This window comes from Terribacillus sp. 7520-G (genome assembly GCF_002271665.1).
GTDB lineage: Bacteria > Bacillota > Bacilli > Bacillales > Amphibacillaceae > Terribacillus.
Window position 1 is genome coordinate 1 of sequence record NZ_NQFP01000015.1, and the last position, 57,671, is coordinate 57,671.

The 57,671-nt window shown below is 46.2% G+C and carries 56 protein-coding genes (1 of these 56 running past the window's edge); 22 read left to right on the forward strand and 34 right to left on the reverse strand.

Translation table 11 applies throughout. The features are described 5' to 3' along the window. The 8 genes from CHH53_RS05745 to CHH53_RS05785 all read left to right on the forward strand — a co-directional run. On the forward strand, positions 1-847 hold an 847-nt coding region (locus CHH53_RS05745; RefSeq protein ID WP_095215173.1), incomplete at its 5' end, for a quinone oxidoreductase family protein. Positions 848-874: 27 nt separating this feature from the next. Then, entirely contained in the window at positions 875-1,642 is a 768-nt protein-coding gene (locus CHH53_RS05750) for an exodeoxyribonuclease III (protein ID WP_095215174.1), read from the forward strand. Positions 1,643-1,759: 117 nt separating this feature from the next. Continuing rightward, entirely contained in the window at positions 1,760-3,235 is a 1,476-nt protein-coding gene (dacB, locus tag CHH53_RS05755) for a D-alanyl-D-alanine carboxypeptidase/D-alanyl-D-alanine endopeptidase (protein WP_158221496.1), read from the forward strand. 117 nt (positions 3,236-3,352) lie between these two features. Next, positions 3,353-3,694: a bh protein gene (locus CHH53_RS05760; RefSeq protein WP_095215176.1), complete on the forward strand. Its 342-nt coding sequence runs from the start codon at positions 3,353-3,355 to the stop codon at positions 3,692-3,694. A gap of 469 nt (positions 3,695-4,163) precedes the next feature. Next, the gene (locus CHH53_RS05770; RefSeq protein WP_095215178.1) at positions 4,164-4,685 is read left to right on the forward strand and encodes a DUF2812 domain-containing protein; all 522 of its coding nucleotides are present in this window, start codon (positions 4,164-4,166) and stop codon (positions 4,683-4,685) included. A gap of 291 nt (positions 4,686-4,976) precedes the next feature. Then, positions 4,977-5,954 carry a ring-cleaving dioxygenase gene (locus CHH53_RS05775; protein ID WP_095215179.1) on the forward strand — a complete coding sequence of 326 codons (978 nt, stop codon included), beginning with the start codon at positions 4,977-4,979 and terminating at the stop codon, positions 5,952-5,954. Between the two features lie 110 nt (positions 5,955-6,064). Further along, positions 6,065-6,526 (forward strand): CBS domain-containing protein, encoded by a 462-nt coding sequence (locus CHH53_RS05780; protein ID WP_095215180.1) that lies wholly within the window; start codon positions 6,065-6,067, stop codon positions 6,524-6,526. A gap of 98 nt (positions 6,527-6,624) precedes the next feature. Further along, positions 6,625-8,772, forward strand: coding sequence for a type IA DNA topoisomerase (locus CHH53_RS05785; protein ID WP_095215384.1), 2,148 nt, complete (start codon positions 6,625-6,627; stop codon positions 8,770-8,772). Positions 8,773-8,807: 35 nt separating this feature from the next. On the opposite strand, the gene CHH53_RS05790 is transcribed toward CHH53_RS05785, so the two are convergent. Next, positions 8,808-9,650: an aldo/keto reductase gene (locus CHH53_RS05790; protein WP_095215181.1), complete on the reverse strand. Its 843-nt coding sequence runs from the start codon at positions 9,648-9,650 to the stop codon at positions 8,808-8,810. A 163-nt stretch (positions 9,651-9,813) separates the two neighbouring features. After that, positions 9,814-11,163, reverse strand: a complete 1,350-nt coding sequence (gene brnQ / locus CHH53_RS05795; protein WP_095215182.1) for a branched-chain amino acid transport system II carrier protein — start codon at positions 11,161-11,163, stop codon at positions 9,814-9,816. A gap of 198 nt (positions 11,164-11,361) precedes the next feature. Here brnQ and CHH53_RS17485 point away from each other — a divergent pair, with 198 nt between their 5' ends. Further along, entirely contained in the window at positions 11,362-11,508 is a 147-nt protein-coding gene (locus CHH53_RS17485) for a hypothetical protein (protein ID WP_198946026.1), read from the forward strand. 43 nt (positions 11,509-11,551) lie between these two features. Here the strand turns inward: CHH53_RS17485 and CHH53_RS05800 are convergent, their stop codons facing one another. Together CHH53_RS05800 and spoVB are read right to left on the reverse strand one after the other, a co-directional pair. Beyond that, positions 11,552-12,772 (reverse strand): DHH family phosphoesterase, encoded by a 1,221-nt coding sequence (locus tag CHH53_RS05800; protein ID WP_095215183.1) that lies wholly within the window; start codon positions 12,770-12,772, stop codon positions 11,552-11,554. A 65-nt stretch (positions 12,773-12,837) separates the two neighbouring features. Continuing rightward, positions 12,838-14,364, reverse strand: a complete 1,527-nt coding sequence (gene spoVB / locus CHH53_RS05805; protein WP_158221497.1) for a stage V sporulation protein B — start codon at positions 14,362-14,364, stop codon at positions 12,838-12,840. Positions 14,365-14,742: 378 nt separating this feature from the next. Here spoVB and CHH53_RS05810 point away from each other — a divergent pair, with 378 nt between their 5' ends. The 6 genes from CHH53_RS05810 (at position 14,743) to CHH53_RS05840 (ending at position 23,513) form a co-directional block, all read left to right on the forward strand. After that, the gene (locus CHH53_RS05810) at positions 14,743-15,447 is read left to right on the forward strand and encodes a DUF5058 family protein (protein ID WP_233134876.1); all 705 of its coding nucleotides are present in this window, start codon (positions 14,743-14,745) and stop codon (positions 15,445-15,447) included. A gap of 18 nt (positions 15,448-15,465) precedes the next feature. Then, entirely contained in the window at positions 15,466-16,200 is a 735-nt protein-coding gene (locus CHH53_RS05815; RefSeq protein ID WP_095215185.1) for a small-conductance mechanosensitive channel, read from the forward strand. Continuing rightward, on the forward strand, positions 16,193-17,611 hold the full coding sequence (locus CHH53_RS05820) for an amidohydrolase (protein WP_095215186.1): 1,419 nt from the start codon (positions 16,193-16,195) through the stop codon (positions 17,609-17,611). Before CHH53_RS05815 ends, CHH53_RS05820 begins: the two co-directional genes overlap by 8 nt. A gap of 270 nt (positions 17,612-17,881) precedes the next feature. Continuing rightward, complete coding sequence (abc-f, locus tag CHH53_RS05825) at positions 17,882-19,513, forward strand: ribosomal protection-like ABC-F family protein (RefSeq protein WP_095215386.1); 1,632 nt, start codon at positions 17,882-17,884, stop codon at positions 19,511-19,513. An 814-nt stretch (positions 19,514-20,327) separates the two neighbouring features. Further along, positions 20,328-22,247, forward strand: a complete 1,920-nt coding sequence (locus CHH53_RS05835) for a glycoside hydrolase family 3 protein (RefSeq protein WP_095215188.1) — start codon at positions 20,328-20,330, stop codon at positions 22,245-22,247. Between the two features lie 42 nt (positions 22,248-22,289). Then, positions 22,290-23,513, forward strand: coding sequence for an exo-beta-N-acetylmuramidase NamZ family protein (locus CHH53_RS05840; protein ID WP_095215387.1), 1,224 nt, complete (start codon positions 22,290-22,292; stop codon positions 23,511-23,513). A 204-nt stretch (positions 23,514-23,717) separates the two neighbouring features. Here CHH53_RS05840 and CHH53_RS05845 read toward each other — a convergent pair whose 3' ends face one another. From CHH53_RS05845 to CHH53_RS05870, 6 genes are all read right to left on the reverse strand, one after another. Continuing rightward, positions 23,718-24,632, reverse strand: coding sequence for a DMT family transporter (locus tag CHH53_RS05845; protein WP_095215388.1), 915 nt, complete (start codon positions 24,630-24,632; stop codon positions 23,718-23,720). A gap of 19 nt (positions 24,633-24,651) precedes the next feature. Beyond that, positions 24,652-25,038, reverse strand: a complete 387-nt coding sequence (locus CHH53_RS05850) for a MerR family transcriptional regulator (protein WP_233134899.1) — start codon at positions 25,036-25,038, stop codon at positions 24,652-24,654. Positions 25,039-25,782: 744 nt separating this feature from the next. Further along, positions 25,783-26,754 carry an NAD(P)H-quinone oxidoreductase gene (locus CHH53_RS05855; RefSeq protein WP_095215190.1) on the reverse strand — a complete coding sequence of 324 codons (972 nt, stop codon included), beginning with the start codon at positions 26,752-26,754 and terminating at the stop codon, positions 25,783-25,785. A gap of 201 nt (positions 26,755-26,955) precedes the next feature. Next, complete coding sequence (locus CHH53_RS05860; protein ID WP_095215191.1) at positions 26,956-28,110, reverse strand: glycosyltransferase family 4 protein; 1,155 nt, start codon at positions 28,108-28,110, stop codon at positions 26,956-26,958. Between the two features lie 9 nt (positions 28,111-28,119). Then, the gene (locus tag CHH53_RS05865) at positions 28,120-29,268 is read right to left on the reverse strand and encodes an NAD-dependent epimerase/dehydratase family protein (RefSeq protein WP_095215192.1); all 1,149 of its coding nucleotides are present in this window, start codon (positions 29,266-29,268) and stop codon (positions 28,120-28,122) included. A gap of 120 nt (positions 29,269-29,388) precedes the next feature. Next, positions 29,389-30,906 (reverse strand): FAD-dependent oxidoreductase, encoded by a 1,518-nt coding sequence (locus CHH53_RS05870; RefSeq protein WP_095215193.1) that lies wholly within the window; start codon positions 30,904-30,906, stop codon positions 29,389-29,391. 114 nt (positions 30,907-31,020) lie between these two features. Between CHH53_RS05870 and CHH53_RS05875 the strand changes: the two genes are divergently transcribed. Further along, a complete protein-coding gene (locus tag CHH53_RS05875; RefSeq protein WP_095215194.1) occupies positions 31,021-31,293 on the forward strand; it encodes an acylphosphatase in 273 nt (90 codons plus the stop codon). Positions 31,294-31,473: 180 nt separating this feature from the next. Here CHH53_RS05875 and CHH53_RS05880 read toward each other — a convergent pair whose 3' ends face one another. Then, positions 31,474-31,713 carry a ferredoxin family protein gene (locus tag CHH53_RS05880; protein ID WP_095215195.1) on the reverse strand — a complete coding sequence of 80 codons (240 nt, stop codon included), beginning with the start codon at positions 31,711-31,713 and terminating at the stop codon, positions 31,474-31,476. 234 nt (positions 31,714-31,947) lie between these two features. On the opposite strand from CHH53_RS05880, the gene CHH53_RS05885 reads away from it, so the two are divergent. Further along, a complete protein-coding gene (locus CHH53_RS05885) occupies positions 31,948-33,135 on the forward strand; it encodes a M14 family metallopeptidase (protein ID WP_095215196.1) in 1,188 nt (395 codons plus the stop codon). Here the strand turns inward: CHH53_RS05885 and CHH53_RS05890 are convergent. The 11 genes from CHH53_RS05890 to CHH53_RS05940 form a co-directional block, all read right to left on the reverse strand. Next, entirely contained in the window at positions 33,132-33,683 is a 552-nt protein-coding gene (locus CHH53_RS05890) for a histidine phosphatase family protein (protein ID WP_095215197.1), read from the reverse strand. The genes CHH53_RS05885 and CHH53_RS05890 overlap by 4 nt on opposite strands. A 131-nt stretch (positions 33,684-33,814) precedes the next feature. Next, positions 33,815-34,018 (reverse strand): DUF6501 family protein, encoded by a 204-nt coding sequence (locus CHH53_RS05895; RefSeq protein ID WP_095215198.1) that lies wholly within the window; start codon positions 34,016-34,018, stop codon positions 33,815-33,817. Next, positions 34,018-35,088, reverse strand: coding sequence for an AbrB family transcriptional regulator (locus CHH53_RS05900; RefSeq protein ID WP_095215199.1), 1,071 nt, complete (start codon positions 35,086-35,088; stop codon positions 34,018-34,020). The genes CHH53_RS05895 and CHH53_RS05900 overlap by 1 nt, the downstream gene beginning before the upstream one ends. Positions 35,089-35,092: 4 nt before the next feature. Next, complete coding sequence (locus tag CHH53_RS05905; RefSeq protein WP_095215200.1) at positions 35,093-35,851, reverse strand: TerC family protein; 759 nt, start codon at positions 35,849-35,851, stop codon at positions 35,093-35,095. A gap of 76 nt (positions 35,852-35,927) precedes the next feature. Continuing rightward, a complete protein-coding gene (gene msrA, locus CHH53_RS05910) occupies positions 35,928-36,881 on the reverse strand; it encodes a peptide-methionine (S)-S-oxide reductase MsrA (RefSeq protein ID WP_095215201.1) in 954 nt (317 codons plus the stop codon). A 67-nt stretch (positions 36,882-36,948) separates the two neighbouring features. Beyond that, positions 36,949-37,470: a VrrA/YqfQ family protein gene (vrrA, locus tag CHH53_RS05915; protein ID WP_158221498.1), complete on the reverse strand. Its 522-nt coding sequence runs from the start codon at positions 37,468-37,470 to the stop codon at positions 36,949-36,951. Between the two features lie 168 nt (positions 37,471-37,638). Further along, on the reverse strand, positions 37,639-37,887 hold the full coding sequence (locus CHH53_RS05920; protein WP_095215203.1) for a DUF2584 family protein: 249 nt from the start codon (positions 37,885-37,887) through the stop codon (positions 37,639-37,641). A 12-nt stretch (positions 37,888-37,899) separates the two neighbouring features. Next, positions 37,900-41,007, reverse strand: a complete 3,108-nt coding sequence (locus CHH53_RS05925) for an AAA family ATPase (protein ID WP_095215204.1) — start codon at positions 41,005-41,007, stop codon at positions 37,900-37,902. Between the two features lies 1 nt (position 41,008). Continuing rightward, positions 41,009-42,160, reverse strand: coding sequence for an exonuclease SbcCD subunit D (locus CHH53_RS05930; protein WP_095215205.1), 1,152 nt, complete (start codon positions 42,158-42,160; stop codon positions 41,009-41,011). 70 nt (positions 42,161-42,230) lie between these two features. After that, positions 42,231-42,968 (reverse strand): YqcI/YcgG family protein, encoded by a 738-nt coding sequence (locus tag CHH53_RS05935; RefSeq protein WP_095215206.1) that lies wholly within the window; start codon positions 42,966-42,968, stop codon positions 42,231-42,233. 71 nt (positions 42,969-43,039) lie between these two features. After that, positions 43,040-43,264: a WYL domain-containing protein gene (locus CHH53_RS05940; RefSeq protein WP_095215207.1), complete on the reverse strand. Its 225-nt coding sequence runs from the start codon at positions 43,262-43,264 to the stop codon at positions 43,040-43,042. 114 nt (positions 43,265-43,378) lie between these two features. Between CHH53_RS05940 and CHH53_RS05945 the strand changes: the two genes are divergently transcribed. Beyond that, positions 43,379-43,726, forward strand: coding sequence for a YolD-like family protein (locus CHH53_RS05945; protein ID WP_095215208.1), 348 nt, complete (start codon positions 43,379-43,381; stop codon positions 43,724-43,726). Between the two features lie 19 nt (positions 43,727-43,745). Here the strand turns inward: CHH53_RS05945 and CHH53_RS05950 are convergent, their stop codons facing one another. From CHH53_RS05950 to CHH53_RS05990, 9 genes are all read right to left on the reverse strand, one after another. After that, entirely contained in the window at positions 43,746-45,146 is a 1,401-nt protein-coding gene (locus CHH53_RS05950; protein WP_095215209.1) for an L-cystine transporter, read from the reverse strand. Positions 45,147-45,326: 180 nt separating this feature from the next. After that, positions 45,327-47,162 (reverse strand): LTA synthase family protein, encoded by a 1,836-nt coding sequence (locus CHH53_RS05955; protein WP_095215210.1) that lies wholly within the window; start codon positions 47,160-47,162, stop codon positions 45,327-45,329. After that, on the reverse strand, positions 47,162-48,763 hold the full coding sequence (locus CHH53_RS05960) for an aminotransferase class V-fold PLP-dependent enzyme (RefSeq protein ID WP_095215211.1): 1,602 nt from the start codon (positions 48,761-48,763) through the stop codon (positions 47,162-47,164). The genes CHH53_RS05955 and CHH53_RS05960 overlap by 1 nt, the downstream gene beginning before the upstream one ends. Positions 48,764-48,769: 6 nt before the next feature. Continuing rightward, positions 48,770-49,366, reverse strand: coding sequence for a glycerol-3-phosphate 1-O-acyltransferase PlsY (gene plsY, locus CHH53_RS05965; protein ID WP_095215212.1), 597 nt, complete (start codon positions 49,364-49,366; stop codon positions 48,770-48,772). Between the two features lie 130 nt (positions 49,367-49,496). Further along, positions 49,497-49,712, reverse strand: coding sequence for a YozE family protein (locus CHH53_RS05970; RefSeq protein WP_095215213.1), 216 nt, complete (start codon positions 49,710-49,712; stop codon positions 49,497-49,499). Between the two features lie 110 nt (positions 49,713-49,822). Beyond that, complete coding sequence (locus CHH53_RS05975) at positions 49,823-50,317, reverse strand: dihydrofolate reductase (protein WP_095215214.1); 495 nt, start codon at positions 50,315-50,317, stop codon at positions 49,823-49,825. Between the two features lie 11 nt (positions 50,318-50,328). Continuing rightward, complete coding sequence (locus CHH53_RS05980) at positions 50,329-51,285, reverse strand: thymidylate synthase (protein ID WP_095215215.1); 957 nt, start codon at positions 51,283-51,285, stop codon at positions 50,329-50,331. A gap of 15 nt (positions 51,286-51,300) precedes the next feature. Continuing rightward, on the reverse strand, positions 51,301-51,915 hold the full coding sequence (locus CHH53_RS05985) for an HD domain-containing protein (RefSeq protein WP_095215216.1): 615 nt from the start codon (positions 51,913-51,915) through the stop codon (positions 51,301-51,303). A gap of 15 nt (positions 51,916-51,930) precedes the next feature. Beyond that, positions 51,931-52,782, reverse strand: coding sequence for a DUF72 domain-containing protein (locus tag CHH53_RS05990; protein ID WP_095215217.1), 852 nt, complete (start codon positions 52,780-52,782; stop codon positions 51,931-51,933). Between the two features lie 381 nt (positions 52,783-53,163). On the opposite strand from CHH53_RS05990, the gene CHH53_RS05995 reads away from it, so the two are divergent. The 3 genes from CHH53_RS05995 to CHH53_RS06005 all read left to right on the forward strand — a co-directional run bounded on the left by CHH53_RS05995 (position 53,164) and on the right by CHH53_RS06005 (position 54,589). Then, positions 53,164-53,364, forward strand: coding sequence for a cold-shock protein (locus tag CHH53_RS05995; protein WP_093728398.1), 201 nt, complete (start codon positions 53,164-53,166; stop codon positions 53,362-53,364). A 130-nt stretch (positions 53,365-53,494) separates the two neighbouring features. After that, positions 53,495-54,178 carry a queuosine precursor transporter gene (locus tag CHH53_RS06000; RefSeq protein WP_095215218.1) on the forward strand — a complete coding sequence of 228 codons (684 nt, stop codon included), beginning with the start codon at positions 53,495-53,497 and terminating at the stop codon, positions 54,176-54,178. A gap of 12 nt (positions 54,179-54,190) precedes the next feature. Beyond that, the gene (locus CHH53_RS06005) at positions 54,191-54,589 is read left to right on the forward strand and encodes a ribonuclease HI family protein (protein ID WP_095215219.1); all 399 of its coding nucleotides are present in this window, start codon (positions 54,191-54,193) and stop codon (positions 54,587-54,589) included. Here CHH53_RS06005 and CHH53_RS06010 read toward each other — a convergent pair. Then, entirely contained in the window at positions 54,576-54,857 is a 282-nt protein-coding gene (locus CHH53_RS06010; RefSeq protein WP_095215220.1) for a DUF6123 family protein, read from the reverse strand. The genes CHH53_RS06005 and CHH53_RS06010 overlap by 14 nt on opposite strands. 190 nt (positions 54,858-55,047) lie before the next feature. On the opposite strand from CHH53_RS06010, the gene CHH53_RS06015 reads away from it, so the two are divergent. Continuing rightward, a complete protein-coding gene (locus CHH53_RS06015) occupies positions 55,048-55,578 on the forward strand; it encodes a hypothetical protein (protein WP_095215221.1) in 531 nt (176 codons plus the stop codon). A gap of 40 nt (positions 55,579-55,618) precedes the next feature. Here CHH53_RS06015 and CHH53_RS06020 read toward each other — a convergent pair whose 3' ends face one another. Beyond that, positions 55,619-57,109, reverse strand: a complete 1,491-nt coding sequence (locus CHH53_RS06020; RefSeq protein ID WP_095215222.1) for a carboxypeptidase M32 — start codon at positions 57,107-57,109, stop codon at positions 55,619-55,621. A gap of 15 nt (positions 57,110-57,124) precedes the next feature. Beyond that, positions 57,125-57,671, reverse strand: the 3' end of a protein-coding gene (locus tag CHH53_RS06025; protein ID WP_095215389.1) for a THUMP domain-containing class I SAM-dependent RNA methyltransferase. The gene runs 587 nt beyond the window's last position; only the last 547 of its 1,134 coding nucleotides appear in the window; the start codon falls outside the window, past its right edge — the gene reads right to left on this strand; the stop codon is at positions 57,125-57,127.

Genomic DNA, 57,671 nt, shown 5'->3' on the forward strand with positions numbered 1-57,671 from the left:
TGATATAAAAAAGCGAAAGGGCACAAAGGGGTCTGGCACCCCTGGTATACTAGGACTGGATGCTGTCGGAATCATTGATAAGCTAGGGCAAGATGTCAAAGGACTTCATATCGGCGATCGAGTTATCGCATTTGCAAAGTCAGGCACATATGCGGAATATGCTATAGCGAATGCCGTGCTTGTCTATCCGATTGCAGATCATGTTGATTCGCCTGTCGCTGCGGCTTGTCCGGTTCCTTCCTTTTTGTCGTTCATGCTGCTCGAGCGCGTTGGAAGACTCAGCAAAGGAGAAGCTGTGCTTGTTCATGCTGCATCAGGCGGGACAGGCCTTACATTGGTTCAGCTTGCAAGAAAACTAGGTGCAGGCAAAATAATAGGAACCGTAAGCGCAGATCAGAAAGCAGCTTTGCCTTTGGAACTTGGTGCTGATGTTTGTATTACTTATGATAATTTCCCAGATTCGGTTCGGAACCTGACAGATGGAGCTGGTGTTGACCTAATTTTAGACTCGCTTGCCGGAAATATAATGGAAGATAGTTTTACTTGTCTTGCACCCTATGGTAGATTAGTAAACTACGGGAATGCGAGCGGCGCAGCCGGGGGGATTAAAACATCAGACGTCCACGCAAGCTGCCGGTCTCTGCTTGGCTATAGCTTGGGAACGACTCGCAAAAAACGCCCAGAAGATTTGAAGTTTATTGCTGATCGAGTTATCAGCTTCGTAGAAAAAGAAGATATTACTTTTCCAAGCATAAAAGAATTCAAGCTCGAGGATGCGTTCAAAGCGCATCAGCTAATGGAAAGCAGAACACATGCAGGGAAAATAATCCTGCACATCACAGATTAGAGACAGACAACGGGGGAAATAGAGAAAATGAAGTTCGTATCATGGAATGTCAATGGAATCAGAGCTTGTGTAAAGAAAGGCTTTCTTGAATATTTTGAGGAACAAGATGCAGATTTCTTCTGCTTGCAGGAAACGAAGCTCCAGGAGGGTCAAATTGAATTAGATCTGCCTGGTTATCATCAATATTGGAATTATGCAGAGCGTAAAGGATACTCCGGTACTGCTGTGTTCACGAAGCATGAACCGCTGCATGTCACATATGGGTTGGAAGAAGGCGTCACGGAGCCTGAAGGACGCATCATCACGCTGGAGTATGATAATTTCTATTTGGTGACGGTTTATACACCGAACTCCAAACGAGATTTGACGCGATTGGCGGAGCGGCTGGAGTGGGAAGACAGGATCCTTGCGTATGTGCAGGAGCTGGACAGCCGCAAACCAGTCATTTTATGCGGTGATTTGAATGTGGCCCATCAAGAAATCGATCTGAAGAATCACAAGACGAATCATGGTAATTCCGGTTTCACGAAAGAAGAACGGGAAAAGATGACAGCCTTCCTTGCTTCCGGATTCGTGGATAGTTTCCGTTTCCTATATCCGGATCGCGAGGATGCTTACAGCTGGTGGTCTTATATGAATAAGGTGAGGGAGAGGAATATCGGCTGGCGCATTGATTATTTCATCGTCTCCCAGAGATGGAAGGACAAAATAGAAGAAGCGGAGATACATGCAGAGACGCTGGGCAGCGACCATTGCCCCGTATGCTTATATATCAAGAATGAAGACACCCTTTGATGGTGTCTTTTTTTTACCTTTGAGTAATATTTTAAATTATCTGATAGTTTGTTACACTACATACATATAGATGAAAACGTACAGGTTAAGCAGGGTATGCAAAAGGAGGAATTGCAGATGCTTCGCAAAATTGCGCGATTATTAGCTGTAATGCTTTTGTTTTTTGCTTGTTTGATCCCTCACGGGCATATCCGCGTAGCCGGAAAAGAGGATGCGATGAAAGAAAGGATTAATGAATACTTGGCAAGCGAGGAACAATTGCAGGGAGCGGCTGTTGCAATCCATATCGCTGAAGGCCAAACAGGCAAGACACTCTATGAAAGAAGCGCCGATCAGCGTATGCGTCCTGCATCCAATATGAAGCTTTTGACTGCTGCAGCTGTTTTGGATGGACTGGGGGCAGATCACCGGTTTGAAACGATCATTGCCACCGACGGCCGCATCTCGGCAGGACAGCTTCATGGGAACTTATATTTGATTGGTAAAGGTGATCCGTCTTTGACATATATGGACATCGGGCAGCTGGCAAAACAGCTTTGCAAAGCAGGAATCAAGAAAATACATGGTGATATCATCGCTGATGATACATATTTTGATCAGGAACGATATAGTGAAGATACTACCTGGAAAGATGAGTCGGCCTATTATGGTGCCGCAATCAGCGCTTTGACGGCAGCGCCGGATACCGATCATGATACAGGAACCGTAAAGGTTGTGGTGGATGCATCGTCTTCATCAGGAAAACCAAATGTGAGCATCATCCCTGCAACGGATTATGTGACCATACATAATCATGCAGTCATTTCCCAAGAGGGTGAAGCAGAATTGGAAGTGGTTCGAACGCATGGAAACAATGATATCGTCATTTCAGGCACAATTGCTCCAGGTGAAAAAGAGCAGGAATGGGTAGCTGTTTGGGAACCTGCCGAATATGTACTGCATTTGTTCCAGGAGAATCTCGAAGCTGCAGGAATTCAGGTGGATGGCGGCAGTAAAACAGCAAAGGCTCCAGCAAAGACGACGGAGCTTTTGCGCAAGGAATCTGCACCGCTTCAGCAATTGCTGCTTCCATTCATGAAGCTAAGCAATAATGGCCATGCCGAGATGTATGTCAAGCATATGGGCAGCAAGGAAAGAGCTGGGAACTGGGAAGATGGTATCGAACAAATCGAACGCTATCTTGATGGACTATTACCGACAGGGCAAATGGTCATTCGGGATGGTTCTGGTCTTTCACATGTGAATGGCATAACTGCCAGGCAGCTGACAGCATTGCTTGTACATGTTCAGAACGAGCCTTGGTCCCATGCTTTTGAACATTCCCTGCCGGTCGCTGGCGAACCGGAACGGATGATTGGCGGAACACTTCGCAATCGCTTCGCCGATAGTGAGCTGGCCGGAAAAATCAAGGCAAAGACAGGGACACTGACTGGAGTCAGTTCCTTGTCGGGCTATATGGAAACAAAATCAGGTGAACGAATAGTCTTCTCGATTCTGCTGAATGGGCTGCTGGATGAAGAAGAAGGACCCCGAATAGAAGAACGACTATTGAAAATCGTATACGAAGAGTTGAAAAACATGCATATAAATTGATGGAAATAGACAGGATATTGGCATGCAGATAGCGAAATGTTCTGAGTAGGAAGGATAAAAAAGCTGCAGAAGCCTTTTGGGTTCTAAAAAGCCAGACACAGGAAAGAGGAGATAACAGTGAAACGAAGCTGCATGGAAGCAGAGTTATATTGTATCCATTGTCGCGAGGAGTCTCCATTCACCATTACCTACATCAACGACAAGCTCAAGACGATTTGCTGTACTCAATGTCATCATGCGATTGATGTCCGGCTCGATTTGCAGAAGGAATTCAAGCAAGAATGGCAGAATCGCATCCTTTCCAAGCCTTCCAGGATGACGACAGAGTACAAAGATGATCTCAGTCAGTTCCTTTTCACGCTGCCGATCCGGCTGGCGAGCAAACCATATCGATTATATCAGGATATCAAAGAGTCGCGCATCATCATGCGGGATTTCAAAGATGTCAAGCATTGGTAAGCGCCTGGACACCGTTCAGGCGCTTTTATCTTGGGAATGATAATAAATGATCCCTCTTCTTACCGACAATGCCGACATCAAAATGCCGATTATCAAAAGTACCGCAAAGGCGTCCTTTTCATACACAGCAAGCAATATGGCACCCGCTTGAAACGAAAGGGCAGCTATCGTCAAGAATAAGAAACGTTTATCAAAAATAGCACTACGCAGAATATCACACTCCTTTTCCATTATATTACCATTCGTCATAAAAAATATCGATAGCCTCAATTGTAAAGATTATGGTATTATATCGTTATACGATATATATCGCGGTTCGATATAATAATGGGATAAGATGCCTTTCTGGCAGAATTGCATGATTACAGTAAAAGAAATGAAAGCTCTTTATACCAAAACAAAATAAACCATGAGTGATGAGGTAAAAAAACTGGATTGGCATCAGTGAAAAGCAAGCAGGGGGAGAATTATGTCAGAGAGAAAGAAGATAAGGAAATTTTTTTGGGCTTGGAGCGACGAGAAAGAAGAGGTATGGCTGCAGCGGATGGCGCAGGAAGGGTGGATCCTGGAGAGATACAGCTGGTTCACCTACACCTTTGAAGCTGCCGGACCGTCCAAATTGATATATCGGCTGGATTATCAATTCGGTATTCGAAACCAAGACTATTTCATGCTGTTCGAGGAAGATGGCTGGAAGCTGGTCAGTGCATTTGGAGGCTGGTATTATTTTTGCAAAGAAGACGACGGGACGGATAAATTGGAAATATATACAGACGCCCAATCAAAAGCGGCTAAATATAAGCATTTATCTAATGCCATTTTATTTCTTGTCCTGATGCATATACTATCATTCTGGCTGCCGATCATTTCGAGCGGAAGCAAAGCGCCTCTTTGGATAGGGATGATGATAGCGCCGATAACGTTATTGGGTGCCTTTGGTGTTTATATGCTAAAAAGAAAAGCAAAGAGACTAAAAGAATATCAACTATAGAAATAGAGCTCATTCTGTCCGATAAGAATGAGCTCTATTGTTTTTGCTTGAAATTGAAATCTATCGTAAAGAAGATCCGAGGCTGAAACTGGAGGTCTTTATAAAAGCCAGTGAGTTAAAACCGTGCTGCTCGCATTCAATTACGATTAAAATTGAAAAAGATTGAAGAAATTGAAAGCGTGGGTGCTATTTCTTTAGCTTTCATTTGTTTGACATCATGCGGCAGATACGTCATAATATAATTATCTCGAATTCGAGGTAATTCCATCATCAGGCTGGAGTGTGATAAAGATGAATCATTTAAAAGGTATACACCATGTAACGGCAATTACGAGCAGTGCAGAAAAAAACTATGAGTTCTTCACATATGTACTTGGCATGCGTCTGGTCAAAAAAACAGTGAATCAGGATGATATCCAAACATATCACTTATTCTTTGCAGATGACAAAGGCAGTGCCGGAACAGATATGACATTCTTCGATTTCCCTGGTATTCCAAAAGGGACCCATGGCACGAATGAGATTTACAAGACATCCTTCAGAGTGCCGACTGACGCAGCATTGGATTATTGGGTGAATCGATTCGATCGTCTGCAAGTGAAACATCATGGCATCAAAGAGCAATTCGGCAAGAAGACATTATCCTTCGAGGATTTTGATGAGCAGCAATACCAGCTGATCAGTGACGAACTCGATGAGGGTGTTGCATCCGGGACACCATGGCAGAATGGTCCAGTACCATTGGAATTTGCCATCACAGGGCTGGGGCCGATTTTTGTACGGACAGCGCATATCGATTATTTCAAGGAAATGCTCGAAAAAGTACTGGTATTCCGCCCGGTTGCCCAAGAAGGATCCCTTTATTTATATGAAGTGGGCGAAGGCGGAAATGGAGCGAGCGTCATCCTCGAGCACAATACGATTTTGCCAGATGGCAGACAAGGATTCGGGACTGTGCACCATGCTGCTTTCCGTGTAGAGGATCGTGCGGTATTGGAAGAGTGGATCGAACGTATGAACAGCTTCCAGTTCCAGACATCCGGCTACGTGGACCGTCATTTCTTTGAATCGCTATATTCCCGGGTTGCACCAGGAATTCTATTCGAATTCGCGACGGATGGTCCTGGATTCATGGGAGACGAGCCGTATGAGACGCTTGGCGAGAAGCTTTCTTTGCCGCCGTTCCTGGAACCAAAACGCGAACAAATCGAAAAACTTGTACGGCCGATCGATACAGTCCGGAGTACGAAGCATTTCGAAAAAGAATGATGATTTTTGACATCTGCTTATTTGGCAGATGTCTTTTTTTTAGCAAATTCAGTCATGTAAGCGTATAATAAAGTTGTAGCATTCATCCCATATAGAAGGTGGGTTTTTATATGAAAGCAAAAGACTTCATGATAACAGATGTAATAGCAGCGAACGAACAGGATACGGTAAAGCATGTACTTAAAACGTTTGTTGATCGGCGGATCAGCGGCATGCCGATACTGGACAAAGAACAGCGCATCGTAGGCGTCGTCAGTGACGGCGATATTCTGCGGGGGATCCAGCCCAAGGATGCAATCGTCTTTAATTATTTGCTTACAGTAAGCTTCAAAGCCGAGAAAATCGATAAGATCGTTGATGAACTGAAGGATCGTCCTATATTGAATCTGGCGAAGAAACGCGGGATCGTCACTGTCCACGAGGATGACGAAATGGAGGATGTAGTGAACATCCTGGCCAAACATCGCTTCAAGAAGATACCGGTTGTGAACGATCAGAAACAGGTGGTCGGGGTGATCAGCCGGGGAGATGTCCTGCGTACGATTCATTCCACTTTACTTAAAGCGCTTTGATGAAAAGCACTGACTCCACTTAAAGAGTCAGTGCTTTTTTATGTTAAAATAGAGGTTATGAGCTTGATAGATCAAAGGAGTTTTATCTATATATGAGTATGACTGTCATTTTGGCGGAAAAGCCTTCGGTTGCGAAGAATATCGCTGATGCATTGAAAATAAAAACGAAACAGGACGGATTCTATGAAGGGTCTGAGTATATCATTACATGGGCTTTCGGCCACCTGCTGCAATTATATGATGCGAAAGATTATGACGCTGGGATGGCAAGATGGAAGCTGGATAACTTTCCATTTGTGCCGGATTCCTTCCGCTATAAAGTAAAATCGAGTCCGCGCAATCGCGATGCTGCTGACCCAGGGGCGAAAAAGCAGATTGCCATCGTAAAACGGCTCATGCAAAGAAGGGATGTCAGCCGGATTGTGTCTGCCTGTGACTATGACCGGGAAGGACAGCTGATCGGGGACAGCATCATCAACTATGTGAAACCGGATAAGCCTGTCTACCGGCTGCTGTTGAATGAGTGGACGGAGCAGGAAGTGCTGCGCGGTCTCCAGTCGCTGCGCCCAAACGCTGAGCTTCAGCCCCTATATGATGCCGGGATCGGCCGCCAATGGGCCGATTGGGTCATCGGGATCAACCTGACCTCGGTAGCGACACTCCGTTATCAGAGCGGCCGCGGTAAAGTACTAAATATCGGACGGGTGCTCCTGCCGACTTTGAAAATCATCTATGATCGCGATAAGGAAATCAGTGAGTTCAAACCCGAGCCTTATTTCAAGCTGATGGCGACTTTCCGTACAGCCGATATGCAGTTTTATGAAGGTGTCTATAAGGAAGGGAAAACGGATAAGTTCAAGGAAAGGGAGCCGCTGCAAAGCATCCTTCAGCAAATACAGGGGAAACAAGGGCAAATCAAGGATAAGCAGACGGAAGAAAAGAAGGAATTTTGCCCGCCTTTGTTCAATCTATCCGGTCTGCAAGGTCATATGACGGCAAGATACAGCGGATGGACATCCGATAAGGTGCTGAAGGTAGCACAAACGCTTTATGAAAAGAAATATATCACTTATCCTCGTACATCCAGTACAGCATTGGAGGAAAGCCTTGTAGGCAAGGCAGCTGGAGTATTGAAAAAAGTGGCAGCGGGATTGCCTTATGAAGCCGAAATCAAATTTACCCGCTCAAAGCGCGTATTCAATAACAGCAAGGTTTCCAGCCATAGCGCCATCATACCGACGTACGTGCTGCCAAAAAGGCTTACCCCGGATCAGGAGCTTGTTTATAATGCGATCAAAAATCGTTTCATCATGCAATTCATGCCGGTCGCGGTATATGAGGAAACCATCCTGGAAACCGTGATTCCGGATGTATCCCTATCCGGCAGTTTTATCTCCAAGGGACGGATTCAGCTCGCCGATGGCTGGAAAAAAGTCGAGAAGCAGCAAGCAAAGGAAACATTGTTGCCGGATGTCAAAGAAGGCATGCTGGTCGATACATGGGAATCAGCTGTCACTTCTCATATGACGCAGCCACCGAAGCCGCATACGGAAAAGACGTTATTACGCGTCATGGAAACTTGCGGCAAAGGAAAGCAGGACGAAGAGGAAATAGGTGAGGTTCTGCGGGGCTTCAGTATCGGGACGGCGGCAACAAGGGCGGAAACGATCAAGAAACTGAAAGATATTCACTATATCAGCAACAAAGGCAAAGAGCTGCATGTGACGGAAACAGGTAAAAAGCTTGTGGAAACTTTTCCGGTCAAGCCGTTATTTGACTTGAACTTTACCGGAAGACTGGAGAAGACACTGGCAGATATAGAGGATGCCAAAGTGGAACGGGAAGAATTTTTGGAGATGATTTTTTCTTTCACGAAGGAAGCTGTCCAAACGATGAAACAGGATCAAGCAGCTCCGATACGGACAATCGAAAAGCAAACCCTCACGCATGAAGTACTTGGCAAGTGTCCGGCTTGCGGCGGGGAAGTCGTGGAAGGGTATAAGGGATTCGGCTGTAAAAACTACAAAAAATCCTGCAGCTTCATCATTTGGAAGGCGGATAAATTCCTGGCAGCAATGCGGAAGAAGCCGACCAAGACGATGGTGAAAGCCTTGCTGAAAAGCGGCACCGCCCATGTAAAAGGACTGACGAGCAAGAGAGGCAAGAAATTTTCCGCCTACCTTTCTTATGAAAAGAATCCGGACAACGACTATTACAGCTGGAAAATGGAATTCGAGAAGAAATGATAAGAGCGCTGCGCGGAATCCGCACAGCGCTTTTATTAAAATTCTTCATATACCGCCGGGTCCTGATCGGCGATCCTTCCGTCCGCAGCTGTCAGCCCGCTGATTTTTTCCATGTCGGCTTGATCAAGCTCGAAATCGAAGATGGCAATATTCTCAAGCTGTCTGCTTGGTGTGGCTGATTTTGGGATGGCGATGCTACCCAGCTGATAATGCCAGCGCAGTACAATTTGGGAAACGGTCCTGCCATGCTTTTCGGCGATCTCAGCAAGTAAAGGATGCTGCAGCAGATTGGTCTTTCTGCCGAGCGGACTCCAGGATTCCGTCACGATGCCATTTTCCTCATGGTAGCGCCGCTGTTCCTCCTGATTGAAAAATGGATGCAGCTCGATCTGGTTGATGACTGGCAGCTCACCGGTTTCTTCCTTGAGTCTGTCCAAATGTTCGGGCAGGAAGTTGCATACACCAACCGAACGGATAAGACCCCATTTACGTGCATCAAGCAAAGCCTGCCAGGCTTCGACGTAATGATCTTGATTCGGATTCGGCCAATGAATCAAATATAAGTCATAATAATCCAGGCCAGCACGATAAAGGGATTCCTGAATTGCTGTAATCGCATCATCATATTTTTGGTAACGGCCAGGCAGCTTGGATGTCACCAGGATTTCCTCACGGGGGATGCCATGCTGCTTGATCGCTTGTCCGACAGTCGCCTCGTTTTCATAATTATACGCAGTGTCCAAAAGACGATAGCCGGCATCGATTGCACTGCGGATCGCCTGCACGCCTTGGCTGCCTTTCAATTGATATGTACCGAAGCCGACAGCAGGGAAAATCGAACCGTCGTGCAGTTTCAAGGTAGGGATATGATTTTGCATACAATTCTCTCCTTTCCGATTCTCTTTCAAGCGTAGCATAAATGGTAAGGATTGTCTTACATCAGCATCCTTTGCTTGTTTTTGGGACGTGTTTCATAAAAATCAAAAAAGAAAGCACGCTTGAAAAATCCAAGCGTGTTTTCTTATAGTCTTTTATGAATGCTTACCGTACACCTGCATTTTTTAATTCGTTACGATTGGACCCAGTTGCTAAATGAACGATGAATCCGATCACAGCTCCAATGATTGCCGGCAATAGCCAGCCTAGTCCCAGGCTGTATAGCGGCAGATTATCTGTCAGGAAATCCTGCACTCCCTGGATCGGTATTCCGGCTGCATTCAAGCCTTCCATCAGGCTGACTGCAAAAGTGAAAAGAAGGCTGATCAAGTAGACAGCTCTGCTTCCAGCGAAAGCATTATGCAAGAAAGTCAGTAAAATCAAGACGATGGCCAGCGGATAGATGATTGTCAATACCGGGACGCTGAATGTGATGATATTAGCCAAACCGGCATTTGCGACGACAGCACTGAAAGCAGATAGTGCGATGGCGATAACATTGTAAGAGACTTTAGGAAGCAGACGGCTGAAATAGCTGCTGCATGCTGTCACCAAACCGATGCTTGTCGTCAGGCAGGCACCCAGTACAATCAAACCAAGCAAGACGTTGCCGAAACTTCCGTAATAGGATTCGGAAACCCCGGCCAGGACGGCACCGCCATTATCCAGCAAGCCAATGCCGGCTACACTTGTTGCGCCAAGATAGGATAAGGAAGTGTAGATCAAAGCAAGCAGGGCCGCGGCGATCAAGGCTGCTTTCCATGTGAACCCTAGAATGCTTTTGCGGTCCGTGATGCCGATATTTTTCACAGAGTTGATGACAATGATACCGAATACGAACGCCGCAAGTGTATCCATTGTCAGATAGCCTTCCTGGAAACCTTTGAAGAAAGCGTTGCTGCTGTAAGCTTCCGTTGGATCCTGCGGACTGCCGATCGGATTGACAAGGACCGTGATGATCAGCACGGCAATGGACAGCAGCAAGGCTGGTGTCAGATATTTACCGACCACATCGACGATTTTAGCCGGTTTCAAAGAGAAGAAGCAGGTAATCCCGAAGAACAGGATGGAATAAATGAGCAGCGGCCATGGTCCGGCATCAGCAGGCAGAAATGGCTGGATGCCGATTTCAAATGATACTGTGCCTGTACGCGGCATCGCAAATAACGGTCCGATGGACAGATACAAGATGACGGTGAAAGCAAGCCCGAAGATCGGATGAGCCCGGCTGGCCAAGTCCTGCAAATCATTTTTGCCTGATATGGCGAAGGCTAAAATAGCAAGAAGCGGCAGCCCCACACCGGTGATGACAAAGCCGATGTTGGCAGTCAATACATTAGTCCCGGACTGCTGGCCAAGAAGGGCAGGGAAAATCAGATTGCCTGCCCCGAAGAAAAGGGCGAACAGCATGAAACCAGTGACGATCACATAAGAAAAGGGAATTGATTTTTTCATATAAGTGCCTCCAAGCGAAAAAACATTTCTAAATAGTCAGATAATTCAATAGATTAAATATTGAAAATATTTTGACTGTGTTAGAGAGATTCTACCACATAAATCATGCGGCAACAACTATAAATAATATTAAATAGGAGGTATATTTTTCAAGGGGGTTGGCATATATAAATAAAAAGCCACTTGGAGGCAGAAAATATGCATTTTACGGACATTGATATCTTTTATGCAGAGCTGAAACGGCTGGAGGATGAATACAGACGATGCCCGGAGCCGCAAATACGGAATTTGATTCATGAGGATATTCTGCTGATCGAGCAGGCAATCGCCGCAGCGGAAAAATAATAAGGAAAAGAGCGGGAAACAACTGAGTGTCTCCCGCTCTTTGTTAGTTCTCCTGATTCTTTTGGACAGGCTGATCTACGGTAAGGTCCTGTTTCTTCACACGTTCGCTCAAATATTTTACAAAGCGATGATCTGTGACGAGGAAAGCGTGCTCTTCCCGTTTTAGATGTCGTTCCGCTTCCTCGAAAGATGCAAAGCCGATTTCAGCCGGCTGCTGATTTTTCATGATATAATATTTCCGATTTTGCTGGACGATGAGGAATTTGTCATTTAGCTCATTTGCATATAACGTTCCCAGATCGTTTTCCGGCACATTGAAACGGTTATCGGCAGCATCCGGCCGCAATGTCTGCAAATCGAAAGCATTCTTTACGAACAGCTCAAAAGCATCTTCCGTCAATGTTGCTCCGGAAGCTTTTTGATGACCGCCGCCACCGTATTTCGCCGCAATGGCTGATACATCGATATCATCGTGAATCGTACGGAGACTCAAGCGTTTGGTACCCATCATCACCATGACGATCAAATCAAGATGCGGGAAAGTCTTACCCAAATCATTTCCCAATTCAGAGAGGTAGGACTCTGCATGAACGACTCCCGCTAGATATGTATCTATTTTGACAGGCACGACTTGCTTCCTTTTCTTGCGAATATAACGTGCTGTCTGGGCATCCTGGACTTGCAGCAGTTTTTCTTCCAAATCGCTGAAAACGAAAGATGCACTGTGCTGCAGGCGTTCTATCATTTCACCTGCAAATTCCTCGATGCTTTGCAGGAAGAGAAGGGCATTCAGCTGCTTGGCAGCTTCATTCTGCCGTTTTTCCCATTCCCATGTATCATATTGGCGGACAAGCTCGACAAATTCGCTTACCGCTTTTGTTTTCTCCAGATGTCCTTCATCCACCAGGACGTCATACAGCATACTTGTTGCTGAAGTCTGCGTTCCATCTTCTTGCTTAGTCGCGATCCACGCCCAATCATGAGCATTCAGATGTTCACTTGTCTTATGATGATCGATAAGGCGGGCCTTGCCGCCAGATAGGATGAATTCGCTGATCGCGGCTTCATTTTCTTCATTCACCGCCAAATCCGTCACCCATAGTTCTTTCTCATGCTGGGTTTCATCGGCAAGGAATTTCTTCACTTCTTCATTCAGACTGCTGATGGAATTATAACGGATGTCAACATCCTCCCCAAAAGCAAGTGTCGCCAAAATACCGCAGCCGACACCGTCCAGGTCATTATGTGTCAATAATTTATACATCTCTTCACCTCAATTACTAGTATTAGTATAACCTAGCGGAATTATCGGCTTCAAGCATGATTCTGCTACTGTTCTTGTTTGAACAGGCGAAAGCGGTGGAGAAGGAGCAAATAAAAGACGGCAGATATGACCAATACGCTGCTTAGCAGCACATAGCCATTTGAAATATAAGAATCAAGCGTCATATACAAGAAGATCGCGCAGGATGCCATGCAGGTGATGGCCAAAAGCAGTTTATAGAAGCGGGCAAAGCTGAAAGGGAAACGAACAGCCTGATAAAGGCTGGCGAAATGGAGCACTGTGCCCAGTACCTCTCCCAGGTTCATTCCGAGTATGACGCCATTCACACCCATGCTCGGCTGCGATGCGACAAAGTAAATCATCAGCAGACTGGCAAGTGCGGCAATCAGATTGTTATAAAGGACGACACTGCTTTTTCCGATTCCGATCAGCACCGCCTGGAGCGGAATCTGCAAGTAGCTGAGCATAAAGCAAAAGATCATCTTCTGGATGAGCAGGCCCGCTTCTTCTGAATGATAGAACAAGCCCGTCAAATCGGTTGCGAAGAAATAAAGAAACAGTGCCCAAGGGATGCAGATCATCATCGTGACGTTTATCACCTGGTTTATATTGCTGTACATTTCCTGGAATTGACGGCGCGCATACAAATCACTGATGGAAGGGAGCAAGTTTGTCGATAAAGAGTGTGTGATGAATGTCGGGACGAATACGAGCGGCATGACATAGCCCATTAAAAGACCATATGTTTCGGTGGCAGTCTCGGCAGTCAGCCCGGCTGTGAGAAAGCTGTGGGTGATGATGATCGGCAGCAGTACGCCTGCAAAGCTATTGACTAAATGGCTGCCGGTATTCGGCAATGCAACCCTGATGAGGTCGCGGGTATGCTGTCTGCCATCCCGGAGGAGATCCCCGATGATATACAGGAAACGCCATTTGAATTCCTTCTGCTTGTTGAAGGCGATCATCAATACTCCCAAAGATATCGCTTCCCCGATGATCATGCTGATCACTGCACCGGCCGCTGCCACGCCAAGCCCATATGGAAGCAGATATTGGACGAGCATGTACGTCACAACCAGCTGCACGCTCTGTTCCAGGATCGAAGCGAAGGCTCCAGGAGACATATACTGTTTCCCATGGAAGTAACCTTTCAAAATGGAGGATATCGCAACAATCGGGATGATCGGTATGATTGCCGTAAATGTGTAGATTGCCCGCTCATCGGCAAACAAAATTCCAGGAGCAAAGTGAACCACTCCAAGCAACAGCAAGGATGTAAAGATGCTCAATGTTCCTGTAATCAAAAAGGAAACAGAAAGGACGTGCCGCAGTCTTGTCCGATTATTCGTCGCATTATTCTCTGCCACCAGATTGGCGACAGCAACCTCCAGCCCAAAACCGGTTACTGCAATCAAGAGACCAGTTACCGGCATTGCCATCATGGCAAGCCCGATTCCTTCGGGTCCTAACAGCCGTGACAAAACGATCCCGTTTATGAATCCAATCAGTTTGCTGTAGCAGGCAGCCACAGCCAGAATGATCGTACCTTTCAATAATGATTGTTTTCCCACTTTTGTCACCTCAACTTGTCCATGTTTTAGATGTATGTGGAGAAAAGAGGGTTTATGTTTATGTACTTAAAACAGACAGACAAAGCACGGCATCATAATCTTCTTTATGTTTTTTGGAACTAGGCTAACTTAATTATCGAAAGGAAAGCTAAAAAAGAGCGATAGACATGGAATCCATTCCATTCTAAATTATAGGTAAGCCCGTTACTTGATCAACGCATGCATGATAAAGAATCTGACAAGCAATAGGTAAGATTCCGCATTGATTTCCCTATACCCTTACTCAATTTATCCTGTTTTTCATAAAGGTTTTGACATACTTCGGAATCGTAATTAACATAATAATCAGAATTATCTTAATTAAAAGGGGGTTATCCATTGCCGATTTCCGAAATCATGAACGGCGGAATCTTATGGCTGTTCTGTCTGCTTGTCGTCAGTATTGTCGTGTTTCAAGGTATTGTCTTCGTACGATCTGCCTTTCGAGCCAGGGCTGCAGTTGGCATGACGGAGCAGGAAGCACGGAGCGCAATGAAAACAGGTGCTATTGCAGCTATCGGCCCGTCATTGGGTAATATCATCATTGCTGTCTCGCTGATGACATTGATCGGCAATCCGCTTACGATGATGCGCAGTGCCATCATTGGCTCATCGGCAACAGAATCACTCGGTGCCCAAATGGCCTCCAGTGCTTATGGCACGGAGCTAGGATCAGCCAGCTTCGGGCCAGAGGCTTTCACGACAATTGCCTGGACATTGTGTATCGGCGGTACAGGCTGGCTGATCGTCACATTTTTCTTTACGAAGTCATTGGGCACCTTCCAAAAGAAAATCACCTCAAGGAAAAATGGCACGAAGAAGATGGTAATCATTTCAACAGCGGCCATGCTTGGTGCCTTCGGCTATTTTGCAGCTAATGAAGCAGTGAAGAGCAGCGGTCACTCTCTTGTCATCATGACCAGTGTCCTCCTAACGATCGTCACCTTGCTGGCAGCCAATAAACTGCAGAAAAATTGGCTGAAAGAGTGGGCTTTGGGATTTGCCATCGTCGGCGGCCTGACAGTCGGCTACTTTATCGGATAAGAAACGGAGGGAAAAACGATGGCCAAAACAGCCGAGCAGGTAGCAGTACAGGAACGCCTCATCGAAACACAGGAGCAGACCTTTGATGCTTTCCATACGAATGCCCACTTTTGGGGAAGGCTTACAATCGGCTGTGTAATTGTCTTATCGGCAGCATTGCCGCTTTATCTCTCGTTCGTCGAAGGCTATCACCCGGGCTGGCAGGCCATTTTCGCAGCCTTTCTCGCATATATCGCCTTGGTTGGTTTTGCTTGGGTGGTAGAGCCCGTCAGTTATTATGCAACCCTTGGTGTTTCCGGTACTTATTTGAGTTTCCTCACCGGGAATATAGCCAATATGTGTTTGCCCTCTGCAGCAGCTGCTCAGCAGGTTATCGGAGCAGATCCTGGTACGAGGAAAGGAGAAGTGGCAGCCACGTTGGCTATTGCCGCTGCCAGCTTTATGAATATAGCTGTACTCATTCCGGTCATCCTGGCTGGTTCCTATATCCTTTCTGTCATACCGGAGTCCTTACAAGCAGCATTCACCTACATCATTCCTGCCATTTTTGGGGGGATGATCGCACAATTATCCATGAAAAAGCCTCTGTTCGGCGCCATCGGCATCGTTTTCGGCATCCTGATGACACAGCTGCCGATTCCAGTATTCTTCAAAGGATTGGTCTGCATGTTCCTTACAGTGATTCTTTGTGTCCTTTTGGAAAACAAGCAAGTAAAGAAAAGTCCCGATGAAGGAGAGATGATCCATGAGTAAAAAAGATTTGCTTACGATCCTGAAAGAGCTGGAGAATGTCATAGGAAGCCTTGCCCTTGATATTTGGCAAAACCCTCAAATCGCTTATGAGGAGACATATGCGAGTGCGGCTCAGAAGAAGATCCTCTCCGATGCAGGTTTCCTTATCACAGATAGCATCGGCGGTATGCAGACAGCCTTTTATGCAGAATATGGCAAAGGCCATCCGATCATCGGCATCCTAGGTGAATTCGATGCATTGCCAGGTCTGTCCCAATCCAGTAAGCCTTATAAAGATCCAGTCGTGGAGAACGGCCCCGGCCATGCCTGCGGTCATCACTTACTCGGCACTGCAGGTGTCGAGACTGTATTGGCACTAAAGGAGCTGATCGATCAAGGAAAGGTGAGCGGCACGATTCGCTATTATGGCTGCCCGGCTGAAGAGGTACTCTCCGGCAAGACATTCATGGCGAGGGAAGGGGTATTCGACGACTTGGACTGCTGCCTTACCTGGCATCCAAGTACAAGTAATGTGGTCCAGAATTACAGCACCCAGGCAATGATTTCGATTAAATATCGTTTCCACGGTGTACCTGCTCATGCGGCAGGCGCCCCTCACGCAGGCCGAAGCGCACTGGATGCAGTGGAAATCATGAATATAGGCGCGAACTATCTCCGGGAGCATCTGGCTGACGGCACGAGAATCCATTATGCCATCACAAACGGCGGCCAAGCACCGAATATCGTACCTGATGAGGCGGAAGTATGGTATTATCTGCGCGGGTCCGACCGCGACCAAGTGGAGGATATGCTTTCCCGTTTGCATGATATAGCCAAAGGGGCGGCATTGATCACTGGAACGTCTACCTCACATGAACTATTGGCCAATTGCTATCATATGCTGACTAATGACACATTGGATATATTGAATTACCGCAATATGGAGGATTATCCAATGGAAAGCTTCACCTCGGATGAAACTGCATATGCTGCCATACTGCGAAAATCGATGGATCCCAAGCTGATCGAGGCATCCCGCCGTCAGCTGCAGCTTGATCCGAATGATATCCTTCCGACAAAGAATTTCTATGATGTGAAACTGAAAGACTCCACTATGCCTGGTTCGACGGATGTGGCTGATGTCAGCTGGATTGCACCTTTGGCCAGTATCGGCACGACATGCGGCCCGATCGGCACCCAGGTGCATGCTTGGCAAGCAACTGCAGTATTTGGAACGAGCATCGGACTAAAAGGGATGCATTATGCTGCGCGAATCATGGCTTTGACCGCATATGACCTGCTGACCGAACCAGCCCTTGTGGAGCAAGCGAAAGCGGAGTTTGCGGAAGCGACTTCCGGCAGACCTTATCAGGCCGGTCTTGAGGAGAGCATACTCGCACCAGGAACAGAACGGAAAGAGCAATTGATTTAAGTGCAATTGACTTCCGATTTGCTTTTGGTATACTGGAAGCAACGAAGACGAGAGGATGATGGGTGGACAATGATTGACTAATCTTATTTTCTCACGAATTGAAAAAGATATTTTCAACGCGTACAAAATAGGATTAGTCTGCCCATCTTTAAAATAAACGGTAACATACAGCTCTTGACGGATGTATGTGCTTTTGTGGTACGGCTGATCCTTCCAATTTATTTTGGGAGGATTTTTTTCTGTCCTCCTATGAAAAAGGAGCGGATCCATGTGAAAGAACTGATCAAATTACAGCAAGTCAGCTATATGTACGGAGAGCGTCCCATTATACAGGGGGCGAATGCAGCAATCCATCAAGGTGATATCGTCGGGATAACTGGAAGGAATGGCGCTGGAAAGAGCACATTATTGCAATTGCTGGCTGGAACCAAGCAAATGACAGAGGGGTCCTTATGGAAGGCGGATTCCCTCGGGATAGAATTGGTCGAACAGGAGAGTGACTGCTATTCTTCCGACTCACTTGGGTCTGAAGCAGCTATTTTACTCAGTAAGTGGCGAGTTCCATCCGTTCCTTACCATCGGATGAGTGGCGGAGAGAAACTGAAAGCAAGGCTTGCGCACGGATTTTCGAGTAAAGCGGAAGTTTTGATGCTGGATGAACCAACTAATCACCTGGATGAAGATAGTGTCCAGCTGCTGATAGAACAAATCCAAAAATCAAACAAAACGATACTGATTGTGTCACATGACAGGTATTTTCTCGATCAAGTGTCTGTAAAGATATGGGCTATCGAAGATCAAGATCTTCATACTTTCACGGGAAATTATACTGCCTATATAGATCATCGCCAAAAGGAAAAAGCGGCCCAGCAGTATGCCTATGACAAACAGCAAAAACGCATCCGGCAAGTAGAAGGACAAATCGCTTCCCTGAAAAACTGGAGCACAAGAGCACATGCTCAATCCACCAAACAGGAATTTGCCAAAGAGTACTACCGAAAAAAGGCCAAAAGAATGGATAAGGCAGTAAAATCCAAACAAAAACGATTGGAAAAAGAACTGAAAAAAGAAAAGGCCGAGGCCATCGTGCCGGAGCGAGCTGTATCGTTTGAGCTGCATACTGCCGGCAGAACCGGCAAACGATTTTTGGAATGCAAAAACGTAACCAAGCAATTTGATGGGAAAACATTATTCCGGAATGCCAATTTTACCATCATGCACGGTGAAAGAATCAGCTTGCAGGGACCGAATGGTTCCGGAAAAACAACTTTCTTCCGCATGATTGCGGATGATGAACCTTACACAGGAGAGATTTGGATTTCCCCATCAGCAAACATCGGCTACCTTTCACAAGATGTTCATGACCTCCCTTTGGAAAAGACACCGGCCGAGATATTTCATCAGCAGACGTTTGCCGACAGGGGAAGGGTCCAGACACTGCTTCTGCATCTTGGCTTTGAAATAGACAGCTGGACCCTCCCGATTGGAGAAATGAGTATGGGGGAAAGAGTGAAATTGAAGCTGATGCAGCATATATTGACTGACAAAGATGTCCTTTTGCTGGATGAACCTACAAATCACATGGACCTCCCGTCCCGTGAGCAGCTGGAACAGACACTTGCAGCTTACAGCGGAACATTGCTTGTCATCACCCATGATCGTTATTTCCGGGAGAAAGTGACAGATACACAGCTGATCATCCAGGATGGTAAACTAAACAAAAAATTAAGTACAGCAGCCACAACGACGACGGAGGACGGTATACAGCTGATGCAGCTGGAAAACGAGCGTCAGGAAGTATTGGGTAAGCTGAGTATGCTGACACCTGGAGATACGGCGTACGAGGATTTGGATGATCGTTTTAATCAACTGACAAAAATAATTAGACAACTGAAGAATTAGATAAAAACAAGAAGAGCTGCGTATTCAAATAACAGCTCTTCTTGTTTCTTTAATTGGAAGTGTTTATGTATGTAAACATTCAGTGCTATATAAAAGGTAATAGGCAAGTTTTCCTGAATTTGAAAGAAGCTATAATATTGAACCATCTTATAATGGAGTGTGTTAAACTTGGGACAAAAATAGAAATGGAGGTAATCATAGAACAGGCAATACTACCTCATAGCTTTAGTATCTTCCTTTTGCTGCCATTCTGCCTGCAGTTTTCAAAATATTGATTATATTTGAAGCGCTTCCCACTTTATGAAAGCACCAAGCTTTTGAATAGCTCAATATCCACCAGAAATACTCCGCTTTTGTAAGCGGTACACCAGCATTACTGTTAAGTGTCTAATTGCAAGCTTGATAGCCAATGGAAATCTGGTCGATGGCTCATTCGCTACCTCTTATTCCTACAAAACAAAGAAATCCTTTAAGTACTCAATCTTGTAAAAGAGAGTGTCGATATAAACATTCGGGCTTACTCATTGTATCGATCGGCTCCTCTTAACCTATTATCCTTGTGCAACGACTTTTTTCTTTTAGGCACAGCTTTAAATAATTGATATTTTATTTTTCTAATGTCAACAGCACACTACGGAAAGACCGTTCTACGTAATAAGACTTGGGAAGTGTCCTGACTGAGAATAAAAAACATTCGACGACTATGAATCTTGCTGAAAAATGCAATCCCTTTTACGCTATAGGAAACAACCGGGGTGCAGTGATAGCTAATTACAAAGCTCTACCATCAAATAATTCATAAGGGGATGGGAATATGTTCAAAAAGAAATGGGCGGAAGCCGCTTTGGTTGCGGCACTTTCAGTTACAGCTTTAGTTGGAATCAAACCAACGGATGTGAAGGCTGAAACAGATGTGAAGGCTATCGTTGATGGAATGTCTGTCGAGCAAAAAGTGGGTCAAATGCTTATGCCGGACTTTCGAAACTGGCAAGAGCAAGGGGAAAGCAAAGCAACTGGTTTTACAGAGATGAACGATGAAGTGGGAAGCATCATTCAGAAATATCATTTAGGGGGCGTTATCCTATTTGCTGAAAACGTCGTGGGTACGGAGCAAACGGTCCGTTTGATAGATGGCTTGCAGAAAGCAAGTCCGGAACTACCGCTTTTCATCACCATTGATCAGGAAGGCGGAATCGTGACACGCCTGCAAACGGGAACGAATCTGCCAGGCAACATGGCGTTAGGTGCAACACGAAGTGAGAAATATGCCTATCAAACTGGCAAAATCATTGGGGAAGAATTATCGTCTCTTGGTGTAAATGTAAACTTCGGCCCCTCATTGGATGTAAACAACAATCCTGATAATCCTGTAATCGGTGTCCGTTCATACAGCTCTAATCCAGAGCTTGTCTCAAAGTTAGGCATTGAGACTATACAAGGACTGCAACGACAAAATGTTGCTGCAACAGCAAAGCATTTTCCAGGACATGGCGATACCGCTACTGACAGTCATTACGGTTTGCCGCTTGTTACACATGACAAGGATAGATTACAAACTGTAGAGCTTCTGCCTTTTCAGAATGCAATTGATGAAGGTGTAGATATGATTATGACAGCTCACGTTCAATTTCCTGCTTTTGATGATACAACGTATATCAGCAAAAAAGACGGTCAGGAGATTTTGGTTCCAGCCACACTTTCCAAAAAAGTGTTGACAGGATTGCTACGCGAGGAAATGGGATTTGAAGGTGTCATTGTCACAGATGCCCTTAATATGAAAGCGATTTCAGATAACTTCGGCCAGGAAGAAGCCGTCGTATTAGCTTTAAAATCAGGTGTAGATATTGCGTTGATGCCTGCACAAGTGAACTCTTTGGAAATGGAAAAGAATTTGGCTTCCGTTTATGACGCAGTAATAGAAGCAATCGAATCCGGAGAACTCCCGATGGAGCAAGTCAATGCATCGGTTGAGAGAATTCTAAAATTGAAAGAAAAACGCGGTATTTTGGATCCTGACAAAACGCCAATTGAAGAAAAAGTAACTAACTCATTAAAAGTAGTAGGCAACAAGGAGCATTTGAAGCAAGAAAAGAAAATGACGGAGGATGCTGTTACGCTTTTGAAAAACGAAGACAAAACACTCCCTTTCAAACCAAAAAAAGGTGAGAAGGTTCTCGTGCTTGCTCCATTTGATGATCAGGTAGAAGCGATGACAAGAAGCATAAACGAATTAAAAGGCAAGAAGAAAGATGTTGAAGTTACTGGCTATGCTTTCTCGGAAAAGTCCTTCAATGAAGAGGTGGCAGCCATGGTTGATGAAGCAGACTATGTTATTACCGGTTCCTATGTTGTGAAAAATGATCCTGCTGTAAATGATGGCGTCATTGATGACAGTATTCAGGATTCAAGCAAATGGGCAACAGCTTTTCCAAGAGCTGTCATGAAAGATGCTGAAGCAAAGAATAAAAAGTTCGTGTTAATGAGTCTGCGCAATCCTTATGATGTCGGAAATTTTGAAGAAGCAAAAGCTGTGCTTGCGGTCTATGGTTTTAAAGGCTATTCAAATGGTGCATATAGACAGCCGAACATTCCTGCCGGCATTAAAACGATTTTTGGTGAATCAAAGCCAAAAGGTATATTACCAGTAGATATTCCATCTGTCACTCAACCTGAAGAGGTTCTTTATCCATATGGTTATGGACTCGATATTCGTTCAGGGAAGCTGCTTAAATAATCCGAATAAAGGGGAGGAGTTCCATTGAAAAGAGTATTGTTGATGGTAATGATTCTGCTGCTGGCTTTAAGTGCTTTTCCTGCGGAAAAAGAGGTTGCTGCCCATAAGAGGAAGAAAGATAGTAAAGTAACGCCTGGTGTTGAGGTCCTTTTAGATGATCAGAAAGAACTTTTAAAAGACAAAAAAGTTGGCTTAATTACCAATCCGACCGGTATCGACTCAAAAATGAACAGCATTGTTGATCTGCTGCACGAAGATCCTGATATCGAACTGACAGCTTTATTCGGTCCCGAGCATGGCGTACGCGGTGATGCTCAGGCAGGGGAATATGTTGAATCTTATATTGACGAAAAAACAGGACTACCTGTATACAGCCTCTACGGACAAACAAGAAAACCAACACCTGAAATGCTCAAAAACGTAGAAGTGCTAGTCTTTGATATTCAGGACGTCGGCACACGGTACTACACATACATCTACACGATGGCTTATGCCATGGAAGCAGCAAAAGAAAACAACATTCCCATTGTCGTGCTTGACCGTCCGAATCCTCTAGGCGGACTTTCAGTTGATGGTCCTGTACTCGAGCCTGATTTCTCTTCCTTTGTAGGGATGTATCCAATTCCAACAAAGCACGGTATGACAGTCGGAGAGCTTGCTTCCTTCTTCAACGAAGAATTCAATATTGGAGCAGATTTGAGAGTCGTCAAAATGAAAGGCTGGAAGCGGTCCATGGATTTCGAAGACACAGGACTTCCATTTGTCCTGCCGTCACCAAATATGCCAACAGTTTCAACAACATTTGTTTATCCTGCAACCGGTCTGATTGAAGGAACAAACCTGTCAGAAGGGCGGGGAACAACCAAGCCATTTGAACTGATCGGTGCACCTTTCATCAGCAGCACGGATCTTGCTTCAGAATTGAATGCACTTAGTCTGCCAGGCGTGACATTCAGGGCGGCATCCTTTACACCGACATCTTCTAAACATGCTGGAAAACTTAGCCATGGTGTTGAAATATATGTAACAGACCGCGCTGCATTCGATGCGGTAACTACAGGACTTCACATCATTAAAACAATTCACGACATGTATCCAGACGATTTCGAATTTCTTTCAAACAACTTCTTTGATAAATTGATTGGAAACGATTGGGTCAGAACAATGATTCTAGAAGGAGCCTCCGTTACCGAAATCACGAAAGAATATCAGAAAGAACTATATGAATTTATAAAGGTAAGAAAAGAGTACTTAATTTATAAGTAATTGTTTCGAAAGGGTGAAATCATGGAGATTCACCCTTTTTTAGTTTAGGAAAATACGTGTTTCCCCATCGATTCCTGAGTAATGCACAATAGGGCGATCTTAATTTTTGCATGGATTGAGGTATAAGGAAGATTCATGAACGGAAGAGCTAAATAAAAAAGAGATGTGTACTTAATAACACATCTCTTTCTATAAGTTAAGAAGTTAAGCTGCATTTTTCTCTTTCACTATAGTTTGTCTTTTTATCTTAATCGATGTAAGCAGAATACCGATACAAACTAGTACGGCACCTAGGATGATATTGGGTGTTATTTCTTCGCCCAGTTGCAGCCAGCCGAAAAATAAACCTAGCAGCGGCACGGACATGAGTGAAATGGACGCTATGGAAGCTTCGATTTTACTCAATACCCAGTTCCAGCCTACGAATGCAACAGCGGAACCTAGTATCCCGTTGTAAAGCAATGCGAGCAAGGAAGGAGTGGATACTGTTAAATTTGCAATCGCGGCATGTTCACTTGCAAAAGAAATAATGAATAGAAGAACTGCTCCAATCAGCATCTGCCACATTGTCATTTTAATTTTATGGTGTGCGCCACCGACTTTCTTTGTATAGATATTGGCTCCTGCCCAGAAAAAGGCTGAAACCACTATAATTGCTTCTCCTACTAACGTAAGATCAAAGGACAAATGAAATAGCTTTGTACCTATTATACATACTAAACCAGCAGCTCCGATTAGCAATCCGACTACTTTATTCATTACTAGTCGCTCATTCAGCATAAAATGCGCCATCACACTGACGATGATCGGCATCGTGTATACGAGAACAGACGATACACCAGAGTCGACAAATTGCATACCGAATGTCGACAGCGCGTAATAGCCGATACACATCAATACAGCAAGTATAAAAAAGGGTTTCCACTCATGCTTTTCTGGTAAAATGTCCACCTTCTTTACCAATAAAACCATTACCAGCACTGCCGCTCCAATCAGGAGACGGAAGGAGGAGAATAAGAAGGGAGGGAAATCCTCTAAACCAATCTTTACAGTTACCCATAAATATCCCCATATAATACTGATGATTGCTATCATACCAACTACTCTTACTTGATTCATGTTCATTCCTTCATTTCTTCTATTTTTCGTTAAACAGTTTGCTGTATTTGGCCAGTTTCTTCTGTGTTAAAGCTATAGCAGACTCCAAACGCTGCTTTTCGGCATCTAATTTCTGCAAATGATTCTCAAGGATACGCACTTTATTGCGATTGGAGATATCGTCTCCGTCCAAGAACCCCAATTGATGCCAGTCATTATCTTTCATAAAGGAAGCAATCTCACCCAATGAGAGACCAGCTTCTTTTAAGCAGGCAAGGGCTTGCAGCAGCTGTATATCTCCTTTTGTATATATACGAACGCCATTTGGCTTTCTCTGCGGCTTTTTCACAAGTCCGATTCGCTCATAATAACGGAGTGTACCGGTTGAAAATCCTGTTTTTACTGCAGCTTCCGTTATCGTACACATCTTTTTCACCTCACTTCATCCTGCTCTATATTACTCCTTATAGTTAGCTTCAAGTCAAGCTTTATAAACCAAGAAAAGTATGCAGCAGGAAGAATGCATACAAGGACACCAATATGTGTTTGCTGCGACATCATTTTCGCGGATGCACTGATAGAAAGGGGGTTTTTGGGTTAGTATAAAGAGACAGATTTACATCAATAACTCTACAAAAGTTTCCAGTGCATATTCAGGATACATATCAAATGATCAACTGATTCGAAGGTAAAAATCCTATAAAATCATCATTATATGCAGGATCAACTTGTCACAGCATTACCAGTAATTTGCATTCCGTAGAAGAAACTAATGCGGTTTGAGATTTAAGGAATCTGAATGATATTGGCTAAAGTATTATTTATATAGCCGAATAATTAGTAGCAATAAGATCATGAAGTGAATTCAGATGCCCAAATATAAAGCTGTAAATAGCTCAGAAGATCTGACGATAGTATCAACATTGCATAGCGGCATGACTGCAGCATGTACATATCGAATGATGATGGAGAAGAGGTACAAATATAGTTTCAAGTATTACACATTTAATTATTTTATTTTTCTTAGTTTACATAATATATATTATCGGAAGTAATTTAAAACCGTCATCTTATGTCTCATAATCTAAGTATTCTTGAGATAGTGAGACAAAACAAAAAAATCAGACTGCACAGCAAACGCTTTACGCAGTCTGATTCTATATATTACATATTAATCTGCTACATGCAATACGATTTTACCTATGTTCTGATTGCTTTCCATAAAGTCATGCGCTTCAGCTATTTCTGCCAACGGAAATACTTTGCCGACAATCGGCTTGATTGCTTGCGATTCAAATAACGGCAATACATTATCGATCAAATCTGCTGTCAATTTTGCTTTATATTCAACGCTCCTTGTACTTAGCAATGTTCCTTTCACATGTAAGCGTTTTGCAAGCAGCGGCGTTATCGATGCGTTTTCCAGTTCTGTACCGCCCAGGAATCCGATCAGGATCAGTCTGCCATCCGTTTTCAGTGTCTTGATATTCTGATCCCAATATGACGCTCCAATAAAGTCCAAAATGATATCAGCGCCGGTTTCGGCTAATTTATCAGCAAAGTCTTCTTTTTTATAGTTGATTGTGATGTCGGCACCAAGCTCCTTGCAGAAATCAAGTTTTTCCTGGGATCCAGCTGTAACTGCAACTGTTGCACCTGCTTGTTTAGCCAGCTGGATGGCTGCAGTTCCGACTCCGCTTGCGCCGGCATGGATCAAGACGGTTTCCCCCTGTTTCAATTCACCCAGCCAATGCAGTGTCTGATAAGCTGTCAGGAATACTTCCGGTACAGCTGCTGCTTGCTCGTAGCTCAAGTGCTCGGGAATCGGCATGGCCAGCTTGCTGTTGAGTACAGCATATTCTGCGTAGCCGCCGGAGGGAATCAAGCCGAATATACGGTCTCCTTTTTCCCAGCCGATTGCTTCCTCTCCTGCTTCTTCCACAACACCAGCAATTTCCAATCCCAAAATCGGATCATAATCACTGGAAGGGTAATTTCCTTTTCTTTTTTCGATATCCGCACGGTTGATTGCCGATGCCTTTACAGCAACTAGAATTTCGTCCGGTTTGATGGTTGGTTTTTCGGTTTCTTGAAGCTTAAGTTGATCTGTGCCGCCAAAACCTTGTAGTGTGATTGCTTTCATATCTAATACTCCCTTTCTTCTTTTATTGTCAACCTTTACGGAAAAAAAGTAAATAAATCAGCACTATCCAGAATGGAATAGACAGCAAGGTCCCAATTAGCAGCCCTTTGAAGAATTTCATGCTGTGAACCTCATTTCATGTGCTTTTTCTTATTGTTTACCATAAGATAAAACTCCTAAACATGCAAAAACCCGGCTCCGTTATCTGGAGCTCGGGTTCTGCACTGCTTGATATACGGGTGTTCTTGCTTGGATGGTTGCTAAATAGAAATCGAATAATTCGCTGGATGCATTTTTCCAGGAATGCTTCTCCGCTTCCATTCGCACATTCTTTTTCATTTTTGCCACTAATTCTTGATCATCCAGTTTACCGACTGCGTGACTCATGCTGGCGACATTTTCGTTTTCAAAAAGGAATCCTGTTTTGCTTTCCTCGATCTGTTCCAATGTTGGTCCGCTTTTGGCTGCAAGGACAGGGAGACCGGAAGCCATTGCTTCCAAGATGACCAAACCCAGCGTCTCGGTAATGGACGGGAAAATAAAGGCATCGGCAGAAGCGAATGCCTGCGACAGCTCTTCCCCATGGAGAAAGCCGGTAAACAATGTATTCGTCCCTTCGAATACCCTCTCCAGTTCTTTCCGGGCTGGTCCATCGCCGATGATGGCTAATGCCAGATCATCCCGCTCATCCAGCAATGGACGAATCTTATGGATTTCCTTCTCGATTGCCAGCCTGCCTACAAATATGAGCAATTTTTTCCCGCGATGCCCTTGCAAAAGCCGCTCACGCATGCCTTGTGAATAATAAGCCGGATGGCGCTTCTCCACATCCACGCCTCTGCGCAGGACATGCATACGCTCGAAGCCATGCTCGTCAAGCTCCTGTTTAATGGCAGCCGACGTACACAGATTCAAGTCAGCTGTATTATGAAGCTTGCGGAAATGCCACCAAAATAATGGTTTCAAGGGTTTGTAGAACTTATAGTAATCCAGGTATTTCGGTATATGCGTATGATAGGATGCCAATAGCGGCAAACCCTTCTTGTGCGCATAATAGATTCCTGCTATCCCGACCAGGGCTGGATTCGCCACATGCACGAGATCCGGCTGATGCTTTTCAAGTAAAGTCTTGATGCGTCTTGTCGGCAAGGAAAACTTCTTGGAACGGTAAAATGGCATCGTCACCGTCCCTACTCCTTCGACAAGGGCGCCTTCGTATTCGGTAACACCTAAATCGGGAGCGATGACGACGACTTCATGCTTCTGGCTGCGGAGGAACTTGATCGCTTCGGTGAGCCGGGTGACGACACCGTCCGTGGATGGCAGGAATGTCTCGGTGATGATGACGATTTTCACCGTATGCCCCTATCTCCACGTAACCGTCGGAAGCACGTTTTCTTTGATTACCCGGTCCTTATGCTCGATAGCCGTCTCCAGAATGCCGCGGAGCACGTCATCCGTAAGGAGATTCGGTTCAAGGCCAAGATCGCGAAGGCGCGTATTCACTGCATTATAATAATGCTCCTCTGCTTCCACCCGCGGATTTTCGATAGATGTGATTTTAGGGTCCAGTCCTTGCTCCCGGCTCACCTTCTGTACTTTCTCAGCAAGCTCCTTCACGGAGAAGCTTTCCGTGAATTGATTGAATACCCGGAACTCTCCGGCATCAGCAGGATTTTCCGCGGCGATTTCCACACAGCGGATCGTATCGGTGATATTCAAGAAGCCCCGTGTCTGTCCGCCGCTGCCATAGACAGTGATATCATGCCCTGTGGCCGCCTGGATAAGGAATCTGTTCAGCGCAGTGCCGAAGACACCATCGTAATCAAAGCGGTTCGCCAGCACCGGATCGAGCTTTGTTTCTTCTGTATGGAGACCATACACGACGCCTTGGTTCAGGTCTGTTGCGCGTATGCCCCAGATTTTGCAGGCGAGCATGATGTTATGGCTGTCATGCACTTTGGATAAGTGATAAAAAGATCCCGGCTGTTTCGGGAATGGCAGTTTGTCCTTTCTGCCTTTATGCTCTATTTCGATATAGCCTTCTTCGATATCAATATTAGGGGTGCCGTACTCTCCCATCGTACCAAGCTTGATCAGATGACAAGATGGAGCGAATTCCTTGATTGCAAAAAGGACATTCAAGTTACCGATCACATTGTTCTGCTGCGTATATACAGCATGCTCACGGTCGATCATGCTGTACGGAGCCGATCGCTGTTCTGCAAAATGCACAAATGCATCAGGCTCCGTCTGACGGAAGACCTCAGCCAGGAAATCATAATGATTCAGGTCGCCTATGTATGTTTTGATTTCCTTGCCGGTCTTCTCTTTCCACTTTGCGACTCGCTCTTCCAAGGAATAAATTGGTGTTACGGAATTGGATCGTAATTCTTCATCGTACTTACGTCTTACCAAGTTATCGACGATTGCTACTTCATGACCTTGTTTGGACAGATAAAGTGCTGTCGGCCATCCGCAGAAACCATCTCCACCAGCTACAACAATTTTCATGACTCATCCTCCTGTGACATCAACATTTCTTGGTACGTTCGTTAACAATTATATGCTAACGATGCTGCGATTAAAAATAATATGGTGTAAAGGAAGGTTTGAGATAGTGTAAACAAGTTGTTAACTGTTCAGCCCTCGATCCAATTTTTTCAGCGGTTTTTTGGCCGGGCCTTCGATCACTTCGCCTGTACCGGTAAAACGTGATCCATGGCAAGGACAGTCCCAGCTGGATTCTGCACTGTTCCAATTAACCTCACATTTCATATGGGTACAAGTCGTATCCACTTGATGTATTTCTCCGTTTTCGTCTTTATAGACACCAAGGAGCAGACCATTGAACCGGACTTTGGTTGCTTCACCCCGCTTCAGGTGCGGGACATATTCATAGGGCTGTTCCAGTTTCCCAACTATGAATTCCTTCGCCACTTCCATTACATTCTTAGTTACACTACCCAAATCCGGGTCGGCGTGAAACCTGGATGGCTGATAAATATTTTTGTAGCGGCTGATACCTGAATCGATAAGAGATGCTATTTCCAACCCGGCAACGATACTGCTGGTCATGCCCCATTTACGATAGCCTGTGGCGACCAAGATATTATCGTTGCCTTTGCTTATATATCCTATATAAGGGAGATTATCCAATGTGACGATATCTTGTGCGGACCACATATAGATTGGTGTTTCCGTGCCCAGATAAGCTGCGAAGTCCGTCAATTCTTTATAATACATTTCTTCAGGATGCCCCTCGCCTGTACGGTGGGACTCACCGCCGATCAGGAGCAAGGTGCCATGTTCCTCTGTTTCGATACTGCGGATGGATCGGGAAGGCGTGTCGGCATTGATATACATGCCGCCGGGATAAGGGTTCTTTGGCTTTGCGGCCACCACATAGGAGCGATCCTGATATAATCTGGCAAAGTAAAAGCCCTGTCCATCATAAAAAGGGAAATGGGAGGCGACCACAACCTTCTTACACGTCACTTTCAACCCGTTCTTCGTTACAACGGTCGTATCCTTTCCTTCTTCGATTGTATCAACCGGAGTATCGGTATATACTTTCCCTCCATTATCGAGGAATACATGCAGCAAACCATTGAGGAATTTCAGCGGGTGATACTGGTACTGGTCTTTCATGATCAATGCCTTTTCTATTTCAAAGGGAAGCGGTATGGTGTCCGAGAGTTCCCCCTGTATACCAAGCTTCTGATATGCCTCATGCTCTGTCTCCAATTTATGGACGTTTTGCTTTTCCTTGGTATAGACATAGGCATCCTGTTTCGTCAGATTGCAATCAATGCCATGTGCCGCTGTCGTTTCCTTGACAAAAGCGATTGCGTCCATGCACGCTTCATAATGCGTCTTAGCCGTATCTGTATTGAAATGCTGGATATATTCATCATAAATCAGCCCATGCTGTGCCGTGAGCTTTGCTGTCGTATAGCCGGTCGTACCGCTATAAAGACTATCTGCCTCGAGGATGGTCACTTGACGCCCTTCTTTGGCCAGCATATATCCCGTAACGATGCCGGTGATGCCTCCGCCGACAATGACGATTTCGCTTTCGGTGTCATAACGCAGCGATTCAAAATCTGGAATTTCCGTCTTTTCACGCCAATAACTTTTATTATGTGTCATTCTTATCCTCCATGTGTTGTAATAGCACCATTTTTGCCAAAGAAATGACGTGTTAATCAGATGTTTTCTGTATACGCTATCAGGGAACACTTTTTGTAAGGAGGCGGTATAGAGATGAAATGTGTACAAATGGTAGTCGGCGGGAAAGTCCAGGGCGTCGGCTTCCGTCTGTCAGCAGCAGAAATAGCCCGTGATCTCGGGTTGGCGGGATATGTACGGAATGAAGCCAACGGGACAGTCCAAGTGTATGTCGAGGGAGATCCGGAGCGTGTGGAAAAGTTCATCAATGAAATAAGGAAGGGCCCTAATCGGTTTGTGAAGGTTAAGAAGGTGGATGTCGTATACTTAGAAAAACAGCAAGGTTTTGAACGTTTTGAAGTAAGATGAAAACCCGGCTTCACTGCCGGGCTTTTTTAGTCGGCTTTATTCAGGTCTTTGACAGCTGCCCCTTCCCTGATCAGCCGATTTTAAAGAAGGTCAGGCTGCTATGGTTCATGCTTGCCATCAGACGTAAAGCGGATGACCCCTTTAAACAAAAGATCCACTGCCTCTTGGCAGTGGATCTGCTTAGTTTTCCTGGAAGAATTTGCGGTTGATTTCAATGTACTTGGTTTCTTCCGCTGGTACCTCATCTTCCATGAAGATCGCTTCAACTGGGCATACCGCTTCACAAGCACCGCAATCGATGCAAATGTCAGGATCGATATAGAACATATCTTTGCCTTCCGCGATACAGTCAACCGGGCAAACTTCCATGCATTCGCCGGCTTTTTCCGTTTCACATGGGGAAGTGATGACAAAAGCCATGTGTACAGCCTCCTCTACTACTATGAATGAACCGGCCATTAGACTCGGTTTCTTTCCAGGTATACTGCGACTTCGCAAAATACAAACGAACTATATGTATTTATACCCTATCGATTCAAATTATAACAACAATATTCGATAATAACAACGGGCGTACTCAACAATTTGACAGCTTGCCCCATCCCCATAATTACTTCATACTTGACATACAATGTACAAAAGGAGGCGATCCAGATGGAATTGACACTGCAGAAAGGCTGTCAATTGAGCACGATAGCGACACTGTTCCACCTTCCGACATATGTACTTTTTGCAGCGAATCCGTTTCTTTCGACCCATGTAAAGCCGCAACAGCCAATACAGGTGCCTGGCTATGCTCCCAGATCTGTCATCCTGGATAAGGATATGACAGACGCGGAATTAGCAGCTGCCTTTCATTTCCCTCTCCGGCTTGTTCACCTGCTGTATGATACTGATTATTTCCCTGCCGGCGAAAAACTCACATATCCTCAACGGGTGACCCAGCCAGTGACATGCTTCCGACAGCCCTACGATTATGCTATCTGTCTTCAGGATATCCAATCCCTTCACCAGCTTTTCCCTTTTATGAGGATTCGTACGATTTACAAGTCCATACTGGGGAAACCGGTGACAGAGCTGCAAATCGGCAAGGGAAAGAGACATATTCATATAAACGCCAGTTTCCACGGTAATGAATGGATCACTTCCTTGGCCCTGATGCGTTTCGTCAATGACTACTTGCTGGCCGTCACCCATGATAAGAAGCTATTCGGTTATCCGGCAAGCAAATTATATCAGGATGTGACGCTTTCGATCGTTCCGATGGTGAACCCGGACGGAGTCGATCTTGTCATCCATGGCAGCAGGACGGCACATGAGTATGAAGAACTTGTCCTTTTTTTGAATGAAGGTTCCGATGATTTCAAAGGATGGAAGGCAAATATAATCGGAGTCGATTTGAATAAGCAATATCCCGCCAAATGGGAATATGAGCAGGTGCGGAAACCGAAGCTTCCAGGTCCCCGTGATTTCCCGGGCCGGACTCCATTGACTGAACCGGAATCGATCGGTATGTATGAGCTTGTCAAGGCAGGAGATTTTGATTCAGTCGTTGCGCTGCACACGCAAGGAGAGGAAATTTACTGGAGCTTTGAGGAAAAAGAGCCCCCAAGCGCTGCGAGGATGGTATCACAGATGGAGCAGCTCAGCGGATACAAAGGTGTAAAGGAACTGGATAACTACGCTGGCTTCAAGGATTGGTACATTGCTTCTTACAGGCGGCCGGGCTTTACAATGGAATTGGGCAGAGGAAAAAATCCCCTGCCCATCGAACAAGTCGATACAATCTATGAAAAACTGCCCATCCTATTGATGGTCGTACTTACGAGCGAGAAAATTTAAGCATTCCAGATACGTTCCACCATATAGCTGCCAGCTTCACGCTGGACCAGGAACACATCGGGGTTCGTGAAGCCTTTCCAATGGGAGAACCCAATATCCGTCTGGAATTCCTTTAGTAAAATTGCAAGGAGGTTGCCGTGAGTCACCAAAACGACGTTCTCAAGCTGCTCTTCTGCCTCAAGCTCATCAAGCAGGCTGCGTACCCGCTTTCTGGCGTCATTCGATGATTCACCGCCAGGAAGCCGCAAATCAAAATCAGCAAATGATTCTTCCAAGACTTCCAGCCAATCATCGACAGGCTCTTCGCTCAAAATACGCTCCTGCAGCCTTCGATCCAGTTCTATCGGGATATCGGCAGCATCAGCGAAAGGCTTGATTGTCTCGACGGCCCGGAAGAAGGGACTGGAGAGGATACGCTGGATCGGATAATCCAGCCGTTTCAAAAAAGCCGCGAGCATCCGGGCTTCGCTAATACCTTCGTATGTCAGCGGCGAGTCTTTGTGCTGTCCTTCTGCATTACAATGACGAACAAGAATGATCCTTTTCACAAGCCCCATCTCCTTCTAGCTATGCTTAGCCTTATTATCGGTTAACCATCGAACAATTACAAGCTTTGTAAAACAAGAGTCAACAAAAAAAGGCTGACCTCTACTAGGTTAGCCTTTTTCTTGCCAGTTTATTACACTTCTTTGAAATAATCCTTACGGAAAGCACCGACACGATTCGTATTGTCGACAATAAAGATGAATTCTTCCGTTTCATTTTTGACATCATAGATTTTGCCTTGCGTAAGCGTCGTGTTCACTACGTATTTTTTTGCATTCGTGTGGACACATTCCACTTGTTTGATAGTTTCAGCATCTTGCCAATGTTTGTGTATCATCATGTTTCTTCCTTCCGTTGGTGTTTCTCAAGCTTCGGTAATGTCCATTGCAGCAGAAGCGGCAGCACAAGGACGACCAGCAGCAGCCTGATTGTCTGCAGGGAGCTGACGATGGACGGATCCCCGCCTGTCGTCTGGGCCGTCAATGCCATTTCCACGAGTCCGCCCGGGGCCATACTGAGTACAGAAGTGGCCATGTTCAGTGAAGTGAACAAGCTGAATAAATAGCCAAGCCCGAAGCAAAGCAAAATAAGCAGCAAGGACAGACCCGTATAATAGAGACAAAGCCTGCCTGCTTTCTTTAAATCCCTTATAGAAATAGAATGACCCAAATAGACACCGATTGTCAACTGGGCAGCCACGAAAAATAAGTGCGGGAACTGATATAGATGCATTCCGCTGACTTGCAGTATCGCTGTAAGCAGCATCGGGACGATGACTAAAGATGATGGGATGAATCGGTTTGTCATACGGGCGATGATGTACATGAGGACATATAATCCAATCGTCCACCAGGCTCCTTGCTCCGTCTGCGGCAGCTGAACTGCTCCTTGGGCCCCGCCGTCCATGAACATGTGCGTGACAGCGAACGGGATGATGAAAAGGATGCTGACAAGACGTATCGTCTGAAATATCGTCACGAGTCCCGTATTTGCCTTCATGGACTCACTGAGTGCCGACACAGCAGACAAACCGCCTGGTATGCTCCCGAGCATGCTCGTTTTCATATCGACATTCACCCATTTACTGACCACGTAGGCATTGATCATGCAAATGACAATCAACAGTAATGTCAAAAGCGTATAGATCAATAAATAAGGCTGTACATTGTGGAATGTATGTACTGTAAACGTATTGCCGATCTGGATACCAAGCAGCCAATAGCTTATTTTGCGGAGCGGCTGGGAAGCAGCCGTTTGGTTATTCCAAATGATTTTGGAAAGCAAAAGACCGGCTACCGGGCCGAGTATCCAGGGCAGCGGCAAGTGCAGCAAAGTGAAAAGACCGCCGCCAATGACGGCAATCAGATAAGACTTCAAGATGGAACGTAATGGACCGTTTCCCCGCATGGAATCAGGACCTTTCGCTTTTCGGTTTATAGAACCAGCCACCGATGGCGATGACAGCCATCACAATCCAGAATGTCGCATTCCATCCTGCAGAGTCAGGGAAATGCTCTGGTATGATTTCCAAAGCCGGATGCGCCAATGTGTGGATGGCCAATTTGATAGCGACCCAGCCAATGATTAAATAGGCTGCTGCTTCTAGCCCTGGACGCTTGTCCAGGATCTTTACAATATAAGAAGCTGCAATCCGGATGAGGATCAAACCAATCATCCCCCCTGCCAACACGACCAAAAATTGTCCGCCGTCCATTCCTCCGATATGCGGCAGCGGCGTAGGCGATAAGGATGCTGCCAGTGCCACGGCTGTCAGGATCGAGTCCACTGCAAAAGCAATATCCGCCAGTTCCACTTTCAGTACAGTCATCCAGAAGCCGGAGTTTTTCTTGCTGAATGGACTCTCGGCCTCTTCCTCTCCGCCGTTTTTCTTCAGTTTGATAAGGTTCGAGATACAAATATACAGTAAATAAAGCGCACCTAAAGCCTGGATCTGCCAGATATTCACCAAGAAGCTGACAAAGAACAGGGAGGCAAATCGGAAGATGAACGCTCCGCCCAGACCGTATAATAGAGCTTTTCGCTGCTGTTTAACAGGCAAATGTTTTACAATGAGCGCCATTACAAGCGCATTATCGGCCGCAAGCAGTCCTTCCAGTCCAATCAGGACCAGAAGAATCCAGCCATATTCAATCAATAATGTAGAATCCATTCTCATACTCCTTGTCCAAAATAATGCTCTTGTTCCTTCATGTAGCGAACAAGAGCATAGCTGTTGCTGTATTTATTTACTTAAAGAGATATAAATACTCTCCGTATCCTTCTTTTTCCATTTCGCTGACAGGAATGAATTTCATAGCTGCAGAGTTCATGCAGTATCGCAGCCCGCCGGTCTCCCTGGGACCGTCCTCAAACACATGTCCAAGATGGGAATCACTTTCCTTCGCCCGGACTTCCGTACGGATCATACCATGTGAAAGGTCCATATTTTCCTTCACTTCATATGAATCGATCGGTTTGGTGAAGCTTGGCCATCCGCATCCGGCATCGTATTGATCTTTGGAAGAAAACAAAGCTTTACCCGATACGACATCCACATAGATTCCGTCCTTTGTGTTATTCCAATACTCGTTATCGAAAGGACGTTCCGTTCCATTCTCCTGCGTGACATGATATTGAATCGGCGTCAGGATTTCTTTCAGCTTTGCTTTGTCCTTCTTGGTACCCCAATGCTGCTTGATGAAGTCCTCCCGGCCGGAACCGCGCTTGTACATCTTATAATGATAGCTGTTCTTCTTGTAATAGTCCTGATGCTTTTCTTCTGCAGGGTAAAACGGCTTGGCCGGCAGGATCGGGGTGACGATATCTTTTTCGAATCGCCCGCTCTCCTGCAGCTTCGCTTTGGATGCTTCTGCCACTTGACGCTGCTGTTCATCATGATAAAAAATCGCTGTTTTATAAGATTCACCACGGTCGTGGAACTGACCGCCTGCATCGGTCGGATCGATTTGCTGCCAGAACGTCTCCACCAGCTTTTCATAAGGGAAAATATCCGGATCGAAAGTTATTTGGACAGCCTCGACATGGCCGGTCGTGTTCGAGCACACTTCCTCATATGTGGGATTCGGTTTGTCGCCGCCTGTATAACCGGAGACTACGGATTCGATACCAGGGCGTTCCGTAAACGGTTCGACCATGCACCAGAAACAGCCTCCTGCAAAAGTAGCGTGTTGTAATGCCACAATAAATCCCTCCTTCAATGTATGCTATATATTTTCCTCTTTTGCGGAAAAAAATCAAGTGGCACGCTTAAATATACAATTTGGGAAGGGACTCTCCGGACTTGCTTCGCCTCGTCTCCTGCTTAGCAGGTTTCCCCGCTTCCTTTTGGGCAGAAGATCGTCTTTGGTTTTCTTGCTTGCTTTTATCTTTTTCTTCCGCCTCGGGTGCCGCTTCCTCTTCATCAAAATCGATGTCCTTCAAGGCTTTCATCATTTTCAGCATGGAAGGCAGGTTCTTCACCATCGGTCCATATTCCTGTACCATCGGCATGAAGGACTCCGCCGCCTTCAGTGCATTTTGCGTATGATTCAGCATGTCAAGTAACGATATTCCGCCGGAAGGGCTGCTGGTTGCTGTCGGAAGGGCTTGCCTGCCCGGAGCCTGCCCTCTATTCCCACGGTTCAGGATCCTTTGCAGGATGTCAGGCAGTCCGCCGTTTGAAGGCGGAGCCTGCTGGAAACCTCCTTGGTCGGGAAGGAACGGATTCCTCCTGACAGGCGGCTGGCTGCGTCGCCCAAAGGCATTGGGACCGAATAGATTTCTTGCCATTCTCATACCTCTTCTCACGTCAATATTTCTATCAGTGTACGCAAGCAAGAAGCATTCTGTTCCATTCTATTCCCCGCGGAGGCAATATATTTCCCCCGATAGGCCTGCTATTTCCCGGGCAAGCGCAGGATTCTCCTTCAATCTCTTTTTTGGCCAATGATTTTGTCGTTAATTGACGCTTGATAACGAAACAAGCTGATACGTACAAATAGTCCTTTCCTCTTTCAACGTCAATTCGACAATGATCGCTCTTCCTATTTCATCCGTATCTTTCGCTCGCTTGATATCGATGGCCTGATGCAGGGGAAATAAGTGATACCCCTGAAGCTCCAGCTGAAAAATATTTTCTTTGCTATCAATTCGTTTTTCTTTGCCTTCTGTGCGCAGGACAGTGTCAAAATTGAGTGGTGTTCCCAAATCGTTTCCTCCTTACTGGAAAATGAATTTTGCAGATGATCCCGTCGGGGTGGTTTCAATCTGCAATTTGGTATGGATCTCTTCCTTCAGCTGCGGTACGTGGGAAATGATGCCGAGTACGCGATTGCTGGCCTGCAGCCCTTTCAAGCTGTCGATTGCTTGCTCCAGTGACACCTCATCAAGTGTCCCGAAGCCCTCGTCAATGAATAATGTCTCCAACTCCACCCCGCCGGCATGCGCCTGGACAACATCGGACATTCCGAGTGCGAGAGAGAGTGCCGCCTTGAAGCCTTCACCGCCGGATAATGTCTTGACTGGCCGTTCCTGACCGGTGTGATGATCGATCACTTCAAGATCCAACCCGCTCTGGGCGCCGCGTTTGGCGATTTGTCCGCTTCGCTTCAGCTGATAGCGATGATCCGTCATTTCCTCCAATCGAATATTCGCCTGCAGGATGATTTCATCCAGGAAGCTGGTCAGCACGTAGCGTTCAAAGGAAAGCCTGAGGCTGTTGTCGCCTTTGGCCAGATTAGCCAGTTCGCCGATATCATAATACTGAGCTTTTTGATCGGCTGCTTCTTCCTGAAGCTGTTTCAAAGATGCCATGATGGCTTCATGATGGGAAGCGTAGCTCTTTGCCTCATTCAGGCGGCTGTTCTTCGCTTCGAATATTTGTTCTGCATCCGTCACAGCCTGCTCAAATACAGCAAGATCCGGCTTTTGACGCTGATCCGTCTGCTTACGCAAGGTTTCTATCTGTTCGGCGACACTGCGGCGCTGCTGGGCATGCTGCTCAACCTCTTCCTTGATTGCCCTTAATTCATCCTCCGAACCTCTGGCCATCCGATATGCTTCCGTATCGGCAAAACCGGCTTCTTCAAGCTTAACAAGAAAAGCTTGCTCCTCCTGACGGTACGTCTGTTCCAGGTCAGCTGTGAATTTAGCGGTTGATTCAAAGGCTGCCGCTATTTGTTCTTTGCTTCTGGAAATCTCCTCATACTGGTGCTGCAATCCTTCCCATTCCCTGAACGCAGCTTCGATTGCAGCTTCCTCCTGCTTGATTTTCCGTTCCCATTTGTCATGATCCGGAAGCTCAGCGGGAAGCTGCTTCCGTTGGTAACTCACTTCAGCTTCGGTACGATGGTATGTTTCTTCCAGTGTCCGCAGCTCGGATTGGAGATCTTCCGCTGCCTCCTCCTCTTGTACAAGCGTTTGTTTAAGCCGGTCTAGCGTCTGCTTTTTCTGCTCGATTTGCTTTCTCTCTGCTTGCTTGGTCTGTAAGGAGGCAGCCGTTTTATCTCTTTCGGCCCGGATGCTTGCTTCCAGCTCTTTCAGTTTTGTTTGATCGAATGACGCTTCCCCGGTGATGTTCCGATAAAGCTCATCGGTCACCTGACGGATTGCCTGCCCATTCGATTTGGCTTCCACATATTTTCTCTGTACTTCATCATATGCACGCTGGGTATCATCGAGCTTCATACGCTTCTGTTTCAGCAGCTCGAATGATTGCACATGGGCACTGGTCTGGGCCGGGGAGGGGTGATTGGTGGAGCCGCAAACAGGGCAAGGCTCCCCGGCTGTCAGCTGTCCGGCAAGATGGGCAGCGTGATGGGCAGTTTGGGCTTCCTCCAGCTCCGAGATTTCCTGCCGAAGCTTGTGTACATCATTTTCTTTTTCCTGCAAGCGCTGCTTGGTCTGCTGATAGACGGTGCGCATTTCCAGCAGCTGACGGAAAGAATCTTTCAACCGTGCGGCTTCCTCCAGCTGGCGTTCGAGTTTCTCCAGCACCCCTTGTTCCTCAAAGAACGCCTGAATCAGAACGGCTTCCCCGCTTATCTCTTGTTCGAGTTCACTTTGCCGATTCTTTTTCTCGGCATGTGTTTCTTTTAACTTGAGCAATCGCTGCCGTTTGTCTTCCAATGCCTTTTGGATACGATCCAATTCCAGTTTTCGTTTCTCATATTCCTTCCACTGCGCGAGCTGCTGCTTCTCCAACTGAAGCTGTTCCTGCCGTTTGAGGCGCTGCGGCTCCTGTTCCTTTGCTTGTCTATAAGAAGATTCAATCGCAATGAACTGCTGCTCTATCGACTCTTTTCTTTCCTGCTTCTCCTGCTGTTCCTTTGTTTGGCGCTGCCATTCCTGTTTCCTGGCAGCAAGCTGCTGTTCATACGGGACCAGGCGGCTGGCCCGCTCCATATTCATAAGCTGCTGCTTTTTCCGTTCGATAGCAGGTAACCGCTGTTCAAGCTGTTCTTTTTGCAGCAGCGCTCGTTCAAGCTGCTCGAATGTGTCCAGCAGCTGTTTGGCTTCATAATATTGCTGCTGGCGTTCGAGCCAGATTTTTTTATGCTTTACAAGCTCTTGCTCACCTTCCGTGATGACAGCAGCAACAGCCTCCAGTTCAAGCTGCAGCTTCTTCATCGTCTCAGGCACGCTGTCAGCTTCCGCTGGTGCTTGTGTACGCCATTCGATTTTGCCGATTTGCTGCTGTTCCTTCCATTCCGTCTGCTGCAGGTTTTCCTTTAATTGCTTCGCTTCGTCCTTCAGCGCTTCGGTCATTCGTTCATAGAAATATGTGCGGAAGATCCTCTGGAGGATTTCTTCCCTTTCCTTGCTGTTTTCCGAGATGAGCTTACGGAATTCCCCCTGGGGAATCATGATCATCTTGCGGAATTGCTCATAATCGAGACCGATCCTCTCCTCGATGGCCTCGTTCACTTCCTTGATCCTGGAGGAAATCAGTATCTTTTCCCCGTCTTTCCATTCATAGAATTCCGCTCTTGCAGGATCATCCGTAAAGCCTTCGCCGCGCTCTTTTTTCTTTTGCTGCTTCGGATAGCGGATGATCTCGTATTCTGTACCCCGAAGGGCAAAACGGTAGCGTACTTCCGTCGTTTCCCCTGGTGCAGCAAAATGACTGCGGAGGGAATCCTGATCTCGATCACTTCCGCTGGCCCGTCCGTATAGACTGTAGCAGATAGCATCAAAGATCGTTGTCTTCCCGGCCCCGGTCGGACCCGTGATCAAGAAGATGGATTCTGCTCCAAGTTCGCGGAAATCGATGGTCTGAGGTTTATGGTAAGGACCGAAAGCGGTCATTTGTAAAGTGATGGCACGCATATCAGCTTCTCCTCTCTTGCTCGACCAGGCGCTGGATGATTGCTTCCATATGCTTCTGGCGGTGTTCAGGTATTGCTTCACCCTTCATTTCTTCATAAAAGGCGGCAAACAGCTGCATATGTGACATGCGTTGTTTTTCCTTGATTTGTTTGATATCTGATATGGAGCTAGTCCCGGTCCTTGCTTTGCGCTCCAAGCGCAGGATGTTCGGATAGAGTTTGCGAAGTTTGCCCATCGGGTCCAGCAGCTGTCCATCATCCAGCAGCCTGATATGCAGATAGTCATCTTTGTTCCCGGCTGTCCCTTCCATCAACTCATCGAAATATCCTTCCACCACCCGCATGTCCCGTTTTGGGATAAGGTCTATTTTCTCGAATGATCGGAATCCGGTATCATCCAGTTCCACCATCGTCACCGATTTTTTGTGGTTCGCTTCCGAAAAGGAATATTTAAGCGGTGAACCGCTGTAGCGGATATGATCACTGCCGATGCGCTGTGCTTGATGCAGGTGACCGAAGGCTGCGTATGTGAAAGGTTCGAACAGGGCAGCATCCACATATGGGCTCCCCCCGATCATCGACAGCCTCTCTTCCGAATCGGATTCCATGCCCCCGGCAAGGAAGGCATGTCCGATAAACACATGCCGCTCTGTCATATCGTACGTATCGGTAATAAAGGCAATGATGCGCTCCATTGCCCGCTGGTGGGTCGTGATGCTGTCATCTTCGAAAAATGCCCGCACATCCGCTGGTTCCGTATAGGGAATCAGATGAAAATGCACTGGTCCGTGCCCATCCTCCAAAGTGACTGGACTCAATCCGGGCCGCAGCCTCGTTTCGATGAATAGTTTGCTTGCTTTGAATAGCTGACTGCCAAAATCAAGGCGATCCGGACTATCATGATTGCCGCTGATCGACAACACCGGAATTTCCTTCTCACCGACCAGCCAGTTCCAAGTATCATTCAGCAATTCGACTGCATCGCGCGGCGGGATGGCCCGATCATATAAATCGCCCGCAACGATGACCGCATCGGGCTGTTCTCTATCGATTATCTCTTTTATCTGCTCCAAGATGAAAGCCTGATCTTCTGTCATATGTACGCTGTTGACAATCTTACCCAGGTGCCAATCAGCGGTATGCAATAGTTTCATACGTATTCCTCCTGCTATTATTCTAGCATGATTTGTAAATGGGTGGTATGGGAAGAACCGGCAGAATCCATCAGTCTCGCTTGCTTCTATGAAAAGGGCATTTGGAAGGGGATGTATTATCGTCATGTAGGAAGTATTGCTTCCATTCATGATTATCCGGATTGCCGTATGCGTTCAAATCCGGATGGATGTCATTGTCATCGTAAGCTGTAATCCGTCCTCGTATTTTCTGTTTGATGCTTGCGGCAGCCCTTGGCTTCGATTTGAATTCCTCCAGCACCCATCTAGGCGTGATGGCAAGCATCATACAAGGGAATTTCCGGCTTTTCTTTTGCTGATGCGCCGGCGTTGCGCAATACATGAAATATTTCTCTCCGCCGAAGCAATACTCCCACAATGCTTCATCCGGATTTTCCGGAATATCATCCGGCCATCCGGATGGATCAAATGCCGCTGTCCTGCTGAGCAAATCCCAGAATATACGGAAATATGCAGGTACATCCAGGTCAAGCCGCTGCTGTTTGGCTGTATCGAAAAAAACGATCAGGGAAGTATAATGACCGAATTCCTTGGATTGCCGTCCGTATATTGTCAATAAATCTGCCAGCTGCCCAGCTGTATCTGCTGCAGTGGGATCGCCCGCAAAACCGTAACGGAACTGGCCAAGCCGATGGCCGACTGCCGCCGGTATACAAGGGAATCTGGATTGCTGGTCGGATAATTTTTTATGTAATGCAACAAGTGCTTCTTGCTGCCAAGAAGCCAAGGGGGCATGATGAGCATCGCTGCCATCGAATAAAATAGTCATCGCATGTTCTCCTTTTCCCTGAGTTTCCCTAGTAATCTATTCAGAAAGGAGACAGTGGTGCATGACAGGGGTCAAGAAGACATGCGCCACCTGTCATGGTGTTTGATTGGCTGAATGGCAAGGATGCGATCCATCCGGAAGGTGCGCAGCTGCTTCCGTAAATAGCAATATCCTGTAACGGATGCTTCATTGATCTTTTCAATCTTGACCTGGCGTTTTGTCAAGGAGCCATCTTTCGCCATATAGATCATCGTGACCTGCCGTTCCATGAATCTTATCAGTGATGCTCTGTCCATTGGGATCCCCGCTTTCTGTTCCGAGTTCATACAAACATTATATAAAAACGTATGTTCCGTGTCACTTGAAAAAGAACATGTGTTCGATTATGCTGATAGCAGGAGGAATGACATATGGTGAATGATCGCGGTAAAATCAAATGGACATCTTTGATGCTTCCAGAGCATGTGGAAATGCTGCAGCAAATGGGACGGGAAATCGGGACGGCAAAGCCGCCGATCATGGATGAGCAGCAGCTGGAAGAGCTGGAGCAGAAGGTACGGGAAATCGAGGTGGGGAAAACGAAGGTATGTATGCTGTATAGAAAAGGGCGCCAAGTAGAAAATGCCCGCGGAATCGTGACTGGTCTGAAACGATCTGAACGATATTTGCTTCTGGATACAAAGGACGTTTTATATCCGCTCCGCATCCCGTTCGACCATATAATAGATATTTCATTGCATGGAAAAAACCGCTCCTGACAGGAGCGGTTTTTTGCAGTCAGCCTGCTGCGCTATCCGCGGCAGCTTCAGTGGAACGGTATGTTTTTGTGTCCAATTCCCCAAGCGTACGGCTTGTCACCAATCCAGAGACCATGGATCCACTTACGTTCAGCGCTGTCCGCCCCATATCGATCAGCGGCTCGATCGAGATCAATACACCTGCCAAAGCAACCGGCAGATTCATCGTGGACAGGACTATCAAAGAAGCAAAAGTGGCTCCCCCTCCGACACCGGCAACACCGAATGAACTGATCATGACGACAACGATCAACGTCGCAATGAAGGATGGGGATAGTGGATTGATGCCTTGGGTAGGTGCAATCATGACAGCAAGCATGGCTGGATAAATACCCGCACATCCGTTTTGCCCGATAGTGATACCGAAGGAGGCCGAGAAATTGGCGATCGATTCCGGTACACCTAATTTATTCCTTTGCGCCTCGACATTCAGCGGCAAGGTACCCGCACTTGTACGGGAAGTAAAGGCGAATGCCAGTACTGGCGTGACTTTTTTGACATATTGTTTCGGACTGAGTCCCATTATGGTCAGGATGAGCAAGTGAACCAGGAACATGGCAAGCAGCGCAACATAGGAAGCGATGACGAATTTACCCAGTGTCGCGATGGCTTGGAAGTCGCTCCCTGCCACTGTCTTTGCCATTAAAGCAAGAATTCCGTAAGGTGTCAGGCGCAATACCAATGTAACGATACGCATGACAAGACTATGCAGCGAGTCGATCATTTTCTGGAAGAATGCAGCTTGCTCCGGATTCTTCCTCTTCACCCCAAGGTAGGCTACCCCTACAAACGCTGCAAAGATGACGACCGCAATCGTGGAAGTGGCTCGCGCCCCGGTCAGATCCAAGAATGGATTGGCTGGCAGGAATTCCAATATCTTTTGCGGTACAGTTGTGCTTTGCACTTCTGTCAAGCTGCTTTCCAATTCTTCCCCGCGTGTCAGCTCCGCATCACCAGTTGCAACATCGATTGCTTTCAGATCGAATCCTGCAGCCGACGCGATACCGATTGCTGCAGCGATGGCGGTCGTCACCATCAGAGTCCCGATGACAAGTCCGCTTATCTTCCCGATATTCGATGATTTTTCAAGTCTGGTGAACGCAGCTACAATCGAAATGAACACAAGCGGCATGACGATCATTTGCAAAAGCTTCACATAACCGCTTCCCACCAAACCGAACCAGTCATTCGTCATGACGAGGGTCTCGGAATCGGGCTCATAGATCAGCTGCAGTACAACGCCTAGTATGATCCCGAGTCCCAGCCCGGTCAGCACGCGCTTGGAAAAGGAAATGTGCTTCTTCTGCATATAAAAGAGCACACCCAATAAGGCTAATAAAATAATGATATTCACAAACGTGAATAAGTCCAATTTGATCATCCTCCTTATCAAATTATATAATTCCTATGAACTTAGTGTGAATAGAACCTATATACAATAGCATGTTGGAAACATTATGTAAATATAAAAGCTGCATCTAAGGGATAAGGAAAGGAGAAGATTCTCACTCATCGCAGGCTGTACCATAAAAAATCCGCCCCTTGGCGGAGCGGATTTCATTCAATCAGCGAAACGAAGCAAATCACCATTCAAGATGGCGTCCGAATAATATAGTTCTTTATTCCGTTTATCAAAATACGGGGAGCATCTATTCATGTTTGTCTGCTTGATAGAGGCCTTATCATAGCAAAGCTGTGCCGTATAAATGACGTCTTCTGTCACGAAATCACCGTCGCGGAAGACAACGAAGGGATCACGCTCGTCTGCAAGCAAATCCTGGCCGAAATTCGGAAAGTCGGCTGTATCCACTCCAAGCAGATGCAGGATTGTGGGCTGTATATCGATTTGTCCACCAGGACTATGGAAGGTTCCCCCCTCCTGGCCAGGTACATGGATGATCAGTGGTACCTGCTGCAGATCGATCTTCTCCGGCACTGACAAATCCTCATCCAGATAGGATGCGATCCCGTCATAATAGTTTTCGGAGATTCCATAATGATCGCCGATGAGGACAATGATGGAATTCTCGTATAATCCAGAGCGTTTCAATTCGGCAAAGAATCCCTTGAGCGCTTCATCCTGGTAACGAACAGTCTGGAAGTAGCGATCCACGACATTCAGCCCTGTTTCCGCTTCGTCCAGTAAAACATCCTCTTCATCCAACAGGAAGGGAAAATGATTGGTAAGCAGCAGGAACTTGCTGTAAAATGGCTGCTCCAATTCAAGGAGATAAGGGATTGACTGATCGAGGAAGGCTTCATCTTTGATGCCGTAATTCACCGAATTCCCAGCCGACACTTCATAAGCATCCTTGGAGAAGAATGCATCATAGCCGAAAGCATCGTATGCTTCCTCCCTATTCCAAAAACTGCCGACATTGCCGTGGAAGGAAGCACTCTGATAACCAGACTCCCCTAAAATTTCCGGCATGGCGATATATTCATTTTCCGGACGCCTCACATAAACGGAACCGCTGGCGAGTGGATAAAAGGATTGATCGAACATGAATTCAGCATCCGACGTCTTCCCTTGCGCGGTTTGATGGTAGATTTGGTCGAAATAGAAGCTGTCCTCCATCAAGCTGTTCATGAAGGGGGTGATTTCCTCCCCCTTCACTTCCCTGCCAATGACAAACTGCTGCGTTGATTCCAGGTTGATCAGGATGACATTTTTTCCTTTTGCAGCACCAAAGTACGGGGACACGATATCGGTGTCGGCAGAATCCAGATACGCTGCAGCCTTCTCATAATCCTTTTTGGTCGCAAACGTACTGCTGAGCTCAGCACGCACGGTTTGATAGATATCATAGCCGTGATAATAAACAGGTCCGAGCGCACTCACCATCGCTGGGCGGTTATGGCTGCCATCATGCTGGTCCCCCGCCCCGATATGGGAGATTCCGACATTGATCCCGATCAGCAGAGCAGTGAGGCTTGCCAATAGCCCTTTTTGCTTGCGCTTGAAAGGGAGGGCTTTTGGTCTTTTGAGAATCCACCATGATAGCAGGAACAATGTATCGGCGAACAGAATGAGATCGAGTGGATCCATCAGCTCAGCCGTGCTCTGGCTAAGGCCACCGACATTCTTGAATTGGAATAGTATCGGCAGCGTGACAAAGTCGATATAAAATCGAAAATACAGCAAGTTACCATAAAGAATCCCGGTTAAAATGATATGCAGGAGCAGGAATGCACCAGCCCGCAGTTTTCTTGCAAACAGATACAGCAGTAAAAATAAAAGGGCGATCGACGACAAACAGGACAGGAATAATTGGATGTAGTCGAAAGGTTCATATAAAGGCAGCCCAAAATAGATGATGCAAATTACATACATCTTGCCTAACAGGAAAGCTGCTCCTATCGAACAGAATCCCTTGGCGGTTGTGAAAAAGTTCATCAAGCGAATGATTCCTTCTTTCCGATCAGATTGGAAAGTGTATCAGTGACGCGTTCCAAATCCTCCTCCTGATGATGCCCCATGACGGAAAGCTGCACCCAATTGCGTTCGATGAGGTAACTGCTATTGCAGCTGATCAAATAACCTTTTCGGGCGGCTTCCCGGCCGATGACGTCCGCACGAAGCGCTTCGGGCAGGACGATGGTGACAATGCCAGGTGCAAACTCCGTTTCTGCCAAGATTCTCAGTCCCTTCTGCCTGCATAATGCGATCAGTTTCCCTGTCAATTCCTGAACTCGCTTTATCAGTTCCTGGTTCTCCCATTGCTCGATTGCTGCCGATAAAGCATCTATCAGATTGGAAGAGTGAGTGAATGGGGCACTCTCATGTGCATGGTAGAGACCCAAATCCAAATAACGCGGGATATTATCCGAAATGGGGATTGGATGATGATAAAAGACGAAAGCTAAACCGGCATAGGAAGCCAGGCCTTTCCCGCTGCCGGCAGTTGCCATATAAACGCCCCGTAAATCGATCGGCACATTGCCAAGGGAGCTGCAGCAATCAAGGATCAATTTGCTGCCGTTCTTCTTTGCTATATTTTTCAACTGGTCCATGTCCTGCAGCACCCCTGTGGATGTTTCCGTATGGACTGCCCAAATCCAAGCAGCGCCACTTGCTTTTGCTTGTGTCGATACATGCTCATAATCGAAGGTTTCCCCCCATGGGATTTCCACTGTGGCAAACCGCAGACCCGCCCGCCTGGCATGATCTGTCAGTCTGGCACCGAATTCTCCACTTACAAGGATGAGGCCATTCTGATCTAGATTGCGCAGCTGGGCTGCCACGGCATCATTTCCCAATGTACCGGATCCGAGCAGGATCTGGACATGAGCTGCTTGTGTAATATTCCTTAGCTTCGTGCGAAGCTGGTCGAGCTGTTCAAGAAAAGCAGGCGCGCGATGGGAGCATGCCGTCCCTCCCATCGCTTTTTTCACTTGCTCTGCCATCGGCACCGGCCCAGGCAAAAAGCTGATCGGATCTTGTCCGTTGCGAAGTATGCGCTGAAAGGCCCGTGCTTTCTTCTGGAACAATGCTTCGGTCACATACATCGGCTGGAACTGGGCAGCCCCGGCGCCCGTCAATGGTCCGAATGGGACGAACCCCATATGTTTATATAACTTCTGCTGGCGTAAAACCCCGGAAATCACGGCCATATCAAAACCATTTTCCAGGCAGTATCGAATGAGGGCCTCAGCCAGCCGGAAGAATACGAATCCATCCCGATATGCTTGTTCCACGGCGAGCAGCCTTATTTCGCATTTGGCTGCATGAGGAGGCAGGTAGCGATCCAAGCTGTCCAATTTTTCATCCAGCGAAAATGGTCTGGTGGAACGGATGGCAATCATTGCAACGACTTTCTTGTCGTCAATTCCGATAATATATGTATTTTCCTCATTGAACCGATCGATTCTCCTGCGTTCCTGATTGACTTCGTGCTGGGGAATCTCTTCGGTGAACGTCCGGTAGTTGAGGGTGTGTATCTGTTCGAATTCCCATGGTTCGGTTGCGATTTTGTATTGTAATTGCGTCGAATTCATCGTATATCACCTTTCGTTACGTAATAGCAAATAGCTCCAGGCAGCTTTCAAATGCGTACGATGGGCTGCCAAAATAAAGACAGTCACTACAACGTAAACAGCGATTGTCAGCATATCGAAACGTAAAATCGGAAGCAGGACGGCTGTGCAGCCATAGGCGAGCAGACCGGAGATGCTGAATCTTCTGACGATAAGATAGATGAATAGGAAGATCGCAAGCAGCAGGAGGGTTGCTTGATGGGAAAAGATGATAAGTGCCCCCAGGGACACAGCGATTCCTTTGCCCCCCTTGAAACGGAGCTGAACCGGGAAAATGTGACCCAATACTGCTGCAATGACACTCAAACCTGCAATAAGCTCCGTCTGTCCGCTCTCGCGAACGAACAGGACAGCAAGCATCCCCTTCGCTAAATCGAATATAAGTACCAAAAAGAAACCTTTCTTGCCCATTGCCCTGCCTGCATTCGTCGCGCCGGCATTCCCGCTGCCAATCGTCCGGATATCTATTCCATGCTTCCATTTCATCATATAATAGGCTGCATTCAGCGTTCCGAGCAAATAAGCCAATATGACACTCACTAAAGCCAAACCGATATATTCCATAAACTTACACCACCTAGCGATATTTCCATAGTATAAATAAATTCCTGAACTTTCAATGTAATTTGCCGAAATTTTACCTGGGATGCCAGAAAAAAATGCCTGTATCTGGTGATACAGGCATTTTTTTCATTTATTCTGTTGTTTCATATGTCCGCCATAGCCGATCAAAAACCTGCAATGCTCCATGGAAAGGGCTATTCCATTCCAAGTACTCACTGATTTCATCATAAGATGTGCTATGCTTCGGAAAATTATGGTCCATAAATATCCAGTCGGCAAGTTTACTCTCATCCGTCGGCTTTCTCCGTCCCCGGTATGTCATCATAAAATGGTAAAAAGACCGCATTCATTCACCTTCTTTCTGCACTGCTTCACTTTTTTCTCCAAACTGGATAATAGATTGTCAATGCAATCAACAGGAAAAAGCAAGCAGGTGGCAGGAATACATATAACATTTCAGTTCTTCACCCGATCATATTGGATGAAGTAATAATCATAGGGATTTTTTTCATCCTTTATACCTTTTTCACGCTTTGTTTCCACCCAATCATCCAAAGGAAAGTCGGGGAAATAGCGATCTGCCGGGAAGCTTTCCTCTATATATGTCATATAGATACGGTCAGCAATATCCAATGTCTGTGAAAATATCTCACTTCCACCGATGATGAAGATTTCCTGTTCAGGATGCTTGTCCGCTAATTCCTTCACTTCGTCGACATCATGCAGGACAGTGACATCTTCTGATTTAAAAGCTTTATCCCTTGTAAGGACGACATTGTCCCGATTCGGCAATGCACCATTCATCGAGTCTAGTGTCTTTCTCCCCATTACGATGATTTGATTGGTCGTCTTCTCTTTGAAAAAACGCAAGTCACGCGGAAGATGCCATGGCATGTCATTTTTGTATCCGATACCCCGGTTCTGATCCATTGCAAATAACAGCGAAATCATACTGTTCCTCCTTAAACGGCAACAGGTGCCTTTATTGCCGGATGCGGTTCGTATCCGATGATTTCCAAGTCCTCCATCGACGCATCAAACACGGAGCTGAAGCTTTCCTTGATTTCCAAGGATGGCAATGCTTTCGGTGTGCGGCCGAGCTGCGTTTCCACCTGTTCAAGGTGATTCGAATACAGATGCGCATCACCGATCGTGTGGATGAATTCCCCTACTTCCAATCCGCATTCCTTGGCAATAAGATGTGTAAGCAGGCTGTAGCTTGCTATATTGAATGGGATGCCAAGGAAGATATCCCCGCTGCGCTGATACAGCTGGCAGGAAAGCTTATTGTCGGCTACGTAGAACTGGAACATCGTGTGGCATGGCGGAAGTGCCATCGTCGGGACATCCTCTGGGTTCCAAGCGGACACTATCAATCTTCTTGAATCCGGGTTTTTCTTGATGGTTTCAATTACATCTTGCAATTGATCGATGCTGTCCCCTTTTGTCGTTTCCCAGCTCCGCCACTGCTTGCCATATACATCTCCAAGATGTCCGAAGCGTTCGCTGAAAGCATCATCGGTCAGGATCAGCTGCTTGAATTTCTCCATCTGACTTTCATACATGACCCGAAACTCTTCATCCTGCAGGGAGCGGCGGCCGAAATCGGTCATATCCGGACCGTCATACGCATCACTTTCCACCCAGTTTTTAAAAGCCCATTCATTCCAGATGTTATTGTCATGCTCCAGCAAATAACGGATATTCGTATCTCCCTTGAGGAACCAGAGCAGTTCGCTTGCAATCAGACGGAATGGGACACGCTTGGTTGTCAGCAATGGAAAGCCCTGCTGGAGATCAAAGCGCATCTGATAGCCAAAAACCGAAACAGTGCCCGTGCCTGTACGATCTTCTTTCTTGGTGCCATTTTCCAAAACATATCTGCATAAATCCAGATAGGCTTGTTCAGAAGTTTTCATAAAAATATCATTCCTTTATCGTATATCGTCACACGGCATATCCCATTCCGCAAAGAACTGATCCAGGAAATCCTGCATGAAAGCATGCCTGGATTCAGCAATATGTACAGCTGTTTTCGTATGCAGTGTTTCTTTCAATTTTAACAGTTTATCATAAAAATGCTGGACACTCGACTGCTTTGGGTCATTCGGCCAGTGGATGAGACGGCTGGCTGCTCCCCCGAAAGCAAATGTCCGGGCAATCCCGATGGCGCCGATCGCGTCCAAACGATCCGCATCCTGGATGATCCTTCCTTCCAAAGAATCCGGAATCCGTCCTTTACTGAACGAGATCTTCCGGCAAGCCAGGAAGATCTCCTGTATGATGTCCTCTTCCATTCCGATACGGCGCAGGAATCCCTGAGCCTCGGCCACTGCATCTGCAGGCTCGTCAAATAGCTTATGATCTCCAATATCATGCATCCAGCCGATCGCTTCTGTCAGGAACGGATCGGCACCTTCGGCAAATGCGATTTTCCTTCCCATCTTGGCTACCCGTTTCATATGATAGAAATCATGTCCTGTCGCATCTTTACGGAAGATGGTGTATGCATAACGCTCCATCTCCTCCAGTTGTTCCATTTGCTCCATCGTTCATCGCCCTTCCTAATCGAATAAGTTCAGTTGTTCCGGCGGTGGATCCGGCAGCTTCTGGCCGAGGAGCTGCATCATATCCTTGGCATTATCGCTGGCATCGCCGCCTGAATTATTGTTGAATAGCAGAATGACACGTTTGCTCGATTGTTCCAAGGCAAGCGCGAGTTCCCGCCATTCTGTCAATTCAGTCTGATTATATCGGTAAAGAAAACGTACTTTACGCCAATCCTCCCGCCCGTTCTGGTTCCACCCATGAACATTGCGGCCGTGGAACCGGACAAGTGTAAGCTGCTCATTCGTGGAAACCGGCACAGCAGGGACAGAGCCGCTCCCTGCTTGCGGTTCATCGCAAACTGTATGTATGAATTCAAGTTCCTGCAGCAAGCCGAGCGTTCTTTCCCGGTATTCCTCTGCATACCAAGACTGATGTCGGAATTCGATCGCTACCGGCAGTCCCTTTGTAAGCTCACGTATATAACGCAGCCGATCGATGCTCGCCTTCTCCACCTGGAACCAAGGAGGAAACTGGAAGAGGATGGCAGCCAGCTTGCGAGCTTCCACGACAGGCTGAATCGATGCCAAAAAGTCATCGAATAAGGAAGCTGCTTCCGAGCGAGTCATTTTTTTTCGGCTTTGGCCGGTCATATCCTGATGCGCTTTGATGATGAATGAAAAATTGTCCGGTGTCTCTTGCACCCATTTCACATAATTGCTGATTGGCTGAATAGCGTAAAAGGAAGCATCCACCTCGACAACATCAAAATGTGTCGCATATGTTTTTAATTTTTGTTGTCTTGCTTTTGTATCTGGATAAAGTTTGTCGTGGTCACCCCATCCGGTAACGCCAATTTGAATGGTCAACCGTCTGCCTCCTTCCGACAAAATACGATCAACTACATTGTAATGGAATCCTTACTCCCCTTCAACGAAGATCCTTTCTTGACGAAAAAACGCGTTCCTGTCGCAAATTGACAAGAAAGAAAGGGCGATAAACCATTTCAATTCACCCGGAAAGCGATTACTTTCCCAACAAATCCTCGTTTTTCCCTACTTGACGCATTTTTCAAAATAAGCTATATTTGTGACAAGCAAACAAGATGAGCGGAATACGAACGTCGGCAGCTTGTTAGAGGAGCTAAAGTAATTCCGCCCCTCTAGCAGACTGCCTTTTTCAATTCATGCACGTCTTTTTTGTATTATCTCATGCGTTTTCTGTGAAACGTCTTTAGGAGGATAAGGAATATGCCAAACGGAATTGTAAAATGGTTCAACGCTGAAAAAGGTTACGGGTTCATTCAAGTAGAGGACGGTAACGATGTGTTTGTACATTACTCCGCCATCCAGGAAGAAGGCTTCAAGAATCTTGAAGAAGGTCAGGAAGTATCCTTTGAAGTGATTGAAGGAGAAAGAGGACCTCAAGCAGCTAACGTAGTAAAACTATAATATAAGCGCAAGCGGCAATCCTCGGGATTGCCGCTTTTCTGTATACGGAATCCTTCCATAAGTTGCATGCTCTGGGAAAAGCGCGTATACTCTTCCATTGTCTAAGTAAATTTCACTAGGAGGAGCCGCATTGCATAACGATTTACTTTGGATTGCTTTTTCCATCATCAACTTCGCCCTGCTGCTGATCATGTATCGGCTATTCGGACGCCTTGGGCTGTTCGTTTGGGTAGGCATGGCGACGGTATTGGCAAATATACAGGTGACGAAGACAATCGAGCTGTTCGGTTTGACTGCAACAATGGGTAACATCATATATGGAACCATCTTCTTGGCTTCAGATATACTGAACGAAAACTATGGGAAGAAAATCGCCAGGAAAGCTGTGGGCCTCGGCTTCGCTACCTTGATCATCATGACTGTCATCATGCAGTTTGTGCTATTGTTTGATCCAGCGCCAAGCGACTTTGCCCAATCATCCCTCCGTACGATATTCGGATTCATCCCCCGAGTTGCACTGGGAAGCCTGATTGCATTTGCCATCAGTCAATATGTCGATGTTTGGCTGTATGCACTGGTCAAACGTATGCTCCCTGATGATAAATTCCTTTGGGTGCGAAATAATGGAAGCACGATGCTCAGTCAGCTGCTTGACACACTCGTCTTCTGCACAATTGCTTTCGCCGGGGCTTATGAAGGCTCCGTTTGGCTGGAAATCTTCATTTCGACGTATGTGCTGAAATTTGTGGTCAGCATCATCTCTACACCGTTCCTTTACGGAGCAAAAAGAATGTACAGGAATATCAACAATTAGGAGGGATGGGGATTGATCGAGGTCTATACCGATGGTGCTTCCAGCGGCAATCCAGGGGAAAGCGGAGCTGGGATCGTGGTCATAAAAGAAGGTGTCCGCAAGACATACAGCATTCCGCTAGGGATGATGTCGAATCATCAAGCTGAATTCTGGGCCATCATCAAGGCTTTGGAAATCTGTCGTGAAGAGCACCCTGAAGCCATCATTTCCTTACGTTCGGATTCCCAGGCAGCCGTACAGGCAATCGATAAGGAATACACAAAGAACAAAGAATTCCGTCCATTATTAGAACAAATAATGGAGCTGAGCCGGGTATTTCCTTATTTTTTCATCAAATGGATACCGGAAAAACAAAACAAAGCAGCCGATCAGCTTGCACGGGAAGCAATCCGCAGACTCATTGATAAGTAAGCTGGAACCCTTTTCTCGCAAGCAGATCTTCTGCTTGTTTTTTTGTCTGCACCCCTTCTTCCCCGATCAAATCCAGTACACTTAAGTAGAAGCTGCCGTCAAATGCATGCTGGAATCTAAGTGTGACCTGAAGTGCGACTACCACTTTCCAATCAGGCGCATTTGCATAGTTTTTTCCGAAATAGATGAACTGTACATCTTCATCTGTCAGTTTAAAGCCTTTCGCCCATAAATCATCCAAAAAATACGCCAAGCTTTGTTTCTTCAAGTGCAAAACCCCTTTATCAGAATCCGTTTTTAATTATAGCATTCTTGTTTCCGGTTTCAACCGAATCTTGAAAATTCCCTTTTTCTACATTTATCAGATTCTTCCTATTCTTTGAACATTTCTACTAAGTATTTACAATTCAAAAAGTTAGCATTAAACTAATAAAGCCAATCAGAAAGGGGATGTTAGCGTGAAAAAGCTCATGTACTTGCTTGCGTTAACGGCTATCGTAGCCATCTTTGCAACAGGTTGTTCAAGTGCCGGATCACAAAGCGAATCTGACAGCGGTTCAGAAAAAACAGAAACGACCGATGTCAAAAAAGAACTTCTTCGTACACAAATGGATTTCACAGCAGATTTCAGAGCTTATTACGCACCGATTGCAGCTTATCAGACTGCTCTGGCTGATGAAGCTTCCACAGACGATGTAATCAAGACTTCTGCTGAAGCAGCTAAGAAAGCAGCAGATGAAGGTGCAGCAAAGCTTGCTGATTATGATCTGGAAAGCAATCTTCCGGATGAACAGAAAGAAACATTCACCAAATCTTTGGATTCGCTGAAAGCTTATTTCGAGGAAGTGAGCAAAGCAATCGACGCTTCTGAAACAGAGCCGAACTTCGATGCAGCTCAGAAGCACTTCGATACCTTCCAGTCCGACTTGGAAGGTATCTATAAAGATGCCGGTCTGCAAGTACCAGACATGGCCGCTGCTTTAAGCTAATAAAAGGAAAAACGATGCAGATAGACTCTGCATCGTTTTTTCATAGCTGGTAGATTTTGCTGTATTTCTCCGTCAGATAGGATACGAGATAATCGGCATTCAAACCCTCGCCTGTCACATCCTGCAGCAGTTCCAACGGTTTCTTCGCTTTCCCGTATTGATGGATTTTTTCCGTCAGCCATTGCTTGATCGGCGCAAACTCGCCTTGTTCAATCAATTGATCGGTATCCAAGGTTTCCTGCATCTTCGCATGGAATTGCGCCGCATACATATAACCCAATGCATAGGATGGGAAATAGCCGAAATCACCGCCGGACCAGTGAATGTCCTGAAGTACGCCTTGGGAATCACTTTCCGGAACGATACCGAGGTATTCCTCCATTTTCCTGTTCCAGATTGCCGGCAGCTCGGCAACCGTAATCTCATCCTTGAATAAAGCCTTCTCCAATTCATAACGAATCATGATATGCAAAGCATATGTCAATTCGTCAGCCTCGATACGGATAAAGGATGCCTTCACCTCGTTGACTGCCTGATAGAAGGTATCAAAATCGATTCCTTGCAAAGAAGCAGGTGCATACGTCTTGAATTCCTCGAAATGACCTTTCCAGAATGCCTCGCTGCGGGCAACGAAATTCTCCCAGAATAATGACTGTGATTCATGGATTCCCATGCTCGTACCACCTGCCAAAGGAGTGGCAGCTAGTTTTTCGGCTATATTCTGCTCATAGAGTGCATGTCCGCCTTCATGGATCGTACCGAAGACTGCCATTCGGAAATCTTCTTCATCATAACGTGTCGTGATGCGGACATCTTTTGGATTCAGCGTGATTTCAAACGGGTGAATGGTATCATCCAATCTTCCCGCCTCGAAATCATAGCCCATTTTTTCCAGGACGGAGAGGGTGAATGCCTTCTGCTGTTCCTTCGAAAAATGTGTCTGGAGGACGCTCACATCGGGTTTCACTTCAGATTGCTTGATTCGTCCGAGCAAATTCGTCAGTGATTTCCGCAATGCCGGGAACACTTCATCCAATGTTTCCATTTTCACGCCTGGTTCATATAAGTCCAGCAGGACATCATAAGGATGCTGATCGGCATTCCAATAGGAGGCAAATTTCTTCTTATAGGCAATCAGTTCCTCCAAATACGGCTGGAGCAACCGGAAATCCCCCTTCTCCCTTGCTTCTCCCCATACAGTTTCAGCTTTGGATTGAAGCATGATATAAGCCTTATACTCTTCTTCAGGGATCTTCCTGTTGCGGTTGTATTCCTTTTCGCTCTCAGCCAGGGATTTGATGAGAATCTCATCCTCTGCACTTTGCTTCAGCTCGTCGATCAGGTCCTTTAGTTTGTCAGATGTGGAAAGTCGATGCGCCTGCTGCGATAAATAGCTGATCGCCTCGGCACGGTATTCCATGCCGGCTTTCGGTGCTTTTGTCCGTAAATCCCAATGCATGAGGGCTATCGCCTCTTCATATGCTTTTTGTTCCTTGATCAAGTCCCAATATTGCTGTGTTGCATCTGACATACCATCCGCTCCCTTTTACATATGTTTACCGAAATACTGATAATAATCGGTTTTGATGAAACCATTGAAAAGCTTACGTTTCTTAGTTGCCTTCTTGCCATAGAAGGATTCGAAGCCTTCATGCGAGGTTAAGATATAGCCGCTCCAGGACGGGTTATCCTGCATGATACCGCCAAGCTCTTTATAGGCTTTTTCCACCTGCGGGCGATCTCCCAATCTTTCCCCATATGGCGGATTCGTTATCATATAGCCATTGTCCTGCTTCGGATTCCAATCTGCCACTTGCATCTGTCTCCAGTTGATTAATTCCCCAAGGCCTGCTTCGATACTATTTGCCTTCGCGATTTCCACCATTTTATGATCGATATCCGAACCGGAAATTTGGAGCTGCTGGTCATAATTGGCCAAATCCTCTGCTTCTTCAAGGGCCTTTTCCCAAAGATCGGATTTCACCCAATGCCAATTTTCAGCATCAAATTCGCGGTTGAAACCAGGTGCGATATTCTGACCGATCAGTGCGGCTTCGATGGCAATCGTGCCGCTGCCGCAGAATGGATCATGC

Excerpts from the sequence above, each read along its gene's own strand:
- CHH53_RS05835 (WP_095215188.1), top strand. The coding sequence starts at position 20,328 with ATGTTCAAAAAGAAATGGGCGGAAGCCGCTTTGGTTGCGGCACTTTCA.
- CHH53_RS05905 (WP_095215200.1), bottom strand. The coding sequence starts at position 35,851 with ATGGATTCTACATTATTGATTGAATATGGCTGGATTCTTCTGGTCCTG.
- CHH53_RS05815 (WP_095215185.1), top strand. The coding sequence starts at position 15,466 with ATGGCCAAAACAGCCGAGCAGGTAGCAGTACAGGAACGCCTCATCGAA.
- CHH53_RS05970 (WP_095215213.1), bottom strand. The coding sequence starts at position 49,712 with ATGCGGTCTTTTTACCATTTTATGATGACATACCGGGGACGGAGAAAG.
- CHH53_RS05995 (WP_093728398.1), top strand. The coding sequence starts at position 53,164 with ATGCCAAACGGAATTGTAAAATGGTTCAACGCTGAAAAAGGTTACGGG.
- CHH53_RS05985 (WP_095215216.1), bottom strand. The coding sequence starts at position 51,915 with ATGGAGCAAATGGAACAACTGGAGGAGATGGAGCGTTATGCATACACC.
- CHH53_RS05870 (WP_095215193.1), bottom strand. The coding sequence starts at position 30,906 with ATGACACATAATAAAAGTTATTGGCGTGAAAAGACGGAAATTCCAGAT.
- CHH53_RS05935 (WP_095215206.1), bottom strand. The coding sequence starts at position 42,968 with ATGACTATTTTATTCGATGGCAGCGATGCTCATCATGCCCCCTTGGCT.
- CHH53_RS05880 (WP_095215195.1), bottom strand. The coding sequence starts at position 31,713 with ATGGCTTTTGTCATCACTTCCCCATGTGAAACGGAAAAAGCCGGCGAA.
- CHH53_RS05955 (WP_095215210.1), bottom strand. The coding sequence starts at position 47,162 with ATGAACTTTTTCACAACCGCCAAGGGATTCTGTTCGATAGGAGCAGCT.
- CHH53_RS05780 (WP_095215180.1), top strand. The coding sequence starts at position 6,065 with ATGAAAGCAAAAGACTTCATGATAACAGATGTAATAGCAGCGAACGAA.
- CHH53_RS05750 (WP_095215174.1), top strand. The coding sequence starts at position 875 with ATGAAGTTCGTATCATGGAATGTCAATGGAATCAGAGCTTGTGTAAAG.
- CHH53_RS05885 (WP_095215196.1), top strand. The coding sequence starts at position 31,948 with ATGGAATTGACACTGCAGAAAGGCTGTCAATTGAGCACGATAGCGACA.
- vrrA (WP_158221498.1), bottom strand. The coding sequence starts at position 37,470 with ATGGCAAGAAATCTATTCGGTCCCAATGCCTTTGGGCGACGCAGCCAG.
- CHH53_RS05855 (WP_095215190.1), bottom strand. The coding sequence starts at position 26,754 with ATGAAAGCAATCACACTACAAGGTTTTGGCGGCACAGATCAACTTAAG.
- CHH53_RS05930 (WP_095215205.1), bottom strand. The coding sequence starts at position 42,160 with ATGAAACTATTGCATACCGCTGATTGGCACCTGGGTAAGATTGTCAAC.
- CHH53_RS05900 (WP_095215199.1), bottom strand. The coding sequence starts at position 35,088 with ATGCGGGGAAACGGTCCATTACGTTCCATCTTGAAGTCTTATCTGATT.
- CHH53_RS05950 (WP_095215209.1), bottom strand. The coding sequence starts at position 45,146 with ATGATCAAATTGGACTTATTCACGTTTGTGAATATCATTATTTTATTA.
- CHH53_RS05875 (WP_095215194.1), top strand. The coding sequence starts at position 31,021 with ATGAAATGTGTACAAATGGTAGTCGGCGGGAAAGTCCAGGGCGTCGGC.
- CHH53_RS06020 (WP_095215222.1), bottom strand. The coding sequence starts at position 57,109 with ATGTCAGATGCAACACAGCAATATTGGGACTTGATCAAGGAACAAAAA.
- CHH53_RS05845 (WP_095215388.1), bottom strand. The coding sequence starts at position 24,632 with ATGAATCAAGTAAGAGTAGTTGGTATGATAGCAATCATCAGTATTATA.
- CHH53_RS05800 (WP_095215183.1), bottom strand. The coding sequence starts at position 12,772 with ATGTATAAATTATTGACACATAATGACCTGGACGGTGTCGGCTGCGGT.
- CHH53_RS05820 (WP_095215186.1), top strand. The coding sequence starts at position 16,193 with ATGAGTAAAAAAGATTTGCTTACGATCCTGAAAGAGCTGGAGAATGTC.
- CHH53_RS05770 (WP_095215178.1), top strand. The coding sequence starts at position 4,164 with ATGTCAGAGAGAAAGAAGATAAGGAAATTTTTTTGGGCTTGGAGCGAC.
- CHH53_RS05790 (WP_095215181.1), bottom strand. The coding sequence starts at position 9,650 with ATGCAAAATCATATCCCTACCTTGAAACTGCACGACGGTTCGATTTTC.
- CHH53_RS05980 (WP_095215215.1), bottom strand. The coding sequence starts at position 51,285 with ATGAAAACTTCTGAACAAGCCTATCTGGATTTATGCAGATATGTTTTG.
- CHH53_RS05975 (WP_095215214.1), bottom strand. The coding sequence starts at position 50,317 with ATGATTTCGCTGTTATTTGCAATGGATCAGAACCGGGGTATCGGATAC.
- CHH53_RS05960 (WP_095215211.1), bottom strand. The coding sequence starts at position 48,763 with ATGAATTCGACGCAATTACAATACAAAATCGCAACCGAACCATGGGAA.
- brnQ (WP_095215182.1), bottom strand. The coding sequence starts at position 11,163 with ATGAAAAAATCAATTCCCTTTTCTTATGTGATCGTCACTGGTTTCATG.
- CHH53_RS05850 (WP_233134899.1), bottom strand. The coding sequence starts at position 25,038 with ATGTGTACGATAACGGAAGCTGCAGTAAAAACAGGATTTTCAACCGGT.
- CHH53_RS05945 (WP_095215208.1), top strand. The coding sequence starts at position 43,379 with ATGGTGAATGATCGCGGTAAAATCAAATGGACATCTTTGATGCTTCCA.
- dacB (WP_158221496.1), top strand. The coding sequence starts at position 1,760 with ATGCTTCGCAAAATTGCGCGATTATTAGCTGTAATGCTTTTGTTTTTT.
- CHH53_RS05895 (WP_095215198.1), bottom strand. The coding sequence starts at position 34,018 with ATGATACACAAACATTGGCAAGATGCTGAAACTATCAAACAAGTGGAA.
- CHH53_RS05940 (WP_095215207.1), bottom strand. The coding sequence starts at position 43,264 with ATGGACAGAGCATCACTGATAAGATTCATGGAACGGCAGGTCACGATG.
- CHH53_RS17485 (WP_198946026.1), top strand. The coding sequence starts at position 11,362 with ATGCATTTTACGGACATTGATATCTTTTATGCAGAGCTGAAACGGCTG.
- CHH53_RS05925 (WP_095215204.1), bottom strand. The coding sequence starts at position 41,007 with ATGCGTGCCATCACTTTACAAATGACCGCTTTCGGTCCTTACCATAAA.
- CHH53_RS05865 (WP_095215192.1), bottom strand. The coding sequence starts at position 29,268 with ATGAAAATTGTTGTAGCTGGTGGAGATGGTTTCTGCGGATGGCCGACA.
- CHH53_RS05785 (WP_095215384.1), top strand. The coding sequence starts at position 6,625 with ATGACTGTCATTTTGGCGGAAAAGCCTTCGGTTGCGAAGAATATCGCT.
- plsY (WP_095215212.1), bottom strand. The coding sequence starts at position 49,366 with ATGGAATATATCGGTTTGGCTTTAGTGAGTGTCATATTGGCTTATTTG.
- CHH53_RS05775 (WP_095215179.1), top strand. The coding sequence starts at position 4,977 with ATGAATCATTTAAAAGGTATACACCATGTAACGGCAATTACGAGCAGT.
- CHH53_RS05840 (WP_095215387.1), top strand. The coding sequence starts at position 22,290 with ATGGTAATGATTCTGCTGCTGGCTTTAAGTGCTTTTCCTGCGGAAAAA.